General features: G+C 67.3%; 48 protein-coding genes, 1 pseudogene and 1 riboswitch (1 of these 50 only partly in view). Of the genes and pseudogenes, 22 read left to right on the top strand and 27 right to left on the bottom strand.

Going from position 1 to position 57197, the window contains the following annotated elements:
- Nucleotides 1-32: 32 nt before the first annotated feature.
- The 3 genes from metH to B3349_RS18945 form a co-directional block, all read right to left on the bottom strand.
- On the bottom strand, nucleotides 33-2783 hold the full coding sequence (metH, locus tag B3349_RS18935; protein ID WP_291591082.1) for a methionine synthase: 2751 nt from the start codon (nucleotides 2781-2783) through the stop codon (nucleotides 33-35).
- 35 nt (nucleotides 2784-2818) lie between these two features.
- Nucleotides 2819-2921, bottom strand: a riboswitch (S-adenosyl-L-homocysteine riboswitch).
- Nucleotides 2922-2965: 44 nt separating this feature from the next.
- The gene (locus B3349_RS18940) at nucleotides 2966-3733 is read right to left on the bottom strand and encodes a VIT1/CCC1 transporter family protein (protein WP_291591084.1); all 768 of its coding nucleotides are present in this window, start codon (nucleotides 3731-3733) and stop codon (nucleotides 2966-2968) included.
- A gap of 209 nt (nucleotides 3734-3942) precedes the next feature.
- On the bottom strand, nucleotides 3943-4449 hold the full coding sequence (locus B3349_RS18945; RefSeq protein ID WP_291591229.1) for a PACE efflux transporter: 507 nt from the start codon (nucleotides 4447-4449) through the stop codon (nucleotides 3943-3945).
- A 94-nt stretch (nucleotides 4450-4543) separates the two neighbouring features.
- On the opposite strand from B3349_RS18945, the gene B3349_RS18950 reads away from it, so the two are divergent.
- From B3349_RS18950 to B3349_RS18960, 3 genes are all read left to right on the top strand, one after another.
- Nucleotides 4544-5461 carry a LysR family transcriptional regulator gene (locus B3349_RS18950; RefSeq protein ID WP_291591086.1) on the top strand — a complete coding sequence of 306 codons (918 nt, stop codon included), beginning with the start codon at nucleotides 4544-4546 and terminating at the stop codon, nucleotides 5459-5461.
- Nucleotides 5462-5599: 138 nt separating this feature from the next.
- Nucleotides 5600-6502: a PPK2 family polyphosphate kinase gene (locus B3349_RS18955; protein ID WP_291591088.1), complete on the top strand. Its 903-nt coding sequence runs from the start codon at nucleotides 5600-5602 to the stop codon at nucleotides 6500-6502.
- A gap of 102 nt (nucleotides 6503-6604) precedes the next feature.
- Nucleotides 6605-7579, top strand: coding sequence for a Bug family tripartite tricarboxylate transporter substrate binding protein (locus tag B3349_RS18960; RefSeq protein ID WP_291591089.1), 975 nt, complete (start codon nucleotides 6605-6607; stop codon nucleotides 7577-7579).
- A gap of 115 nt (nucleotides 7580-7694) precedes the next feature.
- Here the strand turns inward: B3349_RS18960 and B3349_RS18965 are convergent, their stop codons facing one another.
- Nucleotides 7695-8624: a fumarylacetoacetate hydrolase family protein gene (locus B3349_RS18965; protein WP_291591091.1), complete on the bottom strand. Its 930-nt coding sequence runs from the start codon at nucleotides 8622-8624 to the stop codon at nucleotides 7695-7697.
- A gap of 338 nt (nucleotides 8625-8962) precedes the next feature.
- Between B3349_RS18965 and B3349_RS18970 the strand changes: the two genes are divergently transcribed.
- The gene (locus tag B3349_RS18970) at nucleotides 8963-10270 is read left to right on the top strand and encodes a Glu/Leu/Phe/Val family dehydrogenase (RefSeq protein ID WP_291591092.1); all 1308 of its coding nucleotides are present in this window, start codon (nucleotides 8963-8965) and stop codon (nucleotides 10268-10270) included.
- 78 nt (nucleotides 10271-10348) lie between these two features.
- Here the strand turns inward: B3349_RS18970 and B3349_RS18975 are convergent, their stop codons facing one another.
- The 7 genes from B3349_RS18975 to B3349_RS19005 form a co-directional block, all read right to left on the bottom strand.
- Nucleotides 10349-11215, bottom strand: coding sequence for an HpcH/HpaI aldolase/citrate lyase family protein (locus B3349_RS18975; protein ID WP_291591093.1), 867 nt, complete (start codon nucleotides 11213-11215; stop codon nucleotides 10349-10351).
- Between the two features lie 29 nt (nucleotides 11216-11244).
- Nucleotides 11245-11622, bottom strand: coding sequence for a VOC family protein (locus tag B3349_RS18980; protein ID WP_291591231.1), 378 nt, complete (start codon nucleotides 11620-11622; stop codon nucleotides 11245-11247).
- 64 nt (nucleotides 11623-11686) lie between these two features.
- The gene (locus B3349_RS18985; protein WP_291591094.1) at nucleotides 11687-12688 is read right to left on the bottom strand and encodes a tripartite tricarboxylate transporter substrate binding protein BugD; all 1002 of its coding nucleotides are present in this window, start codon (nucleotides 12686-12688) and stop codon (nucleotides 11687-11689) included.
- A gap of 107 nt (nucleotides 12689-12795) precedes the next feature.
- Nucleotides 12796-14160 (bottom strand): MmgE/PrpD family protein, encoded by a 1365-nt coding sequence (locus B3349_RS18990; protein WP_291591096.1) that lies wholly within the window; start codon nucleotides 14158-14160, stop codon nucleotides 12796-12798.
- Between the two features lie 78 nt (nucleotides 14161-14238).
- Nucleotides 14239-15438 (bottom strand): CaiB/BaiF CoA transferase family protein, encoded by a 1200-nt coding sequence (locus tag B3349_RS18995; RefSeq protein ID WP_291591097.1) that lies wholly within the window; start codon nucleotides 15436-15438, stop codon nucleotides 14239-14241.
- A gap of 19 nt (nucleotides 15439-15457) precedes the next feature.
- Nucleotides 15458-16624: an acyl-CoA dehydrogenase family protein gene (locus B3349_RS19000; RefSeq protein ID WP_066538641.1), complete on the bottom strand. Its 1167-nt coding sequence runs from the start codon at nucleotides 16622-16624 to the stop codon at nucleotides 15458-15460.
- Nucleotides 16625-16708: 84 nt separating this feature from the next.
- Nucleotides 16709-17599: an HTD2 family dehydratase gene (locus B3349_RS19005; protein ID WP_291591098.1), complete on the bottom strand. Its 891-nt coding sequence runs from the start codon at nucleotides 17597-17599 to the stop codon at nucleotides 16709-16711.
- A gap of 147 nt (nucleotides 17600-17746) precedes the next feature.
- On the opposite strand from B3349_RS19005, the gene B3349_RS19010 reads away from it, so the two are divergent.
- Nucleotides 17747-18652 carry a LysR substrate-binding domain-containing protein gene (locus B3349_RS19010; protein WP_291591099.1) on the top strand — a complete coding sequence of 302 codons (906 nt, stop codon included), beginning with the start codon at nucleotides 17747-17749 and terminating at the stop codon, nucleotides 18650-18652.
- A gap of 111 nt (nucleotides 18653-18763) precedes the next feature.
- Here B3349_RS19010 and B3349_RS19015 read toward each other — a convergent pair whose 3' ends face one another.
- The 9 genes from B3349_RS19015 to B3349_RS19055 form a co-directional block, all read right to left on the bottom strand.
- Entirely contained in the window at nucleotides 18764-19192 is a 429-nt protein-coding gene (locus B3349_RS19015; RefSeq protein ID WP_291591100.1) for a hemerythrin domain-containing protein, read from the bottom strand.
- On the bottom strand, nucleotides 19192-21489 hold the full coding sequence (locus B3349_RS19020; RefSeq protein WP_291591101.1) for a nitric-oxide reductase large subunit: 2298 nt from the start codon (nucleotides 21487-21489) through the stop codon (nucleotides 19192-19194). Before B3349_RS19020 ends, B3349_RS19015 begins: the two co-directional genes overlap by 1 nt.
- A 265-nt stretch (nucleotides 21490-21754) precedes the next feature.
- On the bottom strand, nucleotides 21755-22987 hold the full coding sequence (locus B3349_RS19025; protein WP_291591102.1) for a Fe-S oxidoreductase: 1233 nt from the start codon (nucleotides 22985-22987) through the stop codon (nucleotides 21755-21757).
- Between the two features lie 149 nt (nucleotides 22988-23136).
- Nucleotides 23137-24201: a homocysteine S-methyltransferase family protein gene (locus B3349_RS19030; protein WP_291591103.1), complete on the bottom strand. Its 1065-nt coding sequence runs from the start codon at nucleotides 24199-24201 to the stop codon at nucleotides 23137-23139.
- A gap of 91 nt (nucleotides 24202-24292) precedes the next feature.
- Nucleotides 24293-24961 carry a DNA oxidative demethylase AlkB gene (alkB, locus tag B3349_RS19035; protein ID WP_291591105.1) on the bottom strand — a complete coding sequence of 223 codons (669 nt, stop codon included), beginning with the start codon at nucleotides 24959-24961 and terminating at the stop codon, nucleotides 24293-24295.
- 17 nt (nucleotides 24962-24978) lie between these two features.
- Complete coding sequence (locus B3349_RS19040) at nucleotides 24979-26100, bottom strand: histidinol-phosphate transaminase (RefSeq protein WP_291591106.1); 1122 nt, start codon at nucleotides 26098-26100, stop codon at nucleotides 24979-24981.
- 46 nt (nucleotides 26101-26146) lie between these two features.
- A complete protein-coding gene (hutG, locus tag B3349_RS19045) occupies nucleotides 26147-26962 on the bottom strand; it encodes an N-formylglutamate deformylase (RefSeq protein WP_291591108.1) in 816 nt (271 codons plus the stop codon).
- A 59-nt stretch (nucleotides 26963-27021) separates the two neighbouring features.
- A complete protein-coding gene (locus B3349_RS19050) occupies nucleotides 27022-28419 on the bottom strand; it encodes an FAD-binding oxidoreductase (RefSeq protein WP_291591110.1) in 1398 nt (465 codons plus the stop codon).
- A 148-nt stretch (nucleotides 28420-28567) separates the two neighbouring features.
- On the bottom strand, nucleotides 28568-29128 hold the full coding sequence (locus tag B3349_RS19055) for an acyloxyacyl hydrolase (protein ID WP_291591111.1): 561 nt from the start codon (nucleotides 29126-29128) through the stop codon (nucleotides 28568-28570).
- A gap of 283 nt (nucleotides 29129-29411) precedes the next feature.
- Here B3349_RS19055 and recQ point away from each other — a divergent pair, with 283 nt between their 5' ends.
- From recQ to B3349_RS19095, 8 genes are all read left to right on the top strand, one after another.
- Nucleotides 29412-31280, top strand: a complete 1869-nt coding sequence (gene recQ / locus B3349_RS19060; protein WP_291591112.1) for a DNA helicase RecQ — start codon at nucleotides 29412-29414, stop codon at nucleotides 31278-31280.
- Between the two features lie 118 nt (nucleotides 31281-31398).
- Complete coding sequence (locus B3349_RS19065; RefSeq protein ID WP_291591113.1) at nucleotides 31399-33063, top strand: acyl-CoA dehydrogenase family protein; 1665 nt, start codon at nucleotides 31399-31401, stop codon at nucleotides 33061-33063.
- 133 nt (nucleotides 33064-33196) lie between these two features.
- Nucleotides 33197-33712 (top strand): sigma-70 family RNA polymerase sigma factor, encoded by a 516-nt coding sequence (locus B3349_RS19070; protein ID WP_291591114.1) that lies wholly within the window; start codon nucleotides 33197-33199, stop codon nucleotides 33710-33712.
- Between the two features lies 1 nt (nucleotide 33713).
- Nucleotides 33714-34742 (top strand): FecR domain-containing protein, encoded by a 1029-nt coding sequence (locus B3349_RS19075; RefSeq protein ID WP_291591115.1) that lies wholly within the window; start codon nucleotides 33714-33716, stop codon nucleotides 34740-34742.
- A gap of 181 nt (nucleotides 34743-34923) precedes the next feature.
- Complete coding sequence (locus B3349_RS19080) at nucleotides 34924-37380, top strand: TonB-dependent siderophore receptor (protein WP_291591117.1); 2457 nt, start codon at nucleotides 34924-34926, stop codon at nucleotides 37378-37380.
- Nucleotides 37381-37570: 190 nt separating this feature from the next.
- The gene (locus tag B3349_RS19085) at nucleotides 37571-38770 is read left to right on the top strand and encodes a threonine ammonia-lyase (protein WP_291591119.1); all 1200 of its coding nucleotides are present in this window, start codon (nucleotides 37571-37573) and stop codon (nucleotides 38768-38770) included.
- A gap of 208 nt (nucleotides 38771-38978) precedes the next feature.
- The gene (locus B3349_RS19090) at nucleotides 38979-39131 is read left to right on the top strand and encodes a hypothetical protein (RefSeq protein ID WP_172591880.1); all 153 of its coding nucleotides are present in this window, start codon (nucleotides 38979-38981) and stop codon (nucleotides 39129-39131) included.
- 285 nt (nucleotides 39132-39416) lie between these two features.
- A complete protein-coding gene (locus B3349_RS19095) occupies nucleotides 39417-41285 on the top strand; it encodes a phosphoenolpyruvate carboxykinase (GTP) (RefSeq protein WP_291591122.1) in 1869 nt (622 codons plus the stop codon).
- Between the two features lie 199 nt (nucleotides 41286-41484).
- Here the strand turns inward: B3349_RS19095 and B3349_RS19100 are convergent, their stop codons facing one another.
- Nucleotides 41485-41898: a hypothetical protein gene (locus tag B3349_RS19100; RefSeq protein WP_291591124.1), complete on the bottom strand. Its 414-nt coding sequence runs from the start codon at nucleotides 41896-41898 to the stop codon at nucleotides 41485-41487.
- A 129-nt stretch (nucleotides 41899-42027) separates the two neighbouring features.
- On the opposite strand from B3349_RS19100, the gene B3349_RS19105 reads away from it, so the two are divergent.
- The 3 genes and pseudogenes from B3349_RS19105 to B3349_RS19115 all read left to right on the top strand — a co-directional run bounded on the left by B3349_RS19105 (nucleotide 42028) and on the right by B3349_RS19115 (nucleotide 44414).
- Complete coding sequence (locus B3349_RS19105) at nucleotides 42028-42996, top strand: LysR family transcriptional regulator (protein ID WP_066538601.1); 969 nt, start codon at nucleotides 42028-42030, stop codon at nucleotides 42994-42996.
- Between the two features lie 45 nt (nucleotides 42997-43041).
- Nucleotides 43042-43885, top strand: a pseudogene (locus B3349_RS19110) (metallophosphoesterase).
- 106 nt (nucleotides 43886-43991) lie between these two features.
- Nucleotides 43992-44414: a universal stress protein gene (locus B3349_RS19115; protein ID WP_066538597.1), complete on the top strand. Its 423-nt coding sequence runs from the start codon at nucleotides 43992-43994 to the stop codon at nucleotides 44412-44414.
- A gap of 130 nt (nucleotides 44415-44544) precedes the next feature.
- Here the strand turns inward: B3349_RS19115 and B3349_RS19120 are convergent, their stop codons facing one another.
- Both B3349_RS19120 and B3349_RS19125 read right to left on the bottom strand, forming a co-directional pair.
- Nucleotides 44545-45228, bottom strand: coding sequence for a TetR/AcrR family transcriptional regulator (locus tag B3349_RS19120; protein ID WP_291591128.1), 684 nt, complete (start codon nucleotides 45226-45228; stop codon nucleotides 44545-44547).
- 72 nt (nucleotides 45229-45300) lie between these two features.
- Nucleotides 45301-46224 (bottom strand): LysR family transcriptional regulator ArgP, encoded by a 924-nt coding sequence (locus tag B3349_RS19125; RefSeq protein ID WP_291591130.1) that lies wholly within the window; start codon nucleotides 46222-46224, stop codon nucleotides 45301-45303.
- A gap of 96 nt (nucleotides 46225-46320) precedes the next feature.
- On the opposite strand from B3349_RS19125, the gene B3349_RS19130 reads away from it, so the two are divergent.
- The 3 genes from B3349_RS19130 to B3349_RS19140 all read left to right on the top strand — a co-directional run bounded on the left by B3349_RS19130 (nucleotide 46321) and on the right by B3349_RS19140 (nucleotide 49021).
- Nucleotides 46321-47661, top strand: coding sequence for a D-amino acid dehydrogenase (locus tag B3349_RS19130; protein ID WP_291591132.1), 1341 nt, complete (start codon nucleotides 46321-46323; stop codon nucleotides 47659-47661).
- A 160-nt stretch (nucleotides 47662-47821) separates the two neighbouring features.
- On the top strand, nucleotides 47822-48379 hold the full coding sequence (locus B3349_RS19135) for an NAD(P)H-dependent oxidoreductase (RefSeq protein WP_291591134.1): 558 nt from the start codon (nucleotides 47822-47824) through the stop codon (nucleotides 48377-48379).
- Between the two features lie 126 nt (nucleotides 48380-48505).
- A complete protein-coding gene (locus B3349_RS19140; protein WP_291591136.1) occupies nucleotides 48506-49021 on the top strand; it encodes a flavin reductase family protein in 516 nt (171 codons plus the stop codon).
- 96 nt (nucleotides 49022-49117) lie between these two features.
- Here B3349_RS19140 and minE read toward each other — a convergent pair whose 3' ends face one another.
- From minE to B3349_RS19160, 4 genes are all read right to left on the bottom strand, one after another.
- Nucleotides 49118-49381 carry a cell division topological specificity factor MinE gene (minE, locus tag B3349_RS19145; protein WP_291591138.1) on the bottom strand — a complete coding sequence of 88 codons (264 nt, stop codon included), beginning with the start codon at nucleotides 49379-49381 and terminating at the stop codon, nucleotides 49118-49120.
- A gap of 6 nt (nucleotides 49382-49387) precedes the next feature.
- Nucleotides 49388-50200, bottom strand: coding sequence for a septum site-determining protein MinD (gene minD, locus B3349_RS19150; RefSeq protein ID WP_291591139.1), 813 nt, complete (start codon nucleotides 50198-50200; stop codon nucleotides 49388-49390).
- Nucleotides 50201-50274: 74 nt separating this feature from the next.
- A complete protein-coding gene (minC, locus tag B3349_RS19155; RefSeq protein WP_066538578.1) occupies nucleotides 50275-51015 on the bottom strand; it encodes a septum site-determining protein MinC in 741 nt (246 codons plus the stop codon).
- A gap of 175 nt (nucleotides 51016-51190) precedes the next feature.
- Nucleotides 51191-53281 (bottom strand): acetoacetate--CoA ligase, encoded by a 2091-nt coding sequence (locus tag B3349_RS19160; RefSeq protein WP_291591141.1) that lies wholly within the window; start codon nucleotides 53279-53281, stop codon nucleotides 51191-51193.
- Nucleotides 53282-53481: 200 nt separating this feature from the next.
- Here B3349_RS19160 and ubiM point away from each other — a divergent pair, with 200 nt between their 5' ends.
- The 3 genes from ubiM to scpC form a co-directional block, all read left to right on the top strand.
- Nucleotides 53482-54762: a 5-demethoxyubiquinol-8 5-hydroxylase UbiM gene (gene ubiM / locus B3349_RS19165; protein WP_414646943.1), complete on the top strand. Its 1281-nt coding sequence runs from the start codon at nucleotides 53482-53484 to the stop codon at nucleotides 54760-54762.
- A gap of 302 nt (nucleotides 54763-55064) precedes the next feature.
- Nucleotides 55065-56357 carry a solute carrier family 23 protein gene (locus tag B3349_RS19170; RefSeq protein ID WP_066538573.1) on the top strand — a complete coding sequence of 431 codons (1293 nt, stop codon included), beginning with the start codon at nucleotides 55065-55067 and terminating at the stop codon, nucleotides 56355-56357.
- A 322-nt stretch (nucleotides 56358-56679) separates the two neighbouring features.
- Nucleotides 56680-57197: the beginning of a succinyl-CoA:acetate CoA-transferase ScpC gene (gene scpC / locus B3349_RS19175; protein WP_291591145.1), read on the top strand. It continues 997 nt past the right edge of the window; 518 of the gene's 1515 nt are visible here — the first part of the coding sequence; the start codon lies at nucleotides 56680-56682; the stop codon falls past the right edge of the window.

Here is a 57197-nt window from a genome sequence, read left to right on the forward strand (position 1 = left end):
CCTTGGCTTTTTGCTTGGGGGCGCGTGAAGAATCAGCCCAGATTCGGTGCCAGTGCCCGGCGCATCACTTCCAGGTCGATGCCGCGGCGCTGGGCCATGTCTTCCAGCTGGTCCTCACCGATCTGGCCCACGTTGAAGTAGGTGGCATCGGTGTGGCCCAGGTAGAAACCGCTGACGCTGGAGGCCGGGAACATGGCCAGGCTTTCGGTCAGGTGCATGCCGATCTCCCGGGCGTTCAGCACCTTGAACAGGTCGGTCTTGGCCGTGTGGTCGGGGCAGGCGGGGTAGCCGGGCGCGGGGCGGATGCCTTTGTACTGTTCCTTGATCAGCTGCTCGTTGCTCAGCTGTTCGTCTTCGGCATAGCCCCACAGGTCCTTGCGCACGCGTTCGTGCAGGCATTCGGCAAAGGCTTCGGCCAGGCGGTCGGCCAGGGCCTTGAACATGATGCCGCTGTAGTCGTCCAGCGCAGCCTCGAATTCCCGGTCCTTCTTCTCGGCACCGATGCCTGCGGTGACGGCGAACATGCCGGCGTAGTCGGCAATGCCGCTGTCCCTGGTGGCCACAAAGTCGGCCAGGCAGCGGCTGGGACGCATCACGCCGTCCACGATCTGCTTTTCGGTCTGCTGGCGCATGCCGTACCAGGTGCTCAGCACCTGGGTGCGCGATTCATCGGTGTAGAACACGACGTCGTCGCCCACCCGGTTGGCAGGGAACAGGCCCATCACGCCGTTGGCCTGCAGCCAGCGGCCTTCGATGATCTTCTTGAGCATGGCCTGCGCATCGGCGAGCACCTGACGGGCCTGCTCGCCCACAACCTCATCCTGGAGGATGGCGGGATAGGGACCGGCCAGGTCCCAGGTCTGGAAGAACGGGCCCCAGTCGATGTAGCGGGCAATTTCGGCCAGATCGAAGTTCTGGAACACCTTGCGCCCCAGCGCACGGGGCACCACGGGGGCATGGTGGGCAAAGTCCACCGGCGTGGCATTGGCGCGGGCCTGCTCCAGCGTCCACAGCGGGGTCTTCTTCTTGTTGGCGTGCTGGCTGCGGGCCTTGTCGTAGTCGGCCATCACCTCGTTGACATAGGCGTCCTTGCCCTCGCCCAGCAGGCTCTGCGCCACGCTGACCGAGCGCGAGGCATCGGGCACATAGACCACCGGGCCTTCGTAGTTGGGCGCAATCTTCACGGCCGTGTGCACGCGCGAGCAGGTGGCGCCGCCGATCAGCAGCGGAATCTTCTTGATGCGGAAGTAGTCGTCCTTGTGCATTTCGCCCGCGACGTACTGCATCTCTTCCAGGCTGGGGGTGATCAGGCCGGACAGACCGATGATGTCCGCACCTTCGGCCTTGGCACGGGCCAGGATCTCATGGCAGGGCACCATCACGCCCATGTTGATGACTTCGAAGTTGTTGCACTGGAGCACCACGGTGACGATGTTCTTGCCGATGTCGTGCACATCGCCCTTGACGGTGGCGATGACGATCTTGCCCTTGCTCGAAACATCCAGGCCGGCGGCTTCCTGCTGGCGCTTTTCCTCTTCAATGTAGGGCACCAGATGCGCCACGGCCTGCTTCATCACGCGGGCAGATTTGACGACCTGGGGCAGGAACATCTTGCCCGCGCCGAACAGGTCGCCCACGACGTTCATGCCGTCCATCAACGGCCCTTCGATCACGTGCAGCGGGCGACCGCCGCCCTGCACCACGATCGCCTGGTAGGCCTCTTCCGTGTCTTCGGTGATGAAGTCGGTGATGCCGTGCACCAGAGCGTGCGACAGGCGCTCGCCGACAGTCCGAGGGTGCTCGGCCGTGCCACGCCATTCCAGCTTCTTGCTGTCGTCCTTGGCGTTGCCCTTGGCCTGGTCGGCAATCTCCAGCAGGCGCTCGGCCGCATCGGGGCGGCGGTTCAGCACCACATCTTCCACACGTTCGCGCAGCTGGGGCTCCAGGTCGTCGTACACGCCGACCATCCCGGCGTTGACGATGCCCATGTCCATGCCGGCCGCAATCGCGTGGTACAGGAACACGGTGTGGATGGCTTCGCGCACAGGGTCGTTGCCGCGGAACGAGAACGACACGTTGGACACGCCGCCGGACACCTTGGCACCGGGCAGGTTCTGCTTGATCCAGCGCGTGGCTTCGATGAAGTCGACGCCGTAGTTGTTGTGCTCTTCGATGCCGGTGGCCACGGCAAAGATGTTCGGATCGAAGATGATGTCCTCGGGTGCGAAGCCGACCTCATCGACCAGCAGGCGGTAGGCGCGCTCGCAGATTTCGATCTTGCGTTCGTAGGTGTCGGCCTGGCCTTTTTCGTCAAAGGCCATGACCACGGCAGCCGCGCCATAGCGCTTGACAAGCTTGGCGTGCTTCTTGAACTCCTCGACGCCTTCCTTCATGGAAATGGAGTTGACGATGCCCTTGCCCTGCAGGCAGCGCAGGCCGGCCTCGATCACGTCCCACTTGGAGCTGTCCACCATCACCGGCACTTTGGCGATGTCGGGCTCGGAGGCGATCAGGTTCAGGAAACGCACCATGGCCGCCTTGCTGTCCAGCATGGCCTCGTCCATGTTCACGTCAATCACCTGCGCGCCGTTTTCCACCTGCTGGCGGGCCACGGCCAGGGCTTCTTCGTACTGCTCGTTCAGGATCAGGCGCGCAAACGCCTTGGAGCCGGTGACGTTGGTGCGCTCGCCCACGTTAACGAACAGCGTGTCCTCGCCAATGAACACGGGCTCCAGGCCCGACAGGCGCATGGGAGGAATAGAGACGGGGACAGCAGCAGACATCGCACTCACCTGTGTGAAAACAATTGGGGATACATAACAGGTGAGCGCCGTTGCATGCGACAGGGCCGCAGCCTGCCGGACCCCAAGCCTGACGGGCGGGTTGGCATCAACCGGGCCGCTGCAGCGCTCCTTGGGGCGAAGCCTGTGATTTTACGGCGTGCAGCGCCGCCGTGCCTGCGGGGCTATAGCTGGGCCCCCACCACACGGCCGATCGCATAGGTCACCCCCATGGCCAGCAGTCCCCCCGCCACATTGCGCAGGGCAGCCCGCATGCGCGGTGCCCCACCCAGGTGCGCCGATGCCACGCCGGTGGCCACCAGCGCCAGCAGCACGGCCACAGCCGTCGAGGGCACGGCCCGCTCTGCGGGGGACAGCAGCACGGTCAGCAGCGGCACCAGCGCGCCCACGGCAAACGACACCGCCGAGGCCCATGCCGCATGCCAGGGGTTGGTGTACTGGCCGGGCTGTATGCCCAGCTCCAGCTCCGCATGGGCGGCCAGGGCATCGTGCTGCGTCAGCTCCAGCGCGGCCTGGTGGGCGGTGGCGGGCTGCAGGCCCTTGCGCTGCAGCATGGCGGTCAGCTCGCGCAGCTCGTCCTCGGGCAGGGCCGCCAGCTCGGCTTTTTCCTGGTGGACGGCCGCTTTTTCGGTATCACGCTGGGTGCTGACGGAGACGTATTCGCCCGCCGCCATCGACAGTGCGCCCGCCACCAGCCCGGCCACGCCGGCCGCCAGCAGGGCGGAGAAGCTGGCATCGGCCCCGGCCACGCCCAGCACCAGGCCGGCGGTCGACAGCACGCCGTCATTGGCGCCCAGCACGGCCGCGCGCAGCCAGTTCAGCCGGCTGGACAAGGCTGCACCATGGCTGCGGTCCTGCACCGTATGCGGCGGGCTGGCAGTGGCATGGGCTGTTGCGGAAGACGAGGGCGACGAAGAAGGCGATGGCTGCACGGCAGACTCCTGGCACAGGCGGCATCCCCGGACGGGGACGCCGCACCTGCCTGGCATTGTGCGCCGTGCCGCGCAATGCTGGGATAGGGGGCGCACATGCACCGCATGCCGCAAAAAAGCCCGCTGCGATGCAGCGGGCTTTTCAAAAATTTTGCGAGGGGCTTGCCGCGCCGGCTACACCGGATCCGGCAGCCCTGCAGGTGCAACGGTCAGCTGGCAGCGACCGGCTGTGCCTGGGCGGAGGCCGGCAGGCCAAAAATGCGGTCAAAGCACCAGTTGAAGACAAAGGTGTAGACCATGAAGAACACCAGCAGACCGGCTTCCATCACCACGGCCTGCCACAGCGTGATCTCGAACCACCAGGCCATCAGCGGGATCAGCATGGCGGCGATACCGCCTTCAAAGCCCACGGCATGCACGATGCGGCGCAGCAGGGAACGGCCCTTGCGGCTCTGGCGCAACTCCCAGCGCTCGAACAGCCAGTTGAACGTGAGGTTCCACAAGATGGCGATGGAGGAAGCCACCACGGCCATCACCCCGGAGGCGCCCGAATCCTGGCCCGTGGCCATGAACAACAGGCTGGAGACGATGATGGCGATCAGCTCATACAGGCCGACAAACACCACGCGGCGCTTGGCTCCTTGCAGGCCGGAGGCACGGGGCGGGGTGGCGAGGGAAGCAGAAGGGGAGGCAGAGAGAGAACTTGCGGGTGCCATCGCAGAGGCGGATTTCGACATGGACTGAAGTGTATGTTCTGAAAATTGAAGAAGAAAGTCAGCTTCTTTCAGTTTTACTGATAGATTGTCCGCCATGGCTTTTCCTCCCGAACAGGTACCGCTGTTTCTGGCCGTGCTGGACAGCGGTTCGTTTTCCGCCGCCGCGCGCCGGCTGGGGCGCGTGCCGTCGGCCGTCAGCATGGCCGTCGCCCAGCTGGAGGCCGAGCTGGACCTGCAGCTGTTCGACCGCAGCGGGCGCGAACCCCGGCCCACCGCCGCAGCCCGTGCGCTGGAGCCGCAGGCACGCCTGCTGGCCGCCCAGCTGCAGCAGCTCAACCAGCAGGCCCAGGCACTGCACCAGGGGCTGGAAGAGCGGCTGACCTTTGCCATTGCGCCCGAGCTGCTGTCCACCGCCTGGGCCGATGGTCTGGTGCCGCTGGTGCAGGAATTCCCCGCGCTGACGGTGGAGGTCCTGGCCGCACCGCAGGACGATGCGCTGGAGCTGCTGCACGCCGGCCGTGCCCAGCTGGCCCTGGTGTTCGAGCGCCCGGCCATCGACGGGCGCGAGGACTTCCAGGAAATGGGCCAGGAAACCCTGGTGGCCGTGATGGCCCCGCAGTTCGCCCCCTGGCGCGCCACGCTGGACGTCCGGGCACCCGGCGGCCCCGCCCCCCAGCTGAACGTGGACCAGCTGGCCGCCACGCGCCAGGTACTGGTGGCCAGCCGCGACCCGCAGCAGACCGATCCGCGCTTTGTGTTTGCCCACCAGCAGTGGCGCACCGACAGCCACCAGGCGGCGCTGTCGCTGATCAGCACCGGCCTGGCCTGGGGCTGGCTGCCCAAGGGCTTGGTGGAAGCCCACATTGCCGCCGGCACGCTGCTGGAGATTCCCGTGCAGAACCTGAGCAACGGCACCACCTTGTTCGTGGACTGGGTCTGGTCCAAGGAGCGGCCCCTGGGCCTGGCCGCGCAGCGCTTTGTGCACATGCTGCGCGAACGCCCCGCGCACTGAGCACCGGACACTGAGCACTGCAGATGCCTGCTGGCGCAGCCCGCGGATTTATGGCACAACAGTTGCAGCAGTGCTTGTGGATGGCACAAGCAGCTACGGTTTTGCCAGCATTTCCCTCTGCACCAGGAGCCGCCTGCCATGGCCACCAAGAAAGCCGCGCCCCCTTCCACACCCGCCTCCCCGTTCACCAGCCGCGATGCGGCGCTGCGCAAGCGCTGGCAAAGCTGCCAGCCGGGCACCCCGCAGGCCGGCAGCACCGGGCGCATCGTAGACCTGTCCCACTTCGATCCGGCCGGAAAACCGTTCGCCACCGGCAAAGGCAAGGCGCAGGACAAGGCCCGGGTGCTGGAGCTGGCCCAGGAACTGGACGGGCTGCAGAACATCTTCTATGCCGACCGGCGCCACAAGCTGCTGGTGATCCTGCAGGGCATGGATGCGGCAGGCAAGGACGGCACCTTGCGCAGCGTGTTCGGCCAGATGTCGCCGCTGGGCGTGCGCACCGTGGGCTGGAAAGCGCCCACCGAGACCGAGAAAGCCCACGACTATCTGTGGCGCATCCACCAGCAGGTACCGGGCGCGGGCGAGGTGGTGGTCTTCAACCGCAGCCAGTACGAAGACGTGCTGGTGCCTGTGGTCAACGGCTGGCTCACGCCCGAGCAGCAACAGCAGCGCTATGCGCAGATCAACGACTTCGAGCGCATGCTCAGCGAGACCGGCACCCTCGTCGTCAAGTTCATGCTGCACATCAGCCAGGACGAGCAGCGCCAGCGCCTGCAGGAGCGCCTGGACGACCCGGCCAAGCACTGGAAGTTCGACCAGAACGACCTGCAGGTGCGCGCCCAGTGGTCCGACTACCAGCAGGCCTATGCCCATCTGCTGGCCGCCACCCACACCCCCTGGGCACCATGGACCATCGTGCCGGCCGACTCCAAGACCCACCGCAACCTGATGGTGGCCACGCTGCTGCGTGAGCTGCTGCACAACCTGGATCTGCGCTACCCACCCGGGGACCCGGCGCTGGAAAAAATCACCGTCGTCTGAGTGCGCGGCCCCAGGGCCTAGGGACAGCGTCTATGGACGCCCGGCGCCGCTGCGCCGAGCATGGATGCCTTGCCACCCCAATCCCGTAGAGGAACCATCCCGATGATCGACCGCCGCCATTTTCTGTCCCGCAGCACCGCTTTCTGCACCGCGGCCACCCTGCCCGCCTGGGCCCAGAGCCCATGGCCCGCCCGGCCCATCCGGGTGGTGATTCCCTATGCCGCCGGTGGCGTCACCGACAGCGTGGGCCGCAGGCTGATCGACCAGATGGCCCAGGCCCTGGGCCAGCCCATGGTGGTGGAAAACAAAGGCGGTGCCGGCGGCACCGTGGGCATGGCCGAGGTGCTGAAGGCCACGCCCGATGGCTACACGCTGGCCCTGACTGCCATCAGCCCGCTGACGCTGTCACCGCACCTGATGAAGCTGCCCTACGACCCCGCCAAGGATGTGGTGGCCGTGGCGCCGATGATGTATTCACCCGTCTATGTGCTGGCCACGCCGGCTTTCCAGGGCAAGAGCTGGGAAGACCTGATTGCCCAGGCCAAGGCCCAGCCCGGCACCATCCGCTTCGCCACCTCCGGCGTGGGCTCGGTGGGGCACATCATGCTGGAGCAGATCCAGCACCTGACCGGTGCGCAGTTTGTGCATGTGCCCTACAAGGGCGTGGGCCAGACGGTGAACGACGCCGTGGGCGGGCATTTCGAGATCATGACCGGCAACCCCTACGGCACCATCAACGGCCTGATCACCCAGGGCAAGCTGCGCGTGCTGGCCACGACCGGCCCGCAGCGGGCGCCCAACCAGCCCCAGGTGGCCACGCTGGCGGAAAAAGGGGTGGCGGCGGCAAACATCACCTCGCTGTTCGGCTTTGTGGCACCGGCACGCACGCCCAGCGACGTGGTGCAGCGCCTGAGCAGCGTGGTCCAGGCCCAGCTGGCCACGCCCGCCATCCAGGAAGCGCTGCGCAGCACCGACAACGTGGGTCTGCAGATGACACCTTCGGAGTTTGGCAGCCTGCTGCTGCAGGAAAGCCGCGCCAACGCGGACATCATCCGCAAGGCCCGCATCACACTGTGACACCAGCGATGCCACGTCGCCTGCACAGCGGCAGGGCACCAGCGCCGCCCCCCCCCAAGCCACTCCCGGCACACGGGCGGTCTGTGCCCCGGGACCCTTGGGAGCGAGGCCCGGGTCAGAATTGCCAGGCCAGTGCGCCCAGGCCTGCAAATTCAGCGTGAAAGCGGTCGCCCGCCTGCAGCTGCATGCAGCCGCACCAGGTGCCCGTGGTCACCACCGTCCCGGCCGGCACGCTGCCATAGGTCTGCGCCACATGCAGCAGCCAGTCGCGCAGCAGCCAGGCCGGATCACCCAGGCTGTGCGTGCCGGTAAAGACCTGCGGCGCTCCGCCGTTGAGCGTGACGGCGCAGGTCTGCGTGCTCCAGTCCCGGCCCTGCAGCGCGTCCATGCCCTGCCAGTCGCCCAGCAGCAGGCCGCCGTGGCACTGGCCGTCGGCCAGCTGGGCCAGCGCGGGAGCCTTCAGGCCATCGCGCCAGCGCACGTCCACCCACTCCAGTGCCACGCACCAGGCATCCACCAGCGTCAGCGCAGCGGCGTGGTCCAGCGCAGCGGCCTGTTCGGCCGAGATCGCGCTGCCAATGCGCAGCGCAATTTCCGCTTCGGCACCGCGCAGCTGGAACACCGGGCCGGGCGGTGGTGCTTCGGCCAGACCGCTGAGCACCCCCGGCTCCGGCAGGGGGGCATGCACCAGTGGCTGCGCGCGGCCAGGGCCGCCGCTCTTCCAGTAGCGCGGCGCACGGTCGGCGGGCCACCAGCCATAGGTCTGCGCCAGTGCGCGCTGCACGGCGCGGGCATCGTCCGGTCCGCGCAGCAGCGGTGCGACATCGGCCCCCAGGGCCTGGGACGCGCCCAGCTTGCGCGACCACCACAGCGCATCGGCCATGGCGTAGGCGTCTTCGTGCAGGTCGGGTGCCTGCTGGCTCCAGTCCGGCAGCACGTCGTGCTGTTCCTGCAGCGCGGGCGCCAGGCCGATGGGGGGAGTGTTGGCAAAGGGGGCAGGGCCGCTGGCGCACCAGCCGTCCTGGCAATCGTTCTTTTCAGGCATGGTGCCGATGATGGCAAATTCCGCGTCCGTTTGCGCGACCCGCAGGCTTTGCGCCGCCGCCCTGTGACCCTAGGCGCTGCCAGGGCATGCACCCCGGCAAGGGTTTTCCGCGCTGGCGCGCCGTCCTTGAACGGAAAAAACGGCGACAGAAGGCATCTTTTGCAATCACTTTGTCTGAAAATTGGACACCGATGCAAGATCATGCGCAAAATGCATGAGGCCGCTACCAACTGGCCTTGGACAGCATCCGCCGCTGTGCCTACTCTGGAAAAAAGCAGGCGGATGCCGCCCACTCGCACAGCGGGAGGCATTCATTCCATCTCCACCCAGGCCCTACCATGCAAGCCTCCAGTACCTCCGCATCCAAACCGGCACATGCGCTGCCCTCCTACCTCAACGCCCACGACCTCGGCCCCTGGGGCAACTACCTGCAGCAGGTCGACCGGGTCACGCCCTATCTGGGCTCGTTGGCGCGCTGGGTGGAAACGCTCAAGCGCCCCAAGCGCATCCTGATCGTAGATGTGCCGATCGAACTGGACAACGGCACCATCGCCCACTTCGAGGGCTACCGGGTACAGCACAACCTGAGCCGGGGCCCCGGCAAGGGTGGCGTGCGTTTTCACCAGGATGTGACGCTGTCCGAAGTGATGGCGCTGTCCGCCTGGATGTCGGTGAAGAACGCTGCGGTGAACGTGCCCTACGGCGGCGCCAAGGGCGGCATCCGTGTCGATCCCAAGACGCTGACCCGCGGTGAGCTGGAGCGCCTGACACGCCGCTACACCAGCGAAATCGGCATGATGATCGGCCCCTCCAAGGACATCCCAGCGCCGGACGTGAACACCAATGGCCAGATCATGGCCTGGATGATGGACACGTACTCCATGAACACCGGCGCCACGTCTACCGGCGTGGTCACCGGCAAGCCGGTGGACCTGGGCGGGTCGCTGGGCCGTGTGGAAGCCACGGGCCGCGGTGTATTCACCGTGGGCGTGGAAGCTGCCAAGCTGACCGGCCTGGCCATCTCCGGCGCCCGCGTGGCGGTGCAGGGCTTCGGCAATGTGGGCGGCACGGCCGGCAAGCTGTTTGCCGATGCCGGCGCCATCGTGGTGGCGGTGCAGGACCACACCGGCAGCATCTACAACGCCAAGGGCTTTGACGTGCCCGCGCTGCTGGAGCATGTGGGCAATACCGGCGGTGTCGGCGGCTTCAAGGGCGGCGACAAGCTCAAGAACGAGGAGTTCTGGGGTGTGGACTGCGACATCCTGATTCCCGCTGCGCTGGAAGGCCAGATCACGGCCAAGAATGCCGGAAAGATCAAGGCCAAGATGGTGATCGAAGGCGCCAACGGCCCCACCACCCCGGAAGCCGATGACATCCTGAACGACAAGGGCGTGCTGGTGCTGCCCGACGTGATCGCCAACGCCGGCGGCGTGACGGTGTCGTACTTCGAATGGGTGCAGGATTTCTCCAGCTTCTTCTGGACCGAGGACGAAATCAACGCCCGTCTGGTACGCATCATGCAGGAGGCCTTTGCCGGCATCTGGCAGGTGGCGCAGGAGAACAAGGTGTCGCTGCGCACCGCCACCTTCATCGTGGCCTGCAAGCGCATCCTGCACGCCCGCGAAATGCGCGGTCTGTACCCATAAAGCCTGGACAGCGTCCAGTCTGCAGGGGCCGCGTCAGCGGCCCTTTTTTTCATGGCCACAGGCCACCTGCACCGAGCTTCAGTGGGGGCTGCGTTGCAGTGCCCAGGCATGGCGCTGCAGGGCCTGGCGCGCCAGGTGGAGCACCGGGGCATCGACCATACGGCCGTCCAGCACGCACACCCCGCCCTGCGCCGCCTCCATGGCCTGCACCACCTGCCGGGCACGCTGCACGGCTTCGGGCGTGGGTGCAAACACCGCATGCACCGAGGCCACCTGCGCCGGGTGGATGCACAGCTTGCCACCAAAGCCCATGCGCTGGGCGCGCCAGGTGTCGGCGGTGGTGGTGGTCGCATCGCGCGTGTCCACGGTCACCCCGTCGATGGGCTGCGCCAGTGTGCCCCGGCGCGAGGCCAGCACCAGGGCCATGCGCACCGGCAGCAGCTCGGCTTCGTCCGGCGCGCACTGCATGCCGGCATCCACCTGAAAATCCAGGTGCCCGAACGCCAGCCGGGCCACCTGCGGCGCGCGGGCCAGGGCATCCGCAGCATCCAGCCCGGCCACCGACTCGATCAGTGGCACCAGCGCACAGGCGCTGCCCGCCACTGCGGCCACGCCCTGCAGCGTGCCGGCCGACTCGGCCTTGGGCACCACGGCACCGGCCACGCCCTGCCCGACCAGCTGCGCCAGCGCACGCAGATCCGGTGCGTGCCAGGCTGTGCCTGCGGCATTGATGCGCACCAGCAGGCGGGCCCGCTGCGCCGGGGCAAGGTCGGCGCACGCGGCCAGCAGGGCAGCGCGGGCACCATCCTTGTCGGCCGGGGCTACCGCATCCTCCCAGTCGGCAATCACCATGTCGGCCCCGCTGGCCAGGGCCTTGAGCAGGCGCTCGGGGCGGTTGGCAGGGACGAACAGAAACGAGCAGGCGTGCTGCACCAATGCGGACATGGCAGGGGTCTCCAGCGGACCGGAAACGGTCAGAGGTATTCGGAAATTTCGATCAGGTTCAGATCGGGGTCGCGCACATACACCGAGCGTATGGGGCCGCGTGCGCCGGTGCGTTGCACCGGGCCGCATTCCACGGCAATGCCGTGTGCGGCCAGTTGCTGCTGGACCTGTTCCAGCGGCACGACCGCGATGAAGCACAGGTCCAGCGACCCCGGTGTGGGGTGCTGTGCCTTGGGTTCGAACTCCCTACCCTGGAGGTGCAGATTGATCTTCTGCCCGTTCCAGACAAAGGCCTTGCGGCCTTCGCCAAACGTCTGCAGTTCCATGCCCAGCACGGTGCAGTAAAAGTGCACGCAGGCGGTTTCGTGCGCGGTGGTCAGGACCAGGTGGTCCAGGCGGTCGATCAATGCAGTCATACAGTGCTTGGTTTCATCTGCACGGCCACCGGCGGCAGCCGTGCAACAGCGGGGATTATTCGGCGGTGACGCCAGCAGCCTTGATCACCTTGTCCCAGCGGGCGACTTCGGCTTCCAGGTGCTTGCGCAGGCCTTCGGGGGTGGCTTTTTCGGGCGACACCAGGTCGGAGCTGAGTTCGGCAATGCGCTTCTTCACGTTGTCGTCCTTCAGGGCCACGTTCAGCGCCTTGTTGATCTTGTCGACCGCTTCCTTCGGCGTGCCCTTGGGCGCGTACATGCCGTGCCAGACCTTCACGTCAAAGCCTTTCAGGCCCTGTTCGTTCAAGGTCGGGATCTCGGGCAGCGAAGACAGGCGCTCGGACGTGGTCACGCCGAACACCTTGGCGCGCTTGCCGTCCTTGATCACCGGCACGGTCTGCGTGGTCTGGTCGCACAGCAGGTCCACCTGGCCGCCCATCAGGTCGTTCATGGCCGGGCCGGCGCCCTTGTAGGGCACGGTGGTCAGCTTCACACCCATCTGGTGCATGAACAGCATGCCGCACAACTGCGACACGGCGCCGATGCCGGCATTGGCCAGCGAGACCTTGTCCTGGTTCTTCTTGACGTAGTCCTGCAGCTCCTTGAAGTTGTTGGCCGGGAAGTCCTTGCGCGACAGCAGCGTCATGGGCACATCCAGCACCTGGCCGATGTATTCGAAATCCTTCAGCGGGTCGTAGGGCAGCTTTTTGTACAGCGCCGGTGCGGTGGCCATGCCCATGTGGTGGATCAGGATGGTGTAGCCGTCGTTCTTGGACTTGGCCACGCGGGCCGGGGCAATGGTGCCGCCCGCGCCCACCGTGTTTTCCACCAGCACGGTCTGGCCCAGGCTCTGGCCCATGGGCACGGCAATCAGGCGGGCCACCACATCGGTGGGGCCGCCGGCAGTGTAGGGCACCACCAGTGTGATGGGCTTGTCGGGCCAGTTGTTGGCCATGGCGCTGCCGGCACCCAGGGCCAGCACAGCGCCTGCAGCGCAGGCACGCAGGGCCCAACGGCGGGAAGTGGAAGAACGGGTCATGGAGTGTCTCCTTAGGGTCACAGGGCAGGCATTTCTGTGGTGCCATTGCCCTCGGGGGAAAGCATGTCCGCAGCCCCCGCCGCAGACATGCCAGATTGGGTGCCGGATCAGGCCAGCAGCCGCGCCACGCGGGGCCACTGCGCAACCTGCCACAGCTGCTCCACCGTCTGCTGCACCTGCGCAGCAGGCACCTGGCTGCCATAGGCGGCCAGGCGCAAGGCCTTGTCAGTGATTTCCTGGCGGCTCAGCGTGTTGCCCGGGTCGCCCTTGGGCTCATCGACACGGCCGTGCAGCGTGCGTCCATCGGTGGTCTGCACCGTCACTTTGCCGATCCAGCGTTGTGGGTAAGCGGCATCGACTTCGGGGTCGAGTGCCATCGTGACTTTGTTGCGCAGGGCCACAGTGTCAGCGGCCAGATACTGTTCGTCGAATTCGGTCAAACCCGCATGACCAAAACGCGCGGCCAGGGCCAGCACCGTGCCCATGGAGAACTTGCTCTGGTGCACCGTGGCGGGCGACGTGACCGGACCCAGCACATCGATGGCCCCCTGGTGCACATGGCAGACGACCTGCGCGATGTCGCTTATCTGCACACCGTCACGTTGCATGACCTGCAGCAAGGCATCGGCCGCCGGATGCGTGTGGCGGCAGGAGGCATGCCATTTGAAACTGGTCTCCGCCGTGGCCCAGCGTGTGCCCAGGCCATCGGTGAGGCGGGCGGGATCGGCATCGGTGCTCATGCCCGCAGCCAGCCCCTGCGGGCCGGTGAAGATGTCCTGTGCACCGGTGAAGCCGTCCTGCGCCAGATAGGCTGCCATCAGCCCGGCCGATGCCGCGTGCGCGGTGTGCAGCTGCTTGCTGTCGGCCGCCGTGCGCAGAAACTCCCACAGACCGGCCGCCTGCGTGCCGGCCGAACCCAGGGCATGCTGCATCTGTGCCGGCGTCAGTCCCAGCAGATTGCCCACTGCGGCAGCGGCCGCCAGCGTGCCGGCCGTGCCCGTGGTGTGGAAGATCTTGTAGTGGCTGCGGCCCAGGAACTCGCCCACGCGGATGCCCACTTCATAGCCGGCCACGCAGGCGGCCATCAGCTGTGCGCCGCTGGCACCCAGGCTCTGCGCCACCGCCACGGCCGGGGGGAACACCACGGCCGCCGGATGGAACACCGAGCCGTTGTGCACATCATCCTGTTCGGCCACATGCGCGGCCGCGGCATTGGCCAGCGCCGCCATCATGGGCGAGGTGGTGGCGCTCTGGCCGATCACTTCGCACGGCCCCTGCGCCGGGCCTTGCGACAGCGCGAAGCGCGCGATGCTGTGCACCGGGCGGGCGTTCTGCCCGGCCAGCACGGAGCCGAACCAGTCCACCCACAGGTCTTCGGCCTTGCGCTGCACGGCAGCGGGCACCTGGCTCCATTGCAAGGTGGCGGCGAACTGGGCCAGCGGGTGGATGGCGACGTGGTTTTCTGCTTTCATTCCGGTCTCCTGGGCTCTTGGGCTCTTGGGCGCTTGGGCGCTTGGCATGCCCGTGCGATGTGCGTGGTGGGGTCGTGTTCAGGCCGCCGTCTGCGCCTGCTGCAGCGCAGCCACCTGCTCCGCGCTCCAGCCCAGCTCTGCCAGGATGGCGGCGTTGTGCTGGCCCACGGCGGGAATCGGGTCCATGCGGTAGTCGAAGGCACTGTTCACGCCCGGCGGCAGCAGCGCCGGCACCTCGCCTGCGGGCGTTTCCACGGTGCGCCAGCGCTGGCGTGCCGCCAACTGCGGGTGGGCCCACAGGCCGGCCATGTCGTTGACGCGGGCGTTGGCAATCCCCGCCGTCTCCAGCCGCTCCACCAGCTGGGCAGCGGTGAGCGCATGGAACTCCTGCAGGATCAGCTCCTGCAGCGCCGCGCGGTGGGCGTTGCGGTTGGCATTGCTGTTGAAGCGCGCATCGGTGGCCACTTCGGGGCGCAGCAGCACCGCGTCGCAGAAGGCTTTCCATTCGCGCTCGTTCTGCAGGCCCAGCATCACGGTGCCGCCATCCCCGGCCTGGAACGGGCCGTAGGGGTAGATGCTGGCGTGCGATGCGCCGGTGCGCGGCGGCGGCGTGGCACCGTCGTAGGCGTAGTACAGCGGGTAGCCCATCCATTCGCCCATGGCTTCGAGCATGGACACATCGATGTGGCTGCCCTCACCCGTCTTGCCGCGCAGCAGCAGGGCCGACAGGATGTTGGTGTAGGCGTACATGCCCGCCGCAATGTCGGCCACCGAAATGCCGGATTTGCTGGGGGTCTCCGGCGTGCCGGTGACGGACAGGAAGCCGGCCTCGCTCTGGATCAGCAGGTCGTAGGCTTTTTTGTCGCGGTAGGGGCCGTCGCTGCCGTAGCCGCTGATGTCGCAGACGATCAGCCGCGGGTTGTGCGCCTTCAGTGCCTCGTACGACAGGCCCATGCGCGCTGCCGCGCCGGGCGCCAGGTTCTGCACCAGCACATCGGCGCTGGCCAGCAGCGCCAGCAAGGCCTGCTTGGCCTGGGGCTGCTTCACATCCAGGGCCAGGCTTTGCTTGCTGCGGTTGATCCAGGTGAAGTGCGAAGACTGCCCCTGCACTCGCTGGTCATAGCCGCGCGCAAAGTCGCCGCTGCCGGGGCGTTCCACCTTGATGACGCGCGCACCCAGATCGGCCAGCTGGCGCGTGCAGAACGGTGCGGCCACCGCATGTTCCAGCGAGACGACGGTGATGCCGTCCAGCGGACGGGGGCGTTCAGAGATTGCCATGTCGGATGTCCCCCGGTGCTCAGAAGGAACGGGGCAAGCCCAACAGGTGCTCGGCCACGTAGGAATAGATCAGGTTGGTGGAGATGGGCGCCACCTGGTAGAGCCGCGTCTCGCGGAACTTGCGTTCCACGTCGTATTCGCAGGCAAAGCCGAAGCCACCGTGGAACTGCAGGCAGGCATTTGCCGCTTCCCAGCTGGCCTTGGCCGCCAGGTACTTGGCCATGTTGGCCTGGGCGCCCATGGCTTCGTGCCGGTCGAACAGCTCGCAGGCTTTCCAGCGCATCAGGTTGGCGGCTTCCAGCTCGATGAAGGTCTCGGCAATCGGGAACTGCACGCCCTGGTTCTGGCCGATGGGGCGGCCGAACACGGTGCGGTCCTTCACGTACTGGGTCACACGGTCCATGAACCAGTAGCCGTCGCCGATGCACTCGGCGGCGATCAGCGTGCGCTCGGCGTTCAGGCCGTCCAGGATGTACTTGAAGCCCTTGCCTTCTTCGCCGATCAGGCTGTCTTCGGGCAGCTCCAGGTTCTCGAAGAACAGCTCGTTGGTCTCGTGGTTGACCATGTTGGGGATGGGGCGCACGGTCATGCCCTTCTTCTCGGCCTCGCGCAGGTCCACCATGAAGATGGACATGCCTTCGGACTTCTTCTTCACCTCGGCCAGCGGCGTGGTGCGTGCCAGCAGAATCATGAAGTCGCTGTGCTGGATGCGGCTGATCCACACCTTCTGGCCGTTGATGACGTATTTGTCGCCCTGCTTGACCGCGCTGGTCTTGATCTTGGTGGTGTCGGTGCCGGTGGTGGGCTCGGTCACGCCCATGGACTGCAGACGCCATGCGCCGCTGGCGATCTTGGGCAGGTACTTCTGCTTCTGCGCCTCGGAGCCATGGCGCAGCAGCGTTCCCATGTTGTACATCTGGCCGTGGCAGGCACCGGAGTTGCCGCCGCAGCGGTTGATTTCTTCCATGATGACCGAGGCCTCGGTCAGGCCCAGGCCGGAGCCGCCGTATTCCTGCGGGATCAGCGCCGCCAGCCAGCCGGCTTCGGTGAGCGCGTTGACAAAGGCTTCGGGGTAGGCGCGCTCTTCGTCGACCTTGCGGAAATACTCGTCCGGAAAGCCTTTGCACAGATCGCGGATGGCATCACGGATTTCGGGGTAGTTGTTGCTCTGGGTCTGTTCAATCATGGCGTGGTCTCTTTCAGCCGGAACGGCTGCTGGCGTGGCCTGCGGCGGCGCAGGCGGCCGCGGTGTCGGGAATGTGCTGGCCGCTCAGGCCAGCGTGGCGGTGGCCTGCATGGTCAGCCAGCCGTCGTGGTCCTGGGCCCACAGCTCGATGGTCTTGCCGTCTGCCGAAGGCTTGCCATGCACGCTGAAGGCATGCAGATCGAAGGTGGGGCGCACGGCCTTGAAGGCAAAACCGGCCAGCAGCGCACCAGGCACGCTGCGGCGCACCAGGTCCACCAGCAAGGTGGCAATCAGCGGGCCGTGCACGATCAGGCCGGGATAGCCTTCCACCTGGGTGACGTACTGGCGGTCGTAGTGGATGCGGTGGCCGTTGAAGGTCAGCGCCGAATAGCGGAACAGCAGCACATCGTCGGGCACGATGGTGCGCGACCATGCGGCCTGACCGGCCAGCGGCGGCGTCTGCGGGGCCGGTGCGGCCTCGCCGGGCTGGGCCAGCGGGCGGTAGACGATGTCGTGCTCCTCCGTCAGCGCCACGCCCTGGGCATTGCGGAACTGGTGCTCGACCTGGACAAACAGCAGCTCGCCCGAACGGCCGGCCTTGTGCCGGACCGACTGGATGGTGGAGAGGCGTTCCACCTCCTGCCCCACCCGGAGCGGGTTGCCGACGTCCCAGCGCAGGCGGCCGCCCGCCCACATGCGGCGCGGCAACGGCACCGGCGGCAGAAAGCCGCCGCGCCGGGGATGGCCGTCCGGGCCGATCTCGCTCTGGCGCGCATGCGGCAGGAAATACAGCCAGTGCCACAGCGGCGGCACCACGCTGCCCGGTGCGGGCGGGGCATCGTCGCGGTCTAGCGTGGCAGACAGCGCACGCAGCGGCGCCGTGGTGATGCTGTCGGGCGTGGTCTCGGACTTGCCTTGCCAGGTTTGCAGATGGGCCAGGGCGGCGGCGTCGATCAGGGGGGAGAAATCGCTCATGGTGCGTGCGGTCCAAAGCCCAGACACACAAGCCGGGCCGATGGCGCATCTTGGCGCTGCGATGCCCTGTCTACAATCACACAGTTTGCAAGCCATCCTTCCGTTTTTTGGAAGGCTTGCTGTTTTAAGTAGAAACCCTCTGCCGCCATGCAACTGGAACTCAAGGACCTGCGTCTATTTCTTTTGATAGCACAGACAGGAAGCCTGACGCGCGCCTCAGAGCAATCCCACCTCTCGCTGGCGGCCACCAGCGCGCGCATCAAGGCGCTGGAGGAACAGGCTGGCATGCCTTTGCTGATTCGAGAGGCTCGCGGGGTCCGCCTGTCGCCGCCGGGCGAGGCCTTCCTGCACCATGCCCGCGCCATGCTGGAGCAGACCCGCCAGCTGCAGGCCGATCTGCAGGAATACGGCGCCGGCCTGCGCGGCCATGTGCGCGTCTTTGCCAACACCACGGCGGTGACGGAGTTCATGCCCGACATCCTGGCCGCCTACCTGATGCAGCACCCGCACATCAGCGTGGACCTGCAGGAACGCCCCAATGCCCATATTGCGCACGACATCCGCGAAGGCCGGGCCGATCTGGGCATCATCGCCGGCGAGGTGGACACCCACGGCCTGACCAGCCTGCACTTCAGCACCGACCGCCTGGTGCTGGTCACCCCCGACACGCCCGCGTGGCGCAGCCACCAGCAGATCGCGTTTGCCCAGGTGCTGCACGAGCACTTTGTCGGCATGCACCGCCACAGCACGCTGCAGACGTTTCTGGACCAGATCGGCCAGCAGCTGGGCCACACGCTGCGGCTGCGCATCCAGCTGTCCAACTTCGACGCCATGTGCCGCATGGTGGCCGCCGGCGTGGGCGTGGCCGTGGTGCCGGAAAGCGCGGCGCTGCGCCACCGCAGCCAGAGCCCGCTGCACCGCGTGCAGCTGCAGGATGGCTGGGCCGTGCGCCCGCGCTACATGCTGCTGCGCGAAGGGCAGATGCCCTCCCCCCATGTGCAGGCCCTGATGGATGCCATCCAGGCCTACCACCTGCCCCCATCGTCGCCGTAAGAGGCTGAAGTCGAGGCCGATGCGCCGGCCAGACAGGCCCACAGGCTGCAGACCACCCACAAAAAAGCGGCCCCGAGGGGCCGCAACGATGGATCACTCACACAACCCGTTTCAGAGCGCGCCGGCCAGCTCCTGCGCCTCGATCTGCGGGTAGAACTCCCGGTCTTCGCGCAGCATGCGCTCGTGCAGCTTGCGCAGCACCAGGTTGGCGTCGTCACGGAAGCCTTGTGCATCCTCACGCACGCGCTGGCTGGTGTTCCAGCGCCGCGCAAAGGCGTCGTAGGCCGCGGCGATGGGCACCATGTCACTCTGGTAGTGCCGCGCCAGCCGGGCCAGATCGCTCTGGCGGTCGGCCTGCAGCGCCGGGTACAGCACCTGGTCCTCCACCGCCAGGTGCAGCTTGATCAGCGCGCTCATGGCCACGATGCCCTGGGCAATCGCCTCGGCGTGGGTGTCCGCTCCGGCGCGGGCCAGATCCCGCAGCTCAGCGACGCGGCGCTTGATGTCGCCATGCTGGTGTTTGAACTTGTCGATCTGCATCACATGCCTTTCACCAGCACCGCATCGGCCGGGGCCGCAGGCGCCGGGGTTCCAAACAGTCCGCGCACCACCTGCCAGCTCACGCACAGGGCACCGACGATGAAGACCACATCCCCGAAAGTGCGCACCCAGCGCAGGGTCTGCAGGAAGGGCTGCTGCAGGAAGGCTTCGCTGCGGGCGTACCACAGACCTTCGGTGACGCTGGCGTGGAACTGGAACAGGCCGATGGGCAGCAGGCTGGTGAACATCATCAGCGCCAGACCGGCGTTGAGCCACCAGAAGCCGGTTTTCATCAGGCTCTCGCTGAACACCAGCTGCGGGCGCACATAGCGCAGCACCATCAGCGTGAAGCCCAGGGCCAGGAAGCCATAGACACCGAACAGCGCGGCATGGGCATGCACCGGCGTGGTGTTCAGGCCTTGCAGGTAGTACAGCGAGATGGGCGGGTTGATCATGAATCCGAAGACCCCTGCCCCCAGCATGTTCCAGAACGCCACCGCCACAAAGCACATCAGCGGCCACTTGAGGTGTGCCATCCAGGGCGTGCGGTGCTGCAGGCGCCAGTGTTCCCAGGCCTCATGGCCCAGCACCACCAGCGGCACCACTTCCAGTGCGCTGAACGATGCACCCACGGCCATCACCGGGGTGGTGGTACCCGCGAAGTACAGGTGGTGGAAGGTGCCGGGCACGCCGCCCAGCATGAACAGCGAGGCCGAAGCCAGGCTGGCTGCCGTGGCCATGCGGTAGGACACCAGACCCAGGGTCGAGAAGATGAAGGCCAGTGCCGTGGTGGCAAAGACTTCGAAGAAGCCTTCCACCCACAGGTGCACCACCCACCAGCGCCAGTACTCCATCACCGACAGGTGGGTGCGTTCACCGTAGAACAGGCCGGAGCCGTAGAACAGGCCGATGCAGACCACCGAGCAGGTCAGCAGCGCCAGCAGGTTCTTGTCCTGACCGCTGGGAGCCAGCAGCGCAGGGAAGATGCCGCGTGCCATCAGCACCAGCCAGAAGACGATGCCGGCGAACTTGCCGATCTGCCACAGGCGACCCAGGTCCACGTATTCATAGCCCTGGTGGCCCAGCCAGAAATTCCATTCCGGCGGCAGCACCTGGGCAATGGCGAAGTAGTTGCCGATGAACGACCCGACGCACACCACCACCAGCGCCCAGAACAGAATGTCCACGCCCAGCTTCTGGTACTTGGGGTCCTTGCCGCCATGGATCAGCGGCGCCAGAAACAGGCCGGCCGCCAGGAAGCCGGTGGCAATCCAGAACAAGGCACTCTGGATGTGCCAGGTGCGCACCAGCGCATACGGAAACCACTGCGATACGTCCACGCCATAGAACTGCTGGCCTTCCACGGTGTAGTGGGCCGTGAAGCCGCCCAGGAACACCTGGGTCGTGAACAGGGCCACCACCAGGAACAGGTACTTGCCCAGTGCGCGCTGCGAGGGGGTCAGGGGCACCCGGCTGAGGGGGTCGTGCACGGGCGGGGTGGGATCATCCTCTTCCTGCTTGCGCAGGAAAGACCAGCCCCAGACCAGAAAGCCCACGCCGGCCATCATCACCACCACGCTCATCACCGACCAGACCAGGTTCTCCCCCGTGGGCTGGTTGCCGATCAGCGGCTCGTGCGGCCAGTTGTTGGTGTAGGTGGCACCGCTGCCGCCCATGTCGGCCGGGCGCTCGGTGGCCGCAGCCCAGGCCGTCCAGAAGAAGAAACCCGCCATCTGCGCGCGGCGTTCCGCGCTGGGCAGGGTGTTTTCCTTCATGGCGAAATGCTCGCGGCTTTCTTGCAGCGCCGGGGCATCGCTGAACAGCTGGTCGTAGTACCGCGCCGTGCGGGCGATGGCTTCGGCCCGCAGGGCCGACACCGTGGCCGTGCCTGTGGCAGCATCGAAGGTGTTGGTGCGGTATTCGGTCTTGAGGCGGTCGCGCAGCACGGCCTTTGCGCCGGCATCCAGCTCGGCAAAGGGCTTGCCCTGCTCACGCTCGGCCGCCACGTCCAGCCAGGCCGTCAGTTCGCGGTGCAGCCAGTCGGCCGTCCAGTCCGGCGCCTGGTAGGCGCCGTGGCCCCAGATGGAGCCCAGCTGCATGCCCCCGACCGACTGCCAGGCCGTCTGGCCGTCGAGGATGCTTTCCTGCGTGAAGAGCACCTCCCCGCTGGCCGTGGCAACGCGGTCCGGAATCGGCGGGGCCTGGCGGTAGACCTCTCGGCCGTAATAGCCCAGCAGGCTGAACGTGACGATCAGCACCGCGATCAAGGCCAGCCAGTGTTTGCGGTAGCTACCCATGGTGCACCTCCGGGGCCGCTACGGCGGCTGCGGGGTGGTGGTTCAACGAAGTGTTCATAGTGCCTTGCCTGTAACGATGGATGGCATGCTTGGAGCAAAGCCGGTGCCAGTCGAATCAGGCAATCAAATCAGACACTTGCAGAACCATGCGGTGTTTTTCACCCTGCCTTGCAAGGTTCAAAACACCCTGCAAAGGGTCATAAACACCCACAGCCATCTCGGGCCGTACCCACGCGCACCGACCTCGACAGCAACTGAGGGAAGATCAGAGGCGGCTGGAGCGCGATGCGGCCCACAGGCTGTTCATCTCGGCGCAGAACGGCTGGGCGCATTCGGCACGGCCCTGGTACTGGCAGCCGGCGCGGTTGCACTGGCCATCGCTGCCATGCTGCTGGCGCTCGCGCGGCAGCTGGCCGCTGGCCTGCTGCTGGGCCATGTGCAGCCAGGGGTCACCGCCTCGCGCCAACAGGGCCTGGTAAGCCTCCTGCGGCAGCATGCCGGCGGGCAACAGGCCGGCAGTGACCGCCTGCTGTGCGACCTGGCTGGCCGCCATCGGCATGGGCTGAAACTCCAGCTGCAGCACGGCACTGGTGCGCATGGCCTGGGTCTGCCCCGCCGGCAGGCCTTGCGGCGCCAGCACCAGACCGAACGTGGCATTGGCCAGCTGCTGCACACTGCTGCCATAGGGCAGCAGCAAGGCCCCCAGGGCACTGCCGGACAGCCCCGGGCCGCCCCCTGCCAGCTGAGCCCCCAGGGCCTGACCCAGCACGCTCTGCGCCTGGGCCCAGGCCACGGGCACCCGCAGCGTCAAGGTGAAAGCCCGTTCGCCGTCCGGCCCCTGCAGCACGCCCTGCTGCACCAGCCAGTTCTGCAACGCCGGCAAGGCGGGCCGCACGGTGGCCGCCGGCGTGCCGGCACCGGCTGCCTGTCCTGCTGCAGCGGAAGCACCTGGCGATGCGGCCGACGCCGCTGCCACGCCAGCGCCCGTGGGCGCCTGCGGCGCAGCTGCGGCGGACGCCAGGGTGGCGGCAGAGGGGGCCGACGGGACCGGCGCCCCCCCCGCACTCCCGGCCCCGCTCTGCAGCACCGCCTGGGCCAGGGCCGCAGGCCAGGACTGCACGCTGAGCAGTTGCTGCGGCAGCGGCTGGCCGGCCGAAGCCTGCTGCACCAGGGCGGCCAGCAAGGCCTGCCACTGGGGGGTGACCCCACCTGCCGGCCAGTTGGCGGGCAGTTGTACCGTGCCTCCCTGGATCTGCTGCACCAGCTGGGACACCAGCTGGGCAAAGGCCTCGGCCTTGATCGCCTGTTGCGCCTGGGGTGACAGATTGACGGTCTTGGCCAGCGCGGCCTGCGCCGCCGCCAGTATGGGCGCCACCTGGGCGGCAGAGGCCACGCCCGAGACCGGCAGCACCGCATGGGCGGCACTGGCGGCCGCCGTGGGCGCCGCAGCGGCTGGGGCTGCGGTCGGGGTGAGCGAGGAAGGCAGGGAGGTGGTCACGGCCCGACTGTAGAACAGTTGCGCCCGCCGGGCCCTACGGGCATGCCCGGCGGCACCCTGAAAGCGCTGCCGTGCGGGTCGCGTGCGGTGCAGGGCACCGTTGCAGGACGCTCCATGACTCCGCCTGGCTTCGGGTGCGCACCACGCCCTCAGGCGTGGGCGGGATAGAACAGCTTGCGGGTGGTGGTGGACTGCACGGCCCGGGCGATGGCGCCGATATGGTCGGGCGTGGTGCCGCAGCAGCCGCCGACGATATTCACCAGGCCCTCGGCCGCAAATTCATGCACCAGGCGGCCGGTGATGTCGGGGGTTTCGTCAAAGCCGGTGTCGCTCATGGGGTTGGGCAGGCCGGCATTGGGGTAGCAGCTGATGAAGGTGTCCGGCGCGGCCTTGGCCAGCTCCTGGATGTAGGGGCGCATCAGCGTGGCACCCAGCGCGCAGTTCAGGCCCACCGACAGCGGGTTGCTGTGGCGCACGCTGTGCCAGAAGGCGGTGACCGTCTGCCCGCTCAGAATGCGGCCCGAGGCATCGGTGACGGTGCCGCTGATCATGATGGGCAACAGTTCGCCGGTGGCATCGAAGGCTTCTTCGACCGCGAACAGCGCGGCCTTGGCGTTGAGCGTGTCGAAAATGGTTTCCACCAGGATCACGTCCGCGCCGCCTTCGATCAGGGCCACGGTCTGCTCGAAATAGGCCTGGCGCAGCTGCTCGAACGTGACGTTGCGGGCCCCCGGGTCGTTCACGTCGGGGCTGATGGACGCGGTCTTGGGCGTGGGGCCCAGAGCGCCGGCCACATAGCAGATGCGGCCGTTGACGCTGTACTTGTCGCAAGCGGCACGGGCCAGCTGGGCGCTCTTGAGGTTCATCTCGCGCGCCAGATCGGCCATGCCGTAGTCTTCCTGCGCCACGGTTGTGGCGCCGAAGGTGTTGGTTTCGATCAGGTCCGCTCCGGCCGCCAGGTACTTTTCATGGATGTCGCGGATCACGTCCGGGCGGGTGATGGACAGCAGCTCGTTGTTGCCCTTCACGTCACGGGGAAAGTCGGTAAAGCGATCGCCTGCGCCATCGGCGCCGCTGTAGCCTTCGCCCCGGTACTGGGCCTCACCCAGCTTGAAGCGCTGGATCATGGTGCCCATGGCCCCGTCGAGGATGACAAGGCGTTGGGCCAGGGTGGCGGGCAGTTCTTGGGCGCGGGTGTAGGTGGGCAGGCTCATAACCCCCGATTGTAGGAAGAGCAGCCCGCCCCGCGCAGCAGCGGGTGCATCGTGGCCCGCGCGGGCCGCCGGCCCGTCCACCCGCCAGAAGTCATTGCGGCCGGTAGTGGCTGCGCGCCATGCGGAAGGTCAGGTTCCAGCGCCGCCCCCCCAGCAACGGGTGGACGCCGTCCTGCAACGGCAGCACGCCGTGGTAGGCCATGCGCGTGGCACCGCCCCAGACCAGCACATCACCGTGCAGCAGCGTGAAACGCCGCACCGGGCTGCTGCGTTCCAGCCCGCCCCACTGGAAGCGGCAGGGCAGTCCCAGCGAGACCGAGACAATGGGCGCAGCCCAGTCCTGTTCGTCCGCATCGCGGTGCAGGCCCATGCGGGCCCCTGGCAGGTACTGGTTGACCAGGCACACATCCGGCGCATAGCCGGGGTAGCCCGCAGCCGCCGCCGCGGCCACGGCCTGGTCGTGCAGGAAATCCGGCATCGCCGGCCAGGCCGCGCCAGTGTCCGGGTTGGTGGGGCTGTAGCGGTAGCCCGCCGCGTCGGTGACCCAGCCGTAGGCGCCGCAGTTGCTCATGCCCACCGACATCGGCTTGCCGCTGGGCGTGCAGCTGGCCCGCAGCGGCTGCAAGGCCAGCACCTGCTGCACGGCACCTAGCCACTGCGCCTGCCGCTCCAGCGCCCAGCCACGCAGCAGCCAGGCCCCATCGTCGATAGCCATGCGCTCCATGGGCTGGGGCGGGTCATCGAACAGCGAGGCCGTCATGGTGCGTGCCCTGCGGCTTAGATGGCCCGTCCCAGCACGGCCGACAGCGCCTGCACAAAGCGCTGGTTGTCTTCCTGCAGGCCCACGGACACGCGCAGGAACTGGGTGAAGCCCGGCTCCTTCCACGGCTTGATGATGACGCCCTTGGCCAGCAGGCCTTCGGCCACCACGGCCGCATCGCGCCCCACTTCCACAAACAGGAAATTCGTGGCCGACGGCGCCATGCGCAGCCCTGCAGCGCGCAGGCGCTGGGCCAGGGCCTCGCGTTCCACCACCGTGGCCTGCACGCTGCGGCGCATATAGGCTTCGTCCTTCAGCGCGGCCATGGCCGCCACCTGGGCGGCCTGGTTCACATTGAACGGGGTGCGCACCCGGTCCAGCAGGGCAATGGTGGCGGCATCACCCGCCACGCCATAGCCCACGCGCAGACCGGCCAGGCCCCAGGCCTTGGAGAAGGTGCGCAGCACGATCCAGGGCTTGCCGCAGTCCTGCAGCTGGGCCAGGGTGTCGGGGTAGCCGGGCGTGAGGCTGGCGTATTCCACATAGGCCTCGTCCACCACCAGCAGCGTCTGCGGTGACGCGGCCTGCAGCAGCTGGGCAAACTGTTCGGCCGTCCACATGCAGCCCACCGGGTTGGACGGGTTGGCAATGAACGCCAGCTTGGGCGCGCGCTGCAGCGCGGCGCACCAGGCGGCCAGATCAAACTCCAGATCGGCCGTCAGTTCCACCAGCTCCACGCTGGCGCCCATCATGCGCGGATAGATCTCGTGCAGGCCGAAGGACGGGCGCTGGGTCAGCACCACATCGCCCACGCCGGTGAAGGCCTGGCACAGCATCTGGAGGATGTCTTCCGAACCGTTGCCCAGCACCAGCTGGCCTGGCTGCACCGCATGGCGGGCGGCCAGTGCATCGCGCAGCGTGGTGGCACTGGCATCCGGGTAGTACTGGATCTGGCGTGCCAGATCCACCAGGGCCGCGCCCACGCGGGGGCTGGGACCATGGGGGTTCTCGTTGCTGCCCAGGCGGGCAATGTGCTGCACGCCGTAGCGGGTGCGCACGGCATCGGACGACAGGCCGACGTTGTAGGCCGGCAAGGTGGGCACTTCGGGGCGTGCCAGTTGGGCAATGTTCTCGTTCATGGCAAAAAGGCGGCGCGGTGCAGGGCGCCGTCGCCGCCGTGGTCTCTCAGGGTTGTACCGGCTGCTGCACCCAGGTCAGGGCCGTCTGCAGCATCTGCTGCAGCGTGGGCTGGAGGATGCCGGCACGTTCGGGCAGGTAGGCGAAGGGCAGCGCTTCCTGCATGTAGCTGCACTGCGTCAGCTCCAGCTGCACGGCGTGGATGCCCTGCTCCGGCTGGCCGTAATGGCGCGTAATGTAGCCGCCTTTGAAGCGCCCGTTGAGCACCGCCGTGGCACCGAGGGCCTGCTCGGCAATGGCCAGCAGCTGCTGGGCCAGTTCCGGTGCGCAGCTGGCGCCATCGGCGGTTCCCAGGTTCAGATCGGGCAGCTTGCCGTCGAAAAAGCGCGGCAGCACCGAGCGGATGGAATGCGCATCCCACAGCAGCACGCGGCCGTGCGCGGCACGCAGGCGGTCCAGCTCGGCCCGCAGCTGGGCATGGTAGGGCGCCCAGTAGGTGCTGCGGCGGCGCGCCACTTCGGCGCCGTCCGGCTGGTCTTCGGCACGCTGGTACAGGGGCGTGTCGTCAAAGGTGTCCACCGGGCACAGGCCGGTCACGCTCTGGCCGGGGTAGAGGCTGGCCCCATCGGGGGAGCGGTTCAGGTCCACCACATAGCGCGAATGGGTGGCCGCCAGGATGGAGGCGCCCATGGCCTTGGCAAAGGCGTAGAGCTCGGGCATGTGCCAGTCGGTGTCAGGCACCTGGCGGGCTTCGTCGGTGAGCAGGGCCGCGATGTCGGCCGGCACATGCGTGCCCGCGTGCGGCATGGACACCAGCAATGGCAGGGTGCCCTGGTGGAAGTGGAAGGGAGCGATATCGGTCATAGCGTGCATGGGAGAGATGCGGGCCGGCCCGCCACAGCGGGCCTGGGAGGCCAAGTGGTTTACAGGTCGAACACCTTGCCGGGGTTCATCAGATTCAGCGGATCCAGCGCGGCCTTGATGGCGCGCATGGCCGCCAGCTCCTCCGGCGTACGGCTGGCATGCAGGAAAGGCTTTTTGTGCAGGCCGATGCCGTGCTCGGCCGAGACGCTGCCGTGGAACCGTGCCACCTGCGCGTACAGCGCGGCTTCCACCGCGTCACACTCGCCGTGGACGGTGGCGCCGTCGGTGGAGACATGCAGATTGCCGTCGCCCACATGGCCGAAGAACAGCGTGTGGTGGCCGGGCCAGCGCGCATCGAAGTCCGCCTGGATGGCTTGCGCAAAACGGCCGATGTCGGCCTGCGGCAGGCTGACATCGAAATTGATCGGGGGGTGCATCTGGGTGTTCAGCTCGGCCGGGGCTTCGCGCAGCTTCCACAGCGTGCGGGCCTGGGTGTGCGACTGGGCGATCACGGCGTCGGCCACCTCACCGGCCTCCATGGCTTCGCCCAGGGCCTCTTCCACGGCGTCGCGCAGACTGGCTTCGTCCTTGCCATCCACGTCGATCAGCGCCAGCAGCGGGTGGCTTTCGGCCAGCGGGGCCTGCAGCTTCTGCCATTGGATGGAGGCCTGCACAAAGCTGTCCCACATCAGCTCGAACGCGGCCACGCTGTTGCCGAAACGGCCTTGCATGCGCTGCAGCACGGCCAGCGCGGCATCGAAATGCGGCACCGCCACCAGGGCCGTGGCCTTGGCCTGGGGCATGGGGCGCAGGCGCAGCAGCACGCGGGTGATGACGCCCAGCGTTCCTTCGGCGCCGATGAAGAACTGCTTGAGGTCATAGCCGGTGTTGTTCTTCAGCATGGGGCGCAGCATGGGCAGCACCGTGCCGTCGGCCAGCACCACTTCCAGGCCCAGCACCTGCTCGCGCATCATGCCGTGCTGCAGCACGCCGTTGCCGCCGGCATTGGTGGAGACATTGCCGCCGATCTGGCAGCTGCCGCGTGCGCCCAGGTCCACGCCGAACACCATGCCGGCCGCCACGGCAGCCTCCTGCACGGCCTGCAGCGTGACACCGGCCTGCACCGTCACCAGACCGGTCCGGGCGTCCACGGCCTCCATGGCATTCATGCGCTCCAGCGACAGCGCCACGCAGCCTTGCACCGGCACGGCACCGCCGGCCAGGCCGGTCAGACCGCCCTGCGGCACCACCGCGATGCGGTGGGCATGGCACAGGCGCAGCACGGCCGCCACGTCCTCGGTACTGCGCGGACGCACCAGGGCCAGCGGGGCCACCGGCGGCTGGCCGCTCCAGTCGGTGTGGAAGCGCGCTTCCACCGCGGTGCCCACCTGGACGGCACCGTCACCCAATTGCTGTTGCAGCGCGGAAAGAAAAGAGTCGATGGAGGGGAGAGACATGGGGGCAGGAAACCTTTTCAAACGGCACACAGCCCCCGGGGTGAGCCGGGGGCTGCGGGGAATGCACCACGGCATTGTCGTGCCATGCGCCCGGTGCCGTCAGGCCCTGCAGCAATTCCGCTGTGGCCCATCGGGCAAGTGCGGCCCCTCAGAACGCGTGGGCGTAGCGCAGCAGCAGAAAGTTTTCGCCCGGGTTGGGCTCCTGGAGGCCGGCATTGGAGCTGTGCTGGATGCGCAGCGACAGTTCATGCGCCCGCTGAGGGCCAAAGTTGCGCCCCAGCCCCAGGTGGCTGGAGAAATTGACGCGGCTGCCGAAGGCATCGCTGCCATTGCGGTAGTGGCGGCTGAACCAGCTCAGGCCCGTCCCCAGTTCCACGAACCAGGGGGATTGCCCTGCCGCTGCGCGCCAGCGCAGGCTGGGGCCCACACCCAGCACCAGGGTGTTGCGCCGCGCCGATGCTTCCGGGCGGCTGGACCAGTTGCCCAGATACCCATCCCACTGCCCGCGCACCACTCCGCTGCCCAGCGACCAGGACCAGGTTTTCCAGGGCCAGGTCAGACCCACCGTGGTGGCGTAGGCCTCGCGCTCGCCGGCTCCGCCCTGCAGATACAGGGTGCGGGCTTCCTGTGACTGGACCGTGGTTGCTGCCGCCAGCGCGGTCAGGGCTGTGACTCCGGTGGCGATCCAGCGCATGGCGTGGACATGCATGGGCTGCTCCTCTTTGGGGTGGCCAGGCAGTTGCGGATGGCCTGCCTGCGTTACCGACCAGTCTGCAGAACAAGCCGCAGCCCCGGCGTAGGTCAGAGGGACAGAAGCTGTCAGCCAATGGCGCAGCCTGCGGCGCCCAGGGGAGCACGCCAAGCCCCTGCAATGCCGTTGCGCGGACGGGCCGGCGCACAATAGCGGCCGCCACCTTCGGTGGCCCTCCCGATAAAAACACCCTCTACAGCTCGCCCTGCCTGCACCGCGCGCTCACTTTTCGAGATTTCCCTTGTCTGCCGCCCTGTCCACCCTCCAGAACGTTTTTGGCTATGCCTCCTTCCGGGGCCCCCAAGCAGCCATCGTGGACCAGGTGGTGGCGGGCGGCGATGCGCTGGTGCTGATGCCCACCGGGGGCGGCAAAAGCCTGTGCTACCAGGTGCCCGCCATCGTGCGCCAGCAGGCCGGACAGGGCGTGGCCATTGTGGTATCGCCGCTGATCGCGCTGATGCACGACCAGGTGGGTGCGCTGCACGAGGCCGGGGTGAGTGCGGCGTTCCTGAATTCGTCGCTCAGCTACGACGAAGCCCAGCAGGTGGAATGGCAGCTGCAAAGCGGCCAGCTGACCCTGCTCTACGCCGCACCCGAGCGGCTGGTGACGCCGCGCTTTCTGGGCCTGCTGGACGACCTGCACGCCCAGGGCCAGCTGAGCCTGTTTGCCATCGACGAAGCGCACTGCGTGAGCCAATGGGGCCATGACTTCCGCCCCGAGTACCGCGCCCTGTCGGTGCTGCACGAGCGCTATGCCGGCGTGCCGCGCATTGCGCTGACCGCCACGGCCGATGCGCTGACGCGGGCCGACATCGTCGAGCGCCTGCACCTGGAACAGGCGCAGCAGTTCGTCAGCAGCTTCGACCGGCCCAACATCCGCTACACCATCATCGAGAAAAAGGATGTGACGCAGCAGCTGCTGCGCTTCATCCAGAACGAGCATGCGGACGAAGCCGGCGTGGTGTACTGCCAGTCGCGCCGCCGGGTGGAGGAAATCGCCCAGACCCTGCAGCAGGCCGGCATCAACGCCCTGCCCTACCACGCGGGCTTCCCGTCCGAAGTGCGCCAGCAGCACCAGGACCGCTTCCTGCGCGAAGAAGGCATCGTGATGGTGGCCACCATCGCCTTCGGCATGGGCATCGACAAACCCGATGTGCGCTTTGTGGCCCACGTAGACATGCCCAAGAACATCGAGGGCTACTACCAGGAAACCGGCCGCGCCGGCCGCGACGGGCTGCCCGCCCACGCCTGGATGGCCTATGGCCTGAGTGACGTGGTCAACCAGCGGCGCATGATCGACGAAGGCGGGGCCGAGGAAGAATTCAAGGCCGTGCTGCGCAGCAAGCTCGACGCCCTGCTGTCGCTGGCCGAAGCCACCGACTGCCGCCGCGTGCGCCTGCTGCAGTACTTCGGGGAGACTTCCAGCCCCTGCGGCAATTGCGACAACTGCCTGCATCCCCCCACGGTGTGGGACGGCACGGACGCAGCGCGCAAGCTGCTGTCCACCATCTACCGCGTGCACGAAATGAGTGCCCTCACCTTTGGTGCCGGCCACATCATGGACGTGCTGCGCGGCAAGGACACCGACAAGGTGCGCCAGTTCCTGCACGACAAGGTCTCCACCTTCGGCATCGGCAAGGGCTACAGCGAAACCCAGCTGCGCGGCGTGATGCGCCAGCTGCTGGCCACCGGCGCTCTGGGCCTGCACAAGGTGACCAGCGAAAACAGCGGCCATGTGTTCGACACCCTGTGCCTGACCAGCGGCTCGCGCGACGTGCTGCGCGGCGAGGTGCAGGTGCAGCTGCGCGAAACCGTGGCGGCCGCCCGCAGCCGCAGCACCAAGCGCGGTGTGCAACCCAATGCCGCCGCCGCCAACCTGGGGCCGGATGCGCAGGCGCGCTTCATCAACCTCAAGGCCTGGCGCTCGGAAGTGGCCAAATCGCACAATCTGCCAGCCTATGTGATCTTCCAGGATGCCACCTTGGCCGCGATTGCCGAGCAATGCCCCGGCTCGCTCCAGGCCCTGGGCAGCATCAGCGGCATCGGCAGCAAAAAGCTGGATGCCTACGGCGCGGAAGTCCTGCGGGTCATCGGCGGCACCTCGGTCTGAAGCGCCCTGCGGGGCACCGCCCGCGGCCCTCCGCAGGCGGCGATCAGGAACGCTGCTAATACCCGCACACCCGCAAACCCGCCATACTGCCCCGCTACTGCTGCTGGGAGGTATGACGATGGCTTCTGACGACACCCACGAGGTTTTCAACCAGGTCGATGAACCGTGCCAACAGGCACCGCTGCAAACCGATGCGGCCCTGCTCCATGCCGTGCAGCAGGACCACGCGAGCTGGGCCTTGCCCTCGCTGCAGGACTATGCCCAGCGCGTCACCTCCCCCGCCACCTGGCAATGGGCCCAGCTGGCCAACACCCATCCCCCCAGGCTCCAGGCCTTCGATGCCCGCGGGCGGCGCACCAACACCGTGCACTACCACCCCTGCTGGCATGCGCTGCTGACGCTGTACCGCGAACAGGGCCTGGTCGGGCTGCCCTACGAGAACACCCGCGCCGGCCGCTGGACCGCCTGGGCGGCGGGCTTCTATCTGCACGGCCAGGTGGAACAAGGCTCGCTCTGCCCCGCCACCATGACCACCGCCGCCATCGGCGTGCTGCGCCACGAGACCGCGCTGTGGCCCCAGATCAAGGCCGGGCTGCTGTCACGCCACTTCGATGCCCAGGACCGGCCCTGGCCCGACAAGCAGGCGCTGTGGGTGGGCATGGGCATGACGGAAAAGCAAGGCGGCTCCGATGTGCGCGCCAACACCACGCAGGCCGTCCCCGACGGCGCACCCGGGCGCGGCCAGGCCTACCGGCTCACGGGGCACAAATGGTTTTTTTCGGCGCCGATGAGCGATGCCCACCTGGTGGTGGCGCAGACGCCCGACGCCGGCCCCGCCTGCTTCTGGGTGCCACGCTGGCAGCCCGACGGCACGCGCAACACCGTGCACCTGCTGCAGCTCAAGGACAAGGTGGGCAACCGCAGCAACGCCAGCAGCGAGGTGGAATTCCACGGCGCCTACGGCCTGCTGCTGGGCGAGCCCGGCCGGGGCATTCCCACCATCATCGAGATGGCCACCACCACCCGCCTGTGCTGTGTGCTGGGCAGCAGTGCCATCCTGCGCCAGGCGCTGGTCCAGGCGCTGCACCATGCCCAGCGCCGCCAGGCCTTTGGCAAGCCGCTGGTGCAGCAGCCGCTGATGCGCAGCGTGCTGGTCGATCTGGCGCTGGAAAGCGAAGCCGCCACCATGCTGGCGATGCGCCTGGCCAGCGCCTTCGAAGCCTGCGAAGGCGCCGACCCGGCCCCGGCAGAACGGGCCTGGAAGCGTCTGATGACACCGGCCGCCAAGTTCTGGGTCTGCAAGCGCGCGGTCGAGGTAGCTGGGGAAGCCATGGAGGTGCTGGGCGGCAACGGCTATGTGGAGCCCGCCGTGGTGGCCCGGCTGTTCCGCGAAGCGCCGGTCAACAGCATCTGGGAAGGCTCGGGCAACATCATGTGCCTGGACATGCTGCGTGCGCTGGGCCGGGAACCCGAAGGCAGCCAGGCCCTGCTCACCCACCTGATGGATGCCGCCGGGGAAGACAGCCACCTGCTGACCGAGCTCCATGCCCTGCAGGCCCTGCTGCACCGCCCCCCTGCCGAGCAGGAGCTGCTGGCCCGCCTGATCGCCCAGAAGCTGGTGCTGGTGGCCCAGGCCTGCCTGCTGCGCCGCCATGCCCCGTCCTGGGTGGCCGACGCCTTCATCGCCACCCGCATCGTGCACGGCAGCGCCCGCGTGGTGGGCGCCATCGACGCCCGTACGCTGGATGTGGCGGCACTGCTGGAACGCGCCTTGCCCGCCTGAACCCGGACCGCACTGTGGCGCCCGGCAGACACTGTGCGGGGTCCGCGCCGCCTCCGTGGGGCGATGCGCCCGCATGGAATTGCAGAGTCCATAGAATACGAACAATTCTTATTCATAGATTCCAGGCTTTTCCATGTCCGCCCCCCTCAGCGCTGCAGCCCATACCCTGCAGACGTTCTACCTGCAGCACCATGGCTGGCTGGTGGCACGGCTGCGCCGCAAGATCGGCTGCCCCTGGGACGCGGCGGATCTGGCACAGAGCACATTTCTGCGCGCCTGGACGGCGCCCGGCCAGCCGCTGGACCAGGTGGCGGAGCCCCGCGCCTACCTCACCACCATTGCCCAGCGTCTGCTGTCCAACCACCTGCGCCGGCGCCAGATCGAACGCGCCTACCTGGAGGCGCTCGGCGCCCTGCCCGACCCCGTCGCACCGCCTCCCGATGTCCAGCTGATGGTGCTGGAAACCCTGGTCGCCATCGACCAGCTGCTGGACGGCCTGCCAGCCGTGGCCCGCCAGGCCTTTTTGCTGTGGCGGCTGGAAGAGCTGACCCAGGAAGAGATTGCCCAGCAGCTCGGCCTGTCCCGCACCACGGTGCGCCGGCACCTGGCCGCCGCCGCCGAGCGCTGCTACTTCGGCGTGGGGGAGTGAGATGGACCACCCGGCTCCCCCTCCTCCCGCTGCTGCCACCATCCCCCCTGCCGTGGCCCGTGCCGCCGTGCACTGGCTGCTGACCCTGGACGATGACAGCGCCCCCCCGTCCGAGCGTACCCGGCAGCAGTGGCACAGCTGGCTGCAGGCGGACCCGCTGCATGCCCAGGCCTGGCAGCGCATCGCCTCCCTGGATGCACAGTGGCAGCAGCAGCTGCACGGCCTGCCGGCCTCTGTCGCGCGCCAGGCCTTGACCGCGTCCGGCCACGGCCGGCGCCATGCCCTGCGTCTGGCCCTGCTGCTGACGGCCGGCACCGGCGGCCTGCTGGCCTTGCAGCAAAGCGGCATGGGCCAGCCCCACTGGCAGCGCCTGGCAGCCGACCTGGCCACGGCCACGGGGGAACAGCGCAGCCGCGAGCTGGCCGACGGCACGCGGCTGTGGCTGAACACCGCCACGGCGGTGGACCTGCACTACAGCGCCACCGAGCGCCTGATCGTGCTGCGCGCCGGTGAAATCCTGGTGCACAGCGCGCCCGACAACGCCCCGGATGCCGCCACCGGCCAGCCGCGTCCGCTGCGGGTGCGCACGGCCGAAGGCCTGGTGCGCGCCATCGGCACCCGCTTCACGGTGCGCCAGCACGCGCAGCACACCAGCGTGGCGGTGCTGGAAGGCGCGGTGGAGCTGCATCCGGTGCAGGCACCGCAGGACGTGCTGCGCCTGGACGCCGGGGAGCAGGCCACGCTCGAACGCAGCCAGGCCGGTTCTGCCACCCCCCTGCCCGAAGGCGCCGGGGCCTGGCACGACGGCATGCTGGTGGTGAACGATATGCCCCTGCCCGACTTCCTGGCCGAGCTGTCGCGCTACCGCACCGGCCTGCTGCGCTGTGCCGCCAATGCCGCCGGCCTGCGGGTTTCGGGCGCCTACCCCCTGGCCGACACAGACCGGGTGCTGAACGCCCTCACCCGCGCCCTGCCGGTACAGCTGCAACCGCGCACCCGCTGGTGGGTCACGGTAGAGCGCCGCAGCTGACGCACGCAATTCACTCCGGATTGCATAGCAAACCAGGTTTTTCTGGAAAGCATCTGCAGCTTTTTTTCAAAATCTGCAAAAAAACCGGCCATTTCCGGCCCCTTGCGTGTCAAGCCCCTCAGACGGACTGCGCCCACGCGCCAGCCCTGCTTTCAGCCTATCCACCGAGGGATTCCACCGCATGAACCGCCGACCGCTTCACCCCCAGCCCACCGCCACGGCGCGGGCCACCCAGTTGCTGTGCGCCAGCCTGATCGCTTGCGCCACGGCCTTGCCCGCCCTGCCCGCACTCGCCCAGACCAGCACCGCCCAGGCACAGCGTAGCTACACCATTCCCGCCGGCACGCTGGCCTCGGCCCTGAACCGCCTGGGCCGTGAATCCGGAGCGCTGATCAGCTTTGCCCCCGATCTGGTGGCCGGCCTGCACACCAGCGGTGCCCAGGGCACGCAGGGCGTGGCCCAGGCCCTGGCGGCCCTGCTGGCCGGCACCGGCCTGGAAGCCGTGCCCGACGCCAGCGGCGCCTACGCCCTGCGCCGCATCCCCGAAGCCGCCCAGCGCAGCAGCGGCGCGGCCACCCTGGCCGAGGTCAAGGTGACGGCCGCCGCAGCGGTGCAGGATGGCACCACCGAAGGCACGGGCCGCTACACGGCCGCCGGCCCCAGCGGCGCTGCCACCGGCCTGGCGCTGACCTTGCGCGAGACCCCGCAATCGGTCACCGTCTTCACCCGCCAGCGCATGGAAGACTTCAAGCTGCAGACGCTGACCGATGTGATGGAGCAGACACCCGGCCTGACGGTGAGCCGCCAGAACCAGATGGTCACGTACAACGTGCGGGGCAGCACCGCCAATCTGCAGGTGGACGGCGCGCGCCAGCTCTCCAGCGGCTGGGGCTTCAACACCCACACGCTCTACACCATGGACGACCTGGCCGACATCGACCGCGTCGAGGTGCTCAAGGGCTCGTCCGGCCTGATGAATGGTGACGGCAACTACGGCGCCACCATCAATCTGATCCGCAAGCGCCCGACCAAGGAGTTCCAGGCCCATGTGGAAGCCAGCGCCGGCAGCTGGGACAGCTACCGCACGGATGCCGATATTGCAGGTCCGCTGAACGCCGAAGGCAGCCTGCGCGGGCGGCTGGTGCTGTCGGAAAAGCGCGCCCGCGGCTTCCGCGACTACGAGGACTCCAGCGGCCGCATGGTCTACGGCACGCTCGAATACGACCTCTCGCCCGACACACTGCTGAGCGCCGGCGTCACCTACCGCGAACGCACGCTGCGCGGCTCGGGCGCCACCACGCCCATCCAGGCCTATTCCGGCACCGGCGCCTTTGTCGGCTGGATGCCGCGCTCCTACAACAACGGTGCGCGCTGGGCCGGTTACGAGCAAAAGGGCCTGAACCTGTTCACCCGGCTGGAGCACAACTTCGGCCAGGGCTGGAAGGCCAAGCTGCAACTGGTGCACGAGGAAATCGACGTGCCCGAGCAACTGCTGGGCTATATGAACAACGCCCTGCCGGGTGCTGTGAACTTCGGCCGCTACGGCGATAACACGACGCGCAACCAGAGCATCCAGCTGGACGTGCAAGGGCCCTTCTCCCTGTTCGGCCACCAGCACGACCTGCTGCTGGGTGCCGGGGCTTCCAAGAGCCGCATCAACCTGCAGCGCGGCAGCGGCGCCAACACCACGCTGGGCGCGCTGGGCCTGGACTATGCCCAGGGCGGCGGTGCGCTGCCGCATGTCGACCTCAGCGGCCTGACCTATTCCAACGACCTGTTCAGCCGCAAGCGCAACTATGTGTACGCCGCCGGCCGCTTCAGCCTGGCCGACCCGGTCAAGCTGATCGTCGGCGCCCGCGCCACCAATTACGACCAGAAGGATGTCTCCGACGTCAGCTGGTACAACTACGACCTGCACGAACGCGGCGTGGTAACGCCTTATGCCGGTCTGGTGGTGGATGTGGCCCGCGACGTGTCGCTGTATGCCAGCTACGCCAGCATCTTCCAGGCCCAGAGCGCCAAGAACGCCAGCGAACAGACGCTGCCGCCGGAAGAAGGCAAGACCTATGAAGTCGGCGCCAAGGGCGAGTTCTTCGACAAGCGCCTGAACGCCAGCGCCGCCTACTTCTGGATGAAGACCGACAACACGGCCGAGACCGTGGGCCAGACGCCCGCAGGCGAAACCATCTCGCGCGCCGTCAGCGGCGTGACGCGGCGCGGCTGGGAGCTGGAGCTGTCGGGCGAGCTGGCCCGTGGCTGGCAGCTGCAGGGCGGTTTTGTGATGAACAGCAGCACGCTGGACTCGTCCAGCACCACGCCCAAGTACCAGTTCAAGCTGGGTACCACCTACCAGTTCCGCGATTCGGCCCTGCAAGGGCTGACCGTGGGCGCGGCGACCCGCTGGCAGAGCGACATCTCCACCAGCCGGGGGGCGACCACGCTGCGCCAGGACGCCTACTGGCTGGTGGACCTGATGGCCCGCTACCAGGTTGACCGCCACTGGAGTGTGGCCGCCAATGTGAACAATGCGCTGGACAAGCGCTACTTCGCGGGCGTGACCAACTTCACCTCCCAGGGCCTGTTCTACACCTGGGGCGCACCGCGCAGCCTGAACCTCAGCGCGCGCTACGACTTCTGACGCACCGCTGCTTGCGCGGCCGAAGGCGGCGCAAGCAGCGGCACAGAAGCCATGGTCCCTCCCGGCGACCGGCGCTCTGTGCGCAGCGCGCCGGCGTTCACGGTGCGTGGCGCCCGATGGCAACGGCAGTGCGGCAGATATGGCAATCTGTCAGACTGTGCCGCCTGCCCTCTCCGCACCCGCCCCGACCATGTTGACCTACGCCGATATCCAAGCCGCCGCCACCCGCCTGCGTGACCAGGTGCTGCAGACGCCCTGCGTCGAATCCGAGACGCTCTCGCAGATCGTGGGCGCACAGGTGTTCCTCAAGTTCGAGAACCTGCAGTTCACGGCCTCCTTCAAGGAGCGCGGTGCCAGCAACCGGCTGCAGCTGCTGAGCGCCGAGGAAAAAGCGCGCGGCGTGATCGCCATGAGCGCCGGCAACCACGCCCAGGGCGTGGCCTACCACGCACAGCGCATGGGCGTGCGCGCCGTGATCGTGATGCCGCGCTTCACCCCCGGCGTGAAGGTGGAGCGCACCCGCGGCTTTGGCGCCGAAGTGGTGCTGCACGGCGACACCCTGGAAGAAGCACGCCAGCATGCGTTCCAGCTGGCCAAGGAACAGAACCTGACCTTTGTCCACCCCTTCGACGACGAGGCCGTGGCGGCCGGCCAGGGCACGCTGGCCCTGGAAATGCTGGCCGCCCAGCCCGATCTGGACACCCTGGTGGTGGCCATCGGCGGCGGCGGCCTGATTGCCGGGGTGGCCACGGCCGCCAAGGCACTCAAGCCCGGCATCCGCGTGGTGGGGGTGCAGACGCAGCGTTTTCCGTCCATGCTCAACGCCGTGCAGGGCACGGACCTGCCCATGGGCCAGTCCACCATCGCGGAAGGGATTGCCGTGGCCACGGCCGGCACCATCACCCGCGAGGTGGTCAAGCAGCTGGTGGACGAGCTGCTGCTGGTGGACGAAGGCGATATCGAGCAGGCCGTGCTGATGCTGCTGGAGATCGAGAAGACCCTGGTCGAAGGTGCGGGCGCTGCCGGTCTGGCCGCCCTGATCCGCCACCGCGAGAAGTTCACCGGCCAGAAGGTGGGCCTGATCCTGTCCGGCGGCAACATCGACCCGCTGCTGCTGGCCGCCATCATCGAGCGCGGCATGGTGCGCTCCGGCCGTCTGGCGCGCGTGCGCGTCAGCGCACGCGATGTGCCCGGCGTGCTGGCCCAGATCACCGCCACCGTGGCCGCCGCCGGCGCCAACATCGAGGAAGTCCACCACCAGCGCGCCTTCACGCTGCTGGCCGCGCAGAACGTGGAAATCGACTTTGTGCTGCAGACCCGCAACCAGCAGCATGTGGAACAGGTGCTGGAAGCGCTGCGTGCCGCCGGCATGCAGGCGGCACGCGCCTGAGATCCGTCGGTACCGTGGCGCTCCGTCCCCTGGCTACGGGGCGGAGTGACGGTACCCGGCGGTGGAGCCAGCCTGCCACGCCCCCGGACCTGCGCCGTGGATAACCCTGTAGCCGGGCCATGCCATCCCTTTCACAATGGTAGGACGAACGAGGTCTGCGTGGCGCACCCGCCACCTGGTTGTCCGACTGCCCGCAAGGAGTGAACGCATGAGCCATGACCCCGCTGCCCACGATGCGCAGCCCCAGATCAATCCCGACGACGCCGCCGAGGCGGTGGTGCCCCTGATTCCCATCGTGCTGCCGCTGGTCGGGGCCGTGATGATGTTCCTGCTGGCCTTCATCGCCGTCAACATGGCGTGAACCGCATCCCCCTTCGACACCCGCCCCGCAAGGGGCTTTTTTCATGCCGGCGATTTTTGACTCACGCATATACCTATGCATATGAGACATAGTTTTACGGCTTGTCCTACTGGCTTTTTGCAGCCGCCTTCCTAGAATGACTTTCCCGGCGCCGGTCATCGGCTGCCTGATAGCGCCCGCAGTGCATCTTATGGACGAGCTGCTTTGCCCAACCGCCCCTGGCTGGTACGCCCCGCGCGTGCCCGGTTCGGCAAAACCGTTTACCCACTATCAGGAGATCCTTCGATGAACGCCCTCGCCCCCCAGGCCCTGCAGTTGCAGGCGCCCGCCTTCGTGAAAAACCCCAAGCTGATCGCCTGGGTGGCCGAAATGGCCGCACTGTGCAAGCCCGCCCGGATCCACTGGTGCGACGGCTCGCAGGAAGAGTACGACGCCCTCTGCCAGCAACTGGTGGACGCTGGCACGTTCAAGAAGCTCAACCCCGCCAAGCGCCCCGGCAGCTTCCTGGCCTGGTCCGACCCGTCGGACGTGGCACGCGTGGAAGACCGCACCTACATCTGCTCGGCCCGCAAGGAAGATGCCGGCCCCACCAACAACTGGATGGCCCCGGCCGAGATGCGTGCCACTTTGCAGCCGCTGTTTGACGGCTGTATGACAGGCCGCACCATGTACGTGGTGCCGTTCTCCATGGGCCCGCTGGGTTCGCCCATCGCCCACATCGGCATCGAGCTGTCCGACAGCGCCTATGTGGCCGTCAACATGCAGATCATGACCCGCATGGGCAAGGCCGTGTACGACGTGCTCGGCACCGACGGCGAGTTCGTGCCCTGCGTGCACACCGTGGGCGCCCCCCTGGCGGCCGGCGAGACCGACAAGACCAGCTGGCCGTGCAACCCCACGACCAAGTACATCGTCCACTACCCCGAAACACGCGAAATCTGGTCCTACGGCTCGGGCTACGGCGGCAACGCCCTGCTGGGCAAGAAGTGCTTTGCGCTGCGCATCGCCTCCACCATGGGCCGCGACCAGGGCTGGCTGGCCGAACACATGCTGATCCTGGGCGTGACCAACCCCGAAGGCCAGAAGTACCACGTGGCGGCGGCCTTCCCCAGCGCCTGCGGCAAGACCAACTTCTCGATGCTGGTGCCGCCCACCGGCTTTGAAGGCTGGAAGGTCACCACCATCGGTGACGACATCGCCTGGATCAAGCCCCAGGCCGATGGCTCGCTGCGCGCCATCAACCCCGAAGCCGGTTATTTCGGCGTGGCACCGGGCACCAACCTGCTGACCAACCCGAACTGCATGCAGAGCCTGGACAAGAACGTCATCTTCACCAACGTGGCGCTGACCGATGACGGCGACGTGTGGTGGGAAGGTCTGGAAAAAGACCAGGGCAAGCTGCCGGACCACCTGATCGACTGGAAGGGCCAGGACTGGACCCCGGCCATCGCCAAGGAAACCGGCGCCAAGGCCGCACACCCCAACGCCCGCTTCACCGTGGCCGCCACCAACAACCCCGCGCTGGACGCAGCCTGGGATGACCCCAAGGGCGTGAAGATCGACGCCATGATCTTCGGCGGCCGCCGCTCCACCACCGTGCCGCTGGTGACCGAAGCCCGCAACTGGACCGAAGGCGTCTACATGGCCGCCACCATGGGTTCGGAAACCACTGCCGCCGCCTTCGGCGCACAAGGCGTGGTGCGCCGCGATCCGTTCGCCATGCTGCCGTTCGCCGGCTACAACATGAGCGACTATTTCCAGCACTGGCTGAACCTGGGTGCCAAGATCGAAGCCCAGGGCGCCCAGCTGCCCAAGATCTTCACCACCAACTGGTTCCGCAAGGACGCCGACGGCAAGTTCGTCTGGCCTGGCTACGGTGAGAACATGCGCGTGCTGAAGTGGATGATCGACCGCATCGAAGGCCGTGCCCAGGGCCAGCAGACCGCTTTCGGCGTGGCTCCCACCTATGGCGAAATCAACTGGACCGGCCTGGACTTCAGCGCCGACCAGTTCGCCAGCGTGACCAGCATCGACAAGGCCGCCTGGAACGAGGAAATGCAGCTGCACACCGCCCACTTCGACCAGCTGGCCTACAACCTGCCGCAGGAACTGCTGGCCACCAAGAAGGCGCTGGAAGCCCGTCTGGCCGCCTGAAGCCGGTCCTTCCCAGGCGCTTCGCGGTGCAGATGCTTCCGGTATCTGCATGCGACAGGCGCCTGCAAAGCCAAAGGAGCGTGCTGTGCACGCTCCTTTTTTCATGGCATGAAAAAAAAGCCACGGCCTGGTGGGCGGTGGCTTTGGTGCGACGGGCGGCTGCCAATGCAGCACCCTGTGCGGGAAGACAGTCAGCGTATCAACGTTCCTGGCGGTCCATGGCGCGGGCCAGATCGGCCATCAGACGGGCGTCCTGCAGGGCCATGTTCCAGGTGCGTTCATCTTCTGCCGCCATGCGGCGGCTGTTTTGCCAGGCACGCAGGCCCTGGCGCAGCGACACCAGGCTGCGGCGCACGGAGGACATGCTCAGCGCCCAGCCGGCCAGCGCCAGCACCCACAGCAGCATGCCCACCAGCAGGGCCGAGCCTTCGCCGGCCGACGCAAATGCGGCCAGCAGGGCCATTACGGCCACCAGGGGCCAGACAAAGGAAAAATGTGCAGAACGGCGCACGGGGGCAGCCGCTTCCTGGACCGGGCGGTACTCGGCGGTCAGGGAAATTTGCTCGGCACCGGGGTGCACGACACAGTAAGAGTTGTAGATGAAATTGCTCATGGCAGTAAAACCCCTTGGGACATCGCTTGTGGCGAAATGCTGGGCGATGGAAGAACTATAGGGTTTACCCCATGCATATTCAAATTTATATTTTGAATCTACAGTATTCATATCAGTGATGACAACGCCATGACACCGCTTAACTTCCGCACCCTGGACCTGAACCTGCTGCGCGTGTTCGACGAGGTCATGTCCGAACGCAGCCTGACCCGCGCCGCCGAAAACCTGGCCATCACCCAGCCCGCCGTCAGCAACGCCATGCGCCGCCTGCGCGATGCCATGGGCGACGAGTTGCTGGTGCGCCACGGCCAGGGCGTGCAGCCCACACCCCGCGCCCAGGCGCTGTGGCCCGTGGTGCGCGAAGCCCTGGCCAGCCTGGCCGACAACCTGGCGCCCGAACGCTTTGACCCCGCCACCGCCAAGACCACGCTGGTGCTGGTGATGGCCGACGCCACTGCGGGCACGCTGATTCCGCACCTGCTGGAGATCCTGGAGGTGGAAGCGCCCGGCGTGACGGTGCGCATCCTGCCGCTGACCACGCGCGACCCGCGCAGCCTGCTAGACGAGGAAACCGCGGACCTGGCCATCGGCAACTTTCCGGCCGTGCTGGCCGATCTGACGGCCCGCGCCCAGTCCGGTGCCCTGGTGGCCTACGAAAGCCGGCGCCTGTACGACGGCCAGTACGTGGCCGCCATGCGCCGCGACCACCCGCTGTCGCGCCAGCCGCTGACGCTGGAGCGCTACTGCGCCGCGCGCCATGCGCTGGTCAGCTTCTCCGGTCGAGCCTGGGGCTTCATCGACGAAGCCCTGGCCTCGCTGGGCAAGAAGCGCCACATCGCGTTGACGGTGAACCAGTACGGCACCGCGGCCCGCGTGGTGGCGCAGACCGATCTGGTGACGGTGATGCCGCGCCACTTCGTGCCCATCAGCCACATGGCCGAGGAGCTGCACATTGCCAAGCTGCCGCTGGACGTGATGGCCGTGCATGTGGATGCGCTGTGGCACAAGCGCGGCCCCAACCGCCCGGCCTACGACTGGATGGTGCAGGCCCTGGGCCGGGCCGCGCAGCAGGCGCTGGCATTGCAGCACCCGCTGTAACCCGCCGCAACGGCGCGGTGCGACATTCCGGGACAATAGCGCTCCATGCGCATCCAGCTTTTGTCCGACCTGCACTTGGAAGTGCATCCGCAGTTTGTTCCGGAACCCGCCGCCGACGCCGATGTGCTGGTACTGGCCGGCGATATCGGCTCCTACCAGGACGGCAGCCTGTTGCAGGACGACTGTTTCGGCCTGGAACGTTTTTCGCCGCTGCCGCAGTATGCCGGCTGGCCCTGCCCGGTGGTGTTTGTCCCCGGCAACCATGAGTACGACGCCCAGGACTGGGATGCGGCGCACGCCCGCTTGCGCCGCATCTGCGACCGGCTGGGGCTGATCTGGCTGGAGCGCGACACCGCCGTGCTGGACGGCGTGCGTTTTGTCGGCACCACGCTGTGGACCGACTATGACGCCATCGCCCTGCTGGACGACCAAGTGCAGGCCGGCGACATGGGCCGACTGCTGAAGCTGCGCGACAAGTCCTTTCGCGCGGCCAACTTCTACCTGCAGAAAACCGGCGGCACCCGCCATGGCGCACCGTTTCTGGCGGCCCCCATGCGCGAGCAAGCCCTGGTGTGCCAGGAATGGCTGCGCACGGCCCTGGCCCAGCCTTTTGATGGGCCCACCCCACTTCGCCCCCAGCCTGCGCAGCAGCGACCCCCGCTACGGCATGGTGCCCGGCACGGCCGGCTTCTGCAATGCGCTGGACGATCTGCTGCCCTGTGCCCAACTGTGGCTGCACGGGCATTTGCACACCCCAGTGGACTACACCGCCCAGGGCTTACGGGCCGATGGCAGCGCCTGGCAATGCCGCGTGCATGCCAACCCGCTGGGCTATGCACGCAAGGGGGAGCAGGACAAATTCCACCCTGCGCAAAGCTTGGCCCTATGATGCATTGCAGGCGCAGGGCCTCCGCCTTCAAAAAACATGACATGCGTCAAGACAACAAGCAGCCATCCGCAATAACCTGTGCCTGTTCACTCATGGAGAAACCGTCATGAAGATTCTGCTTGCTGTCGATGGCAGCCCCTACACCAAGAAGATGCTGGCCTACATGACCACGCACGAAGAGCTCACTGCCGGCACCCATGCCTACAGTGCGATCACGGTGCAGTCGGCTCTGCCCCCCCGCGCCCGCGCCGCCCTGGGCAAGGAAACCGTGGACGCCTACTACGCTGAAGAGTCGGCCAAGGTGCTGGATCCGGTGTGTGAATTCCTGGCCCGCCACAACGTCCAGCCCACGCGCATCGCCAAGGTGGGCCCCGCCGGTGAGGCCATTGCCAAGGAAGCCGTGGAAGGCAAGTACGACCTGATCATCATGGGCACCCACGGCCATGGCGCGCTGGGCAAGCTGGTGATGGGTTCGGTCAGCACCCAGGTGCTGGCCAACTGCGACGTTCCGGTGATGCTGATTCGCTGAGGCGCCTGCCCCTGCATGGCCCGCATACGCCTGCGGGCCATGCACCACAAAAAAACCGGCCCCTCGGAGGCCGGTTTTTTTGTGCTCGGGAACCACTGCAACGGCGGAAGCTACGGCTGCCGCTGCGCCGTCAGCCCACGGCCAGCATGCCTTTCTTGGCCGGTTTGGCCTTCTGGGACAGTGGCAGGTATTCCGGTGAGGCGTGCAGCGTGGCCATGCAGGTCTTGACGCACCACTCCACCACTTCGTCGTGGCTGTAGGCCTGGGTGTGCATCAGCGCGTCCACCATGGGATCGACGGCGCGGGTCATCAGCATCTGCCGGGCCACCAGCAGGGGCCAGCCGGGGTGGATGTGGCCGGCTTCCTGCGCCTGCACAATCCATTCTTCCAGGCGCGTGCTCAGGCCCTGCAGCGCCAGCTGGTAGGGCTCCGAAGCCTTGAGCGCATGGCGGATTTCGGACTTGCGCTCGGCCAGCAGCGGCGCATCGGAATTCAGCTGCGCCTGCAGCACCCAGCGCACAAAGGCCTGCAGCCGCTGGCTGGGGCCCATGCGGGCGGGCAGGCCGTCCAGGAAACCCTGGGCACGTTCCAGACCCCGCACCATGACTTCACAGCACAGGTCTTCCTTGCCCTTGAAATGTTTGTACAGCACGGCCTTGGCCATACCGGCGGCTTCGGCCACCTGGTCCAGCGTCATGGCGTCATAGCCCCGCTCGCTGAGCAAGCGGGTGCACTCTTCCAGAATGGCCTCCTTGCGGGCCCTGTGCATCATGTCCCGGAAGGAGACGTGGCTGAAGGACGGTCGATGGGACACGGTCAGATTAATATTTGTTACATATGGATCGAAATTAACACCGGACCTGTTTGCGATCAGTCAGACAACGGCTCACCTTTCTGAACAATTGTCTTTGAGGTTCACTTTTGAGCCTTGGAGCAAGGCGTCCGTCAATTGCTGCAGCAGGCTGGAGTCCAGGTTCCAGCAATGCCAGTACAGGTCGATGGACAGCATCGTACCCGGCGCGACGTCGACCAGCCGCCCATGTGACAGACGGTCGCGCACCAGCAGTTCCGGCAGCACGCCCACCCCCCAGCCGGCCTCCACCGCCCGCACCTGGGCTTCGGAATTGGGCAGGTAGAGGCTGTTCAGCACCACCTGCGACAGGCCCAGCAGGCGCGCTACGAACTCGCTTTGCATATCGTCCTTGCGGTTGAAGCACAGAAACGGTACGCGGTGGAAGTTGTGGGCGTTCAGCCCCTGCGGCAGGTGGGCGGCCGCATACTCGGGCGCCGCCACGGCCAGATAGCGCATGGCGCCCAGCGGCTGCACGCGGCAGCCCTGCAGCGGCTGGCGCAAGGTAGTCACGCAGCCCAGCACCTCCCCGGAGCGCAGCCACTCCTGGGTGAAGTCCTGGTCGTCCGTGATCACTTCCAGTGCAATCCCGGCGCGCACCAGCGGCGTCAGCGCCTCCAGGGCCCAGGTGGCGATGCTGTCGGCATTGACTGCGACGGCCAGGCCCACCCCGGCGCCGGAGCCGGCCGTGTGGGGCGCCAGGGTCTGCATGTCACGCGCCAGATCGGCCCGCAGCAGGCGCAACTGCTGGGCATGCTTGAGCAGCAACTGCCCGGCGCGGGTGGGCCGCAGGGGCCGGCTGCGCACCACCAGCACCGATCCGGCCTGTTCCTCCAGCGCCCGCAGGCGCTGCGAGACGGCGGACTGCGTGACATGCAGGCGCTGCGCGGCCTTCTCGAACCCACCGGTTTCCACAATGGCGGCCAGGCACTCCAAGGCCACCGGGTCCCAATGCTGCATCGCGTCTTCTCCTGCGTTGTATTAGCTGCGCTTATGGATTCACAAGGAATGTAATCCGGCTTGGCGTCCTGCGGGTGGCACACCACACTGCGCTCCATGAAAACCATCATCCTCGGCGCCGGCATCATCGGCATCAGCACCGCATGGCACCTGCGTGCCCGCGGCCACGACGTGATCGTCATCGACCGCCAGGCCGAGGCAGCGCAGGAGACCAGCTTCGCCAACGCCGGCCAGATCTCGGTCAGCTACTGCGAACCCTGGGCCAACCGCGAAGCCCCGCTGAAGGCGCTGAAGTGGATGTTCGACGCACAGGCGCCGTTGCTGTTCCGTCCCCAGCTGGACTGGCAGCAGTGGCGTTGGGCGCTGCAATTCCTGGGCCAGTGCAACGACCGCGCCTTCGCGCGCAATGTGCAGCAGATCGTGGCCCTTGGCGCCTACAGCCACACCGCCCTGCAGCAGATGGTGGCGGACACCGGCATCAGCTACCACCGGCTGGAGCGCGGCATTGCGCACTTCTATTCCAGCGCCCAGGCATTCGAGGAAGCCGGCGAGGCCGTGGACATCATGCGCCAGCACGGCGTGCAGCGCCAGCTGGTCAGCCGCGACGAGCTGCTGCGCATCGAGCCGGCCTTCATGCCCTACAAGGACCAGATCTTCGGCGGCACCTTCACGCCCACCGATGAAAGCGGCGACGCCCGCGCCTTCACCCAGCAGCTGGCCCAGCTGTGCGCGCAGCGCGGCGTGCAGTTCCTCTACGGCCACGATGTGCTGCGCCTGAACCAGGCGGGCGGCGAGGTGCAGTCCATCACCGTGCGCCAGCGCCTGGACGATGGCCCGGGCCGTGAACAGACGCTGACGGCCGACAGCTTTGTCGTGGCCTGCGGCAGCTACAGCGCGCCGCTGCTGCGCACCGTGGGCGTGGATCTGCCCATCTACCCCGGCAAGGGCTACAGCGCCACCTTCCGCATCCTGCAGCCCGATGCCGCGCCGTTCGTGTCGTGCATCGACGACGCGCGCAAGATTGCCATGAGCCGTTTCGGCGACCAGCTGCGCGTGGCCGGCACCATCGAGCTGGGCGGCTTCGACCTGTCGCTGGACAGCCCCGTGGCCCAGGCCCGCTGCCGCATGCTGAGCGAGCGCATCGAAGAGATACTGCCCGGCGTGTGCGACACCCGCTCCGAAGCCGAAGGCGGTCAGCCCCACTACTGGTGCGGCCTGCGCCCGGCCACGCCCACCAACATCCCCTTCATCGGCCATACCGGCGTGGGCAGGCTGTGGGTCAATGCCGGCCACGGCACCCTGGGCTGGACGCATGGCGCCGGCTCTGGCAAGGCCCTGGCGGCGCTGATTTCCGGCGAGCGCCCGGCCATGGACTTCGGCTTTCTGGGCCAGGGCCGCGACCCCGTCGCCTGGCACCAGCGCCCGGTCGAGGCCTGAGCGGGACAGACCCGGCCGGGCGGCCTGCCGGCTGGCCACCGCCGCAGCAGCCGCTGTGGCCGCGGCGGCCAGGAACGGCCATCTGACATTCGGCTTTCGCTGCGCGCACCGCAGTGTCCGCGCGACACGCCCGCCCCGCCGGCGCCGCTACCATCGGCGCATGCGCAACGACCACTATCTTTTCCTGACCGCCTCGGCCCGCGAGCCCCATGTCATCGGCAACACCGAGTGGCTGGCCCGCGAAGCCGCCCGCCACCTGCCGGACGACGTGCAGCAGACCTGGGTGCATCTGGCCCAGGAGCCCATCCCCGCTTTTGTCGATGTGCGCCACAGCGCCGGAAACTACCCTGCGCCCGAAGGCCGCATGGCCGATCTGCTGCAGGCCACGCTGGATGCCAGCCACCTGGTGCTGGTCTGCCCGGTGTACTGGTTCAGCCTGCCCACGGCCGTGAAAGCCTATCTGGACCACTGGAGCGGCTGGCTGCGCGTGCCGGGGCTGGACTTCAAGGCCCGCATGGCCGGCAAGCCGCTGTACCTGGTCAGCACCGGGGGCGAACGCCGCAAGGCCCAGCCCTCCATCGACGCGGCCCAGCTGTGCGCCGAATTCATGGCCATGCCCTGGGGCGGGGCCTTGTGGGGCAAGGGTGGCGCCCCCGATGCGGTGCAGGCCGACACCAACGCCGTGCAGGCGGCTGCCGGCTTTCTGCAGCGCGCTTGATCCGCATCGGGGGCGGGGCCTTGCACGGACCGGACAACCGGTCCGCTGCACTGCACGCCATAATGGCGGGCGCTGCTGCCCGCTTGACCGGCATCAATCCTTTTTGACCACCATCCGCCCTGCCCCTTGCTCGCTCCTGCCGCTTTTACCACCCGTGATTTCCGTCACGCCCTGGGCCAGTTCGCCACGGGTGTGACCATTGTCACCACGGCCGATGCCCTGGGGCGCCCCATCGGGCTGACGGTCAGCTCGTTCAACTCGGTGTCGCTGGATCCGCCGCTGGTGCTGTGGAGCATGGCCCACCGCGCCGCCTCGCTGCCGGTATTCCAGCAAGGCGGGCACTATGCCATCCACGTGCTGGCCGCCGGCCAGCAGGAGCTGGCCCAGCGCTTCGCCACCCGCGGCGTGGACAAATTTGCCGGCGTGACTTGGGAAGCCAACGGGCAGGGTGTGCCCCTGATCGAAGGCGCCGCCGCCGTGTTCGAATGCAGCAACCGCAGCCGCTATGACGAGGGCGACCACACCATCTTCGTGGGCCTGGTGGAGCGCTGCCAGCACCTGCAGGGCGTGCAGCCCCTGATCTACCACGGTGGCCATATGTACGCCAAGCACGGCCTGCCGCCTGCGCCCTACACCGACTGAGCCCGGCCCGCAGCCCGCCCGGTCCCCGGAAAAACAAAAAGCCTGGCCCCATAGGGGCCAGGCTTTTTTTGCAGGTCGGGCAGACCGACCGGCGGCTCAGCGCTGGGCGTCGGGCAGCTCGATCTTCACTTCCAGCACTTCCAGGTTGTCCTGGCGTTCCAGCTGCACCTTGATGTCGCTGGGGTCGATCGACACGTACTTGGAGATCACCGCCATCAGCTCGCGTTGCAGCGCAGGCAGGTAGTCGGGTTGGGCATTGGAGTTGCCCACGCGCTCGCGCGCCAGAATGATTTGCAGGCGTTCCTTGGCGACCGAAGCGGTTTTCTTCTTCTCGCCCAAAAGCATGGAGATCAGGGACATGCCGACTTACCTCCCACCAAAGATGCGCTTGAAGAAACCGGGCTTTTGCGCGTCAATGAAGCGCATGGGCTTGTCTTCACCCAGGAAGCGGTCCACCACGTCCTTGTAAGCCTCGGACACATCGGTGCCCGGCATGTGCACGGCCGGCACGCCCTGGTTGGAGGCCTGCAGCACGGTTTCCGACTCGGGAATCACGCCGATCAGCTCGATGCGCAGAATGTCCTGGATGTCCTCCAGCGACAGCATCTGGCCGTCTTCCACGCGGTTGGGGTTGTAGCGGGTGATCAGCAGGTGTTCCTTGACCGACTCGCCCTTGGTGGCGCGGTCGGTCTTGGAGCTGAGCATGCCCAGAATGCGGTCCGAGTCGCGCACAGACGAGACTTCGGGGTTGGTCACCACCAGCGCCTCGTCGGCGTAGTGCATGGCCATCAGCGCCCCGCTTTCGATGCCGGCGGGCGAGTCGCAGACGATGAATTCAAAGTCCATGGACGCCAGATCGTCCAGCACCTTCTTGACGCCGTCCTGCGTCAGCGCTTCCTTGTCGCGCGTCTGCGAGGCTGCCAGCACGAACAGGTTCTCGCACTGCTTGTCCTTGATCAGGGCCTGGTGCAGATTGGCTTCGCCCTGGATCACATTGATCAGGTCATAGACCACGCGGCGTTCGCAGCCCATGATCAGGTCCAGATTGCGCAGGCCGACGTCGAAGTCGATCACTGCAGTCTTGTGGCCACGCAAAGCGAGGCCGGAAGCAAAGCTGGCACTGGTGGTGGTTTTGCCCACACCACCTTTGCCGGAGGTCACAACGACGATTTTGGCCATGTTTGCAGTTTTCCTTAGAGACTGATTGCGTGGTTCTTGTGTACGGGTCAGTCGGGGCTGTTCAGCTCCGAAGCTTACAGGGATTCGATGATGATTTTTTCCCCCTCCAGGCGTACCTTGGCGGGTTTGCCCGCCACATCGGCCGGCAGGGGGGAATCGATCGCACGGTAGATGCCGGCAATGGAGAGCAGCTGCGGCTCCATGCAGGTGCTGAAGATGCGGGCTTCGGTGTTGCCCCGGGCTCCGGCCACGGCACGGCCGCGCAGCGGGGCATAGACATGGACGTTTCCGTCGGCAATCACTTCCGCACCATAGCTGACCATGCCCAGCACCACCACATCGGTGTTGCGGGCGTAGACCTGCTGGCCGGAGCGCAGCGGGCGGTCGATGATCAGGGCATCGGACAGGGGCGCCGGGATCTCGCGCACCACTTCCACCTCACGGATCACTTCCCGGATTTCCACCGGGGCGGAGCGCGCAGGCAGCGCGTCCGGTGCGGCCATCAGACCGGCGGCATGGGCGGCAGCCATCTGGTCGGCCGAGCCGCCGCGCACCGCCACGGGCTGGGTGTGGTGGCTGGAGAGTACCCGGCGCAGCTCGGCAAAGTCCACCGGGTCCACCGCCTCGCGGATGTGCGAGAGGTCGATCAGCACCGGATCGTTGTCGAAGAAGTCGGGGTCGGCGGCCAGGCGTTCTGCCAGATCGTGGGCCAGCACATGGATGTCTGTGTCCTTGAGCACCACGGCCACCACCGGCAACTGGGCACTTTTCAGGTCAAAACTGGTGCGGGCAGTGCCCTGCGATTCAACGGCCATGGAATGCGATAGGTGCGTAGGTGAAAGGAAACGCCATCTCGAAGCTGGAAAGTGTACCCCGCTGTGCGGAATGTCGGCCACGCGCCTGCCGCGGGCGCGCAACACCGTGTAACCCTGTGCGGGCGCCCCACTCGGCAGACTTGTCGGGGCGCCGCACAGGCGGCGTTCCCGCCGTTCAGCCGACCGGCGTCTGGCGCGCCAGGTACTGGGCCGCAAAGGCTTCGTACCAGGGCAGGCAACCGGCATTGGCCATGGTGTCGGGGTTGACCACCTTGGCCAGCGGCTGGCCCAGCAGCAGCTTCTTGATCGGCAGCTCCTGCTTCTTGCCGGTCAGCGTGCGGGGGATCTCGGCCACCTGCACGATCTCGTCCGGCACAAAGCGCGGCGACAGTGCGGTGCGGATGGCGGCGTTCAGCCGCTCGCGCAGCGCGGCGTCCAGCGTCAGCCCCTCGCGCAGCACCACGAACATCGGCATCCAGCTTTCCTTGCCCAGGTACTCCAGGTCCACCACCATGCTGTCCAGCACCTCGGGCAGGGCCTCGATGGCGCTGTAGAGCTCGCTGGTCCCCATGCGCAGGCCATGGCGGTTGATGGTGGCGTCGCTGCGGCCGTAGATGGTGCAGCCTCCCTGCGCGCCGATGCGCAGCCAGTCGCCGTGGCGCCACACCCCCCCTGCCGCAGCCGGCAGGTCGCCGCCGCCGGGCTGGCGGCCGTGGCCGGGGGCATAGCTGTCGAAATAGCTGGACAGGTAGCGGCTGCCGTCCCGGTCGCCCCAGAAGTACAGCGGCATCGAGGGCATGGGCTGGGTGCAGACCAGCTCGCCCACAGCGTCGACCACCGGATGGCCCTGCTCGTCCCATGCCTCCACGGCCGCGCCCAGCTGGCGGCACTGCATCTCGCCGGCCAGCAACGGCAGCTCGCGGTTGCCGCCGATGAAGGCACCGCAGAAATCGGTGCCGCCCGAGATGTTGTTCCACCAGATGCCGGGCGTGCCCAGCCGCGCAAACTGGTCCGTTCCCCATTGCTGTACATCGGGGGACAGAGGGGAGCCGGTGCTGCCCAGGCTGCGCACGCGCCACAGATCGCCGCAGTCCGCCAGATCCAGCCCGGCCTTCATGCAGCCGGTGTAGAACGCCGCGCCGGCCCCGAAATTGCTCACCCCGTGGCGCGCGGCAAAGCGCCACAGCACGCCCCAGTCGGGCTGGGCCTTGCTGCCGCTGGGGCTGCCGTCATAGATCACGCAGGTGGTCCCGCCCAGCAGGCCGCCCGCCTGGGAGTTCCACATCACCCAGCCGGTGGAGCTGTACCAGTGGAAGCGCTCTCCCCAGCTGTTGGCGTCATAGCTGGGGCCCACATCGTTGTGCAGGGCCTTGAGGCACAGCGCCACCAGCACCATGCCGCCATGGCCGTGGACGATGGGTTTGGGCAGGCCGGTGGTGCCGCTGGAATAGACGATCCACAACGGGTGGTCGAACGGCAGCCATTCGGGCGCGAAGGCGGCCGTGGCGGCATCATCGCGGGCCAGCACCTGGGCCAGATCGGCGCTGTCGGGCACCGCCTCGGCCGCATGCGGGCTGCGCAGCACCACCACATGGGCCAGCGTGGGCAGCTGGGCGCGCAGCTCCTGCAGCACGGCACTGCGGTCCAGCGGCTTGCCGGCGTAGTACACACCGTCCACGGCAATCAGCGCCTTGGGTTCGATCTGCTGGAAACGGTCCAGCACGGCGGCCGTGCCCATGTCGGGCGCGCACACGCTCCAGATGGCACCCAGGCTGGCCACGGCCAGCAGGGCCACGATGGCCTCGGGGACATTGGGCAGGTAGGCCGCCACACGGTCGCCCTTGCCCACGCCCTGGGCCCACAGGTGCAGGGCCAGCGCGGCCACCTGGCGCTGCAGATCGGGCCAGCCCAGCTCGCTGACCTGGCCTTGTTCGTTGTCGGCGATCACGGCCGGCATGCCGGCGGCGTGCGCGGGCTGCACATGGCGCAGCACCTGGCGCGCGTAGTTCACCTGGGCGCCGGGAAACCACTGCGCACCGGGCATGACATTGCGCGCCAGCACGGCCGTGTGGGGCGTGGGCGACTCGACGTGGAAGTAATCCCAGATACTCTGCCAGAAGGCATCAAGCTCGGTGGTGGACCAGCGCCACAGCGCATCGTAGCTGTCAAAGCGCAGACCGTGCTGCTGCGCCAGCCACTCCTGGTAGAGGCGGATCTGGGGAATATGGGGGGGATGGGACGCAGAGGGGGAGGTAGAGAGCGGCATCCCGCCAGCGTAGGCGCAGCCCCCAATTGTCGCCATGCTAGGTGCACCAATTGACAAAGTCGGTCCGCCCGCATTGCATGTTCTTGTCATACTTGAGGCAGTGCAAGCCTGTGCCCGCTGTCTGCGCGCACAATCCCTGCACCCAGCGCCTTCGTCCGTGCGACGGCCTGCCTGTGTTGATTTCTCAGTTGTTTACGCCAATGTCCATGCATACCGATGCCCTCATCGTGGGCGCGGGGCCCGCCGGGCTCTCGCTTGCCATCTCTCTGGCCCAGGCCGGGCTCCAGGTGACGGTGCTGGAGCAGCAGCCGGCCCTGGCCCTGCAGCAGCCCAAGCCCGACGGGCGCGAAATTGCCCTGACCCACCCCAGCGTGCAGACCCTGCAGCGCCTGGGCAGCTGGGAGCTGCTGCAGCCGCATGAGCAAGGCCAGATCCGCGAAGCCCAGATCCACGACGGCCCGGTCGGTCAGCGCCCCATGCTGGCCATCAGCGCCGATGGCAGCGGGGTGGACCAGCTGGGCCGCATCGTGCCCAACCACGCCCTGCGCCGTACGGCCTGGGAAGTGGCCAGCACCACCCCGGGCGTGGAAATCATCACCGAGGCGCAGGTGACCGCCGTGTCCGTGCACCCCGGCCATGCCGAAGTGCGCTACACCCGCACCGACCAGGGCGTGCGCTGCGAAGCCCCGGCCCTGACCGCCCCGCTGGTGGTGGCCGCCGACAGCCGCTTTTCCGGCATGCGCCGCCTGCTGGGCGTGGGCGCGCAGATGACGGACTTCGGCCGCAGCGTCATCGTCTGCCGCATGCGCCACACGCTGCCGCACGAGGACATTGCCCACGAATGCTTTGGCTACGAGCGCACGCTGGCCATCCTGCCGCTGCAGCCCGATCCCGACACCGGCGAGCTGCTGTGCTCCGCCGTGATCACCACCGATTCGGCCGATGCCCAGCGCCTGCTGCAGCTCTCGCCCGAAGATTTTTCCGCCCATGTGCAGCACGACTTCCAGGACCGCCTGGGCCCCATGGAGCTGGTGGGCGAACGCCACAGCTACCCGCTGGTGGCCACCTATGCCCACCGTTTCAGCGGCGCACGCTGGGCGCTGCTGGGTGATGCCGCCGTGGGCATGCACCCGGTGACGGCCCATGGCTTCAACCTGGGTCTGGCTGGCGTGGAACGCCTGACCGCCGCCGTGGCGGCAGCACGCCAGGCCGGCAAGGACTGGGGCGATGCCGCCGTGCTGGACGCCTATGCCCAGGGCCAGCACCGCCATGCCTTCCCGATCTTTGCGGGCACCAACAGCATCGTGAAGCTCTATACCGACGCCCGTCCCCTGCCGCGCGTGCTGCGCCAGGTGGTGCTGACCGGTGCCCGCCATCTGCCGCCGCTCAAGGCCGCCATCGCCGCCCAGCTCACCGGCCGCAGCCCCTGGCAGCTGATCCGCGCCACCCTGCCGCAGCCGCCCTGGGCGGGACGCCGCTAGCGAAGTACCGCGCCCAGCGGCCGCCACGCAACCGCGGCCCGCCTGCGACAGCGCCCCCTGCCCATGGCAGCACGGATTCACTCCGTGCACCCTGGCTCCACAGATGGCTGAATCTGTGGAGCCTTTTTTATGGAAGCGCATGCAGCTATCACTATTGCAGCAGCGCGCTCCAGCACGGATGGCGCGACGCTGCTGCCGCGGCCGGCCAAGCCCATGGGGCCCGGTCATGCGCCAGCAAACCGTCATCCGTGGCACGGCGATTGCCTCTAACATCGCGCCAGTTTTTTACGGAGTACACCACCATGGGAATGTTTTCCTGGACTGAAAAGTCCCCCGCCGTCCTGCAGGGCGGCGGCGTCATCGGGCCTGATGAGCGCCTGCCCTGGGCCCAGACCGGCCTGATGGGCATCCAGCACGTGATCGCCATGTTCGGCTCCACCGTGCTGGCCCCCATCCTGATGGGCTTTGACCCCAACCTCGCCGTGCTGATGAGCGGCATCGGCACCCTGATCTTCTTTCTGATCACTGGCGGCAAAGTGCCCAGCTACCTGGGCTCGTCCTTTGCGTTCATCGGCGTGGTGATCGCCGCCACGGCCTACGCCGGCAAGGGTGCCAACGCCAACATCGGCGTCGCCCTGGGCGGCATCATTGCCTGCGGCGCGGTCTACACCCTGGTGGGCCTGCTGGTGCAGGCCATCGGCACAAGCTGGATCGAGCGCTTCATGCCCCCGGTGGTGACCGGTGCAGTGGTGGCCATCATCGGCCTGAATCTGGCGGCAATCCCCGTCAAGAACATGGCCGCCAACAACTTCGAGGCCTGGATGCAGGCGCTGACCTTTGTGTCCGTGGCCCTGGTGGCCGTATTCACCAAGGGCATGCTGCAACGCCTGCTGATCCTGATCGGCCTGATTGTGGCCAGCATCCTGTACGGGGTGTTCACCAATGTGCTGGGCTGGGGCAAGCCCATCGACCTGAGCGGCGTGGTCAATGCCGCCTGGTTCGGCCTGCCTACCTTCCACGCCCCGGTATTCAATGCCAATGCCATGCTGCTGATCGTGCCCGTGGTCATCATCCTGGTGGCCGAGAACCTGGGCCACATCAAGGCCGTCACGGCCATGACCGGCAAGAACCTGGACCAGTACATGGGCCGGGCCTTCATCGGCGACGGCGTGGCCACCATGGTCTCCGGCGCCGCCGGCGGCACGGGCGTGACCACCTATGCCGAAAACATCGGCGTGATGGCGGCCACCCGCATCTACTCCACGGCGGTGTTCTTCGTCGCGGCCTTGCTGGCCGTGCTGCTGGGCTTCAGCCCCAAGTTCGGCGCGCTGATCCAGGCCATTCCGCTGCCGGTGATGGGCGGCGTGTCCATCGTCGTGTTCGGCCTGATTGCCGTGGCCGGCGCCAAGATCTGGGTGGACAACAAGGTGGACTTCTCGGACACCAAGAACCTGATCGTGGCCGCCATCACCCTGATTCTTGGCACCGGTGAATTCACGCTGAAGTTCGGCGAATTCGCGCTCGGCGGCATCGGTACCGCCACCTTCGGCGCCATCATCCTGTACGCGCTGCTGAACACCAAACGCAGCAACTGACCGCGCGGCTCAGTCGCGGTGCACCACCCCTCAAGCGCCCCCAAGCCCCGCAGGCTCTGCCTGCGGGGCTTTTTTCATGCCTACCCCGGGCGGCCCCGAGCCCGCCGATGTGCCACCAATTTATTGCAGTGCAGCATCAAATAATAATTTGATGCAAGCAATCACTTCCAACAAATCCATTTTCAGCCATGGACCTACCTTGCCCGGCAGGGTATTCAGTGCAAACCCTTAAACAAGGGATAACGCTGATACCATTTCTCACGGAGATCTATAAGGGCCGCCCATGAAGGCGGCTTGTTTTTGCAAAGTTGGAGAAACCCCGATGACCCTGGCAGACCGCGTCCGCTACCCAGAATTCCAAACGCGCTTCATGTCGGCAGAGGCCGCAGCGGCCCTGATCCCCCACGGCGTGAACGTCGGCATGAGCGGCTTCACCGGTGCAGGCTACCCCAAGGCCCTGCCGCAGGCGATAGCCGCCCGTGCCAAGGCCGAACATGCCGCCGGCAATCCTTACAAGATCAATGTGTGGACCGGCGCCTCCACCGCCGCGGAATGCGACGGCGTGATGGCCGAAGCCGAGGCCCTGGGCCAGCGCCTGCCCTTCAATACCGACCCGACGGCCCGCAAGGCCATCAATGCCGGTGACATCGACTTCATCGACATGCACCTGTCCCATGTGGCGCAGCACGCATGGTTCGGCTTTCTGGGCCATATGCACGTCGCCGTGGTGGAAGTGCTGGGCGTCACCCCCGACGGCCTGCTGATCCCCTCCACCGCCGTGGGCAACAACAAGACCTGGCTGGAGATCGCCGACAAGGTGATCCTGGAGGTCAACACCAA

It is taken from the genome of Comamonas sp. UBA7528 (genome assembly GCF_002479375.1).
Taxonomy (GTDB): Bacteria; Pseudomonadota; Gammaproteobacteria; order Burkholderiales; family Burkholderiaceae_C; genus Comamonas.

What these genes read in the sequence shown, in the direction of transcription:
- B3349_RS19170 (WP_066538573.1), top strand. Translation starts at nt 55,065, where the DNA reads ATGGGAATGTTTTCCTGGACTGAAAAGTCCCCCGCCGTCCTGCAGGGC.
- metH (WP_291591082.1), bottom strand. Translation starts at nt 2,783, where the DNA reads ATGTCTGCTGCTGTCCCCGTCTCTATTCCTCCCATGCGCCTGTCGGGC.
- B3349_RS19125 (WP_291591130.1), bottom strand. Translation starts at nt 46,224, where the DNA reads ATGCAGCATTGGGACCCGGTGGCCTTGGAGTGCCTGGCCGCCATTGTG.
- B3349_RS19055 (WP_291591111.1), bottom strand. Translation starts at nt 29,128, where the DNA reads ATGCATGTCCACGCCATGCGCTGGATCGCCACCGGAGTCACAGCCCTG.
- B3349_RS18970 (WP_291591092.1), top strand. Translation starts at nt 8,963, where the DNA reads ATGCAAGCCTCCAGTACCTCCGCATCCAAACCGGCACATGCGCTGCCC.
- B3349_RS19075 (WP_291591115.1), top strand. Translation starts at nt 33,714, where the DNA reads ATGGACCACCCGGCTCCCCCTCCTCCCGCTGCTGCCACCATCCCCCCT.
- B3349_RS19040 (WP_291591106.1), bottom strand. Translation starts at nt 26,100, where the DNA reads ATGAACGAGAACATTGCCCAACTGGCACGCCCCGAAGTGCCCACCTTG.
- B3349_RS18945 (WP_291591229.1), bottom strand. Translation starts at nt 4,449, where the DNA reads ATGGCACCCGCAAGTTCTCTCTCTGCCTCCCCTTCTGCTTCCCTCGCC.
- B3349_RS18990 (WP_291591096.1), bottom strand. Translation starts at nt 14,160, where the DNA reads ATGAAAGCAGAAAACCACGTCGCCATCCACCCGCTGGCCCAGTTCGCC.
- B3349_RS19105 (WP_066538601.1), top strand. Translation starts at nt 42,028, where the DNA reads ATGACACCGCTTAACTTCCGCACCCTGGACCTGAACCTGCTGCGCGTG.
- B3349_RS18985 (WP_291591094.1), bottom strand. Translation starts at nt 12,688, where the DNA reads ATGACCCGTTCTTCCACTTCCCGCCGTTGGGCCCTGCGTGCCTGCGCT.
- B3349_RS19030 (WP_291591103.1), bottom strand. Translation starts at nt 24,201, where the DNA reads ATGAGCCTGCCCACCTACACCCGCGCCCAAGAACTGCCCGCCACCCTG.
- B3349_RS19070 (WP_291591114.1), top strand. Translation starts at nt 33,197, where the DNA reads ATGTCCGCCCCCCTCAGCGCTGCAGCCCATACCCTGCAGACGTTCTAC.
- B3349_RS18950 (WP_291591086.1), top strand. Translation starts at nt 4,544, where the DNA reads ATGGCTTTTCCTCCCGAACAGGTACCGCTGTTTCTGGCCGTGCTGGAC.
- B3349_RS19020 (WP_291591101.1), bottom strand. Translation starts at nt 21,489, where the DNA reads ATGGGTAGCTACCGCAAACACTGGCTGGCCTTGATCGCGGTGCTGATC.
- B3349_RS19005 (WP_291591098.1), bottom strand. Translation starts at nt 17,599, where the DNA reads ATGAGCGATTTCTCCCCCCTGATCGACGCCGCCGCCCTGGCCCATCTG.
- B3349_RS18965 (WP_291591091.1), bottom strand. Translation starts at nt 8,624, where the DNA reads ATGCCTGAAAAGAACGATTGCCAGGACGGCTGGTGCGCCAGCGGCCCT.
- B3349_RS18955 (WP_291591088.1), top strand. Translation starts at nt 5,600, where the DNA reads ATGGCCACCAAGAAAGCCGCGCCCCCTTCCACACCCGCCTCCCCGTTC.
- B3349_RS18975 (WP_291591093.1), bottom strand. Translation starts at nt 11,215, where the DNA reads ATGTCCGCATTGGTGCAGCACGCCTGCTCGTTTCTGTTCGTCCCTGCC.
- B3349_RS19135 (WP_291591134.1), top strand. Translation starts at nt 47,822, where the DNA reads ATGCGCAACGACCACTATCTTTTCCTGACCGCCTCGGCCCGCGAGCCC.
- B3349_RS18960 (WP_291591089.1), top strand. Translation starts at nt 6,605, where the DNA reads ATGATCGACCGCCGCCATTTTCTGTCCCGCAGCACCGCTTTCTGCACC.
- minE (WP_291591138.1), bottom strand. Translation starts at nt 49,381, where the DNA reads ATGTCCCTGATCTCCATGCTTTTGGGCGAGAAGAAGAAAACCGCTTCG.
- B3349_RS19065 (WP_291591113.1), top strand. Translation starts at nt 31,399, where the DNA reads ATGGCTTCTGACGACACCCACGAGGTTTTCAACCAGGTCGATGAACCG.
- B3349_RS19085 (WP_291591119.1), top strand. Translation starts at nt 37,571, where the DNA reads ATGTTGACCTACGCCGATATCCAAGCCGCCGCCACCCGCCTGCGTGAC.
- B3349_RS19095 (WP_291591122.1), top strand. Translation starts at nt 39,417, where the DNA reads ATGAACGCCCTCGCCCCCCAGGCCCTGCAGTTGCAGGCGCCCGCCTTC.
- minC (WP_066538578.1), bottom strand. Translation starts at nt 51,015, where the DNA reads ATGGCCGTTGAATCGCAGGGCACTGCCCGCACCAGTTTTGACCTGAAA.
- alkB (WP_291591105.1), bottom strand. Translation starts at nt 24,961, where the DNA reads ATGACGGCCTCGCTGTTCGATGACCCGCCCCAGCCCATGGAGCGCATG.
- B3349_RS19050 (WP_291591110.1), bottom strand. Translation starts at nt 28,419, where the DNA reads ATGTCTCTCCCCTCCATCGACTCTTTTCTTTCCGCGCTGCAACAGCAA.
- B3349_RS19130 (WP_291591132.1), top strand. Translation starts at nt 46,321, where the DNA reads ATGAAAACCATCATCCTCGGCGCCGGCATCATCGGCATCAGCACCGCA.
- B3349_RS19115 (WP_066538597.1), top strand. Translation starts at nt 43,992, where the DNA reads ATGAAGATTCTGCTTGCTGTCGATGGCAGCCCCTACACCAAGAAGATG.
- B3349_RS19160 (WP_291591141.1), bottom strand. Translation starts at nt 53,281, where the DNA reads ATGCCGCTCTCTACCTCCCCCTCTGCGTCCCATCCCCCCCATATTCCC.
- B3349_RS19090 (WP_172591880.1), top strand. Translation starts at nt 38,979, where the DNA reads ATGAGCCATGACCCCGCTGCCCACGATGCGCAGCCCCAGATCAATCCC.
- B3349_RS19100 (WP_291591124.1), bottom strand. Translation starts at nt 41,898, where the DNA reads ATGAGCAATTTCATCTACAACTCTTACTGTGTCGTGCACCCCGGTGCC.
- B3349_RS18995 (WP_291591097.1), bottom strand. Translation starts at nt 15,438, where the DNA reads ATGGCAATCTCTGAACGCCCCCGTCCGCTGGACGGCATCACCGTCGTC.
- B3349_RS19015 (WP_291591100.1), bottom strand. Translation starts at nt 19,192, where the DNA reads ATGCAGATCGACAAGTTCAAACACCAGCATGGCGACATCAAGCGCCGC.
- B3349_RS19000 (WP_066538641.1), bottom strand. Translation starts at nt 16,624, where the DNA reads ATGATTGAACAGACCCAGAGCAACAACTACCCCGAAATCCGTGATGCC.
- minD (WP_291591139.1), bottom strand. Translation starts at nt 50,200, where the DNA reads ATGGCCAAAATCGTCGTTGTGACCTCCGGCAAAGGTGGTGTGGGCAAA.
- B3349_RS19080 (WP_291591117.1), top strand. Translation starts at nt 34,924, where the DNA reads ATGAACCGCCGACCGCTTCACCCCCAGCCCACCGCCACGGCGCGGGCC.
- B3349_RS19010 (WP_291591099.1), top strand. Translation starts at nt 17,747, where the DNA reads ATGCAACTGGAACTCAAGGACCTGCGTCTATTTCTTTTGATAGCACAG.
- ubiM (WP_414646943.1), top strand. Translation starts at nt 53,482, where the DNA reads ATGTCCATGCATACCGATGCCCTCATCGTGGGCGCGGGGCCCGCCGGG.
- hutG (WP_291591108.1), bottom strand. Translation starts at nt 26,962, where the DNA reads ATGACCGATATCGCTCCCTTCCACTTCCACCAGGGCACCCTGCCATTG.